Raw genomic sequence first — 41287 nt, 5'->3', positions numbered from 1 at the left:
TTCGAGCAGTTGGTGCATGCGTTGCAGCCGTCGCGTTCGATGGCGCGTCATCCGTTGTTCCAGGTGATGATCGTGTTGCAGAACAATGCGGTGGCGTCGTTGGATCTTCCGGGTCTGGTGGCGCGTCCGGTGGACGGTGGGGGTGGTGCCTCGAAGTTCGATCTGGGGTTCAACTTCGTCGAGCGCACGGATCTCGACGGTGCTCCGGCGGGCATCGAGGTCACCGTCGAGTACAGCTGCGACCTCTTCGACGAGGACACCGTCCAGCACATCGGGGAACGCCTCGTCCGGTTCCTCACCGCAGGCACCGCCGACCCGCTGACCCCGATCGGCCGGATCGACCTCCTCGACCGGGCCGAGCGCGAACAGCTGCTGACCGGGTGGAACGACACGGACCGGGTGCTGGAGCTGCCGGCGGTGCCGGCCGGTGGTCCGGAGGCGGAGACCATCGCGGGGCTGTTCGCCGCGCAGGTGGCGAGGACGCCGGAGCTGCCCGCGCTGGTGGCCGAGGACGGGTGCCTCAGCTACGCGGAGCTCGACGAGCGCTCGGCGAGGCTGGCGGCGCTGCTGGTGGCCCGCGGGGTCCGGCGGGGCGACACCGTCGCCGTGGCCGTCCCGCGCTCGGCCGCACTGACCGTCGCGCTCCTGGCCGCGATCAGGGCGGGCGCCGCGTACCTGCCGATCGAGCTGGACTACCCGGCCGAGCGGATCGCCTACATGCTGGCCGACGCCGATCCGGCCGTCGTGCTCACCACGGGCGAGGCCCGCGGCGGCCTTCCCGAGGGCGCCGAGGACACCATCAGGGAACTGATCGTGCTCGACGACCCGGCCACCGAGGAGGAGTCCGCGACCCTGCCGGCCGCCGGACTGCCGGGCCCGCTGCCCGACTCCCCGGCCTACCTGATCTACACCTCCGGCTCGACCGGCCGCCCCAAGGGCGTCGTCGTCCCGCACCGGGGCATCGTGAACCGGCTGCTGTGGATGCAGGACACCTACCGGATCGGCCCGGACGACCGGGTGCTCCAGAAGACCCCCTCCGGCTTCGACGTGTCGGTCTGGGAGCTCTTCTGGCCGCTGGTGACCGGAGCGGTGCAGGTCTCCGCCAGGCCCGGCGGACACCGGGACCCGGCCTACCTGGCCCGGCTGATCCAGGAGGAGGGGATCACCACCGCGCACTTCGTGCCGTCCATGCTGGAGGTGTTCCTCGCCGAGCCCGGGGCCGCCCGGTGCACCGGACTGCGCCGCGTGGTGTGCAGCGGCGAGGCACTGCCGTCCGGCCTGCGCACCCGCTTCCGGGCGCTGCTGCCGGCCGAACTGCACAACCTCTACGGGCCGACCGAGGCGTCGGTGGACGTCACCGCGTGGGACTGCGCCGCGGACGGCGCCGGCGCGGTGGTCCCGATCGGCCGGCCGGTGTGGAACACCAGGACCTATGTGCTGGACGCCGCGCTCCGCCCGGCCCCGGTCGGAAGCAGCGGCGAACTGTACCTGGGCGGTGTGCAGTTGGCGCACGGCTACCTGGGCCGGGCCGACCTGACCGCGCAGCGGTTCGTGGCCGACCCGTACGGTCCGGCCGGCTCCCGGCTCTACCGCACCGGCGACCTGGCCCGGATCACCCGGGACGGCGTCCTGGAGTTCCTGGGCCGCACCGACGACCAGGTGAAGATCCGGGGCCAGCGCGTCGAGCTGGGGGAGATCGAGCACGCGCTCGCCCAGCACGCCCTGGTGGGCAGCGCGATCGTGACCGTCCACAGGACGCCCGCCGGTGACGCCCAGCTCGCCGCCTACGTCACGGCCGCCGACCCGGAACGGCTCCCGGACCCGGTGGAGCTGCGCGACCACCTGGCCACCGTGCTGCCCGGCCACATGGTGCCCGCCCACTGCACGACGATCGACGCCGTGCCCGTCACCCCCAACGGAAAGGTCGACAAGAAGGCGCTGCCCGAGCCGCAGCTGCTGGAACGCGCGCCGGGCCGCGCCCCGCGCGACGCGACCGAGACGGCGCTCTGCGAGGTCTTCGCCGAACTGCTCGGCCACGACACGGTCGCCATCGACGACAACTTCTTCGAGCTCGGCGGACACTCCCTGCTCGCCACCCGGCTCATCAGCATGGTCCGGGACCGGCTGGGCGCCGAGATGTCGGTGGTGTCGATCTTCGAGGCACCGACGGTCGCGGCCCTGGCGGTCCGCCTCGCCGAGACCGACGGGGCGGGACCGCTGAGCCGGCTGCTGCCGCTGCGTTCCGGCGGCACCGGGGCACCGCTGTTCTGCGTGCACCCGCTCGGCGGGCTCAGCTGGCCCTACGCCGGTCTCGCGGAGCACCTGCCCGCGGAGGTCGGACTGTACGGCCTCCAGGCGGCCGGCCTGGGCGAGGACGAGCCGCTGCCGGAGACCGTCGAGGAGATGGCGGCCGACTACGTGGCCCACATCCGCACCGTCCAGCCCGAAGGCCCCTACCGGCTGCTCGGCTGGTCGCTCGGCGGCCGGGTCGCGCACGCCATGGCCGGACAGCTGGAGGCCGCCGGCCAGGAGGTCGAACTGCTCGCCCTGCTGGACGCCTACCCGCGCACGGAGGCGGAGCCGAGCGCCTCGTTCTCCGAGCAGGACTTCCTGGCAGGCATCCTGGCGGCGATCGGCATGGAGGCCGCCGAGCTCGACGGACCGGTGGAGTTCGACCGGGTGATGGCCGCGATGCGGTCCTCCGGCAAGGAACTCGCCGGGCTGACGGAGCAGCAACTGCGGCGCCTGCAGAAGGTGATGGCCAACAGCTTCCGGGTCGAGTCCGGTTCGGTCACCGGACGCTGCCGGGCGGACGCGGTGATGTTCGCGGCGACGGTCGACCCCGCGGGCGAGCCGGGCGACTGGCTGCACCACCTCGACGGCGGGCTGGAGGTCCACAACGTCGCCGTCGCCCACAACGACCTGATGCGGCCGCAGCCGCTCGCCGAGATGGGGGCGGTGCTGGCGAAGAAGCTGGCCCGGACCGCCCGTGAAGACCGTGCGTGACGCCCCGGTGGCGCTCGCCCCACAGCAGACAGAGGGATTGAACATGGCAAAAACAATGGTTCTCTGCGTTCCGTTCGCCGGCGCGGGTGCCTCGGTCTTCCGGCCCTGGGTGCCCCTGTGCGAGGACCGCTTCGAGCTCGCGGCCATCCAGCTGCCGGGCCGCGAGCAGCGCTTCGCCGAGGACCCCTACCAGGACGTGGCGGTGGCGGTCGAGGGCCTGATGCCCGAGGTGCTGGAGCGGGTGGCCGACGCGGGCCCGGTCGTCCTCTTCGGGCACAGCCTCGGCGCGGTGCTGTCCTACGAGATCGCCCACCGGCTGGCCGCCACCGACGGGGTGGACCTGGCCGCGCTGGTGGTCAGCGGCTCGCCCGGCCCGTGGACCCGCCGGGAGAACGGCGCGAGCGGCCTGGCCGACGACGAGTTCCTGGAGCGGGTCAAGGAGTTCGCGGGCTACCGGCACGAGGCGCTGGAGGACCCGGAGATGCGCGAACTGCTGCTGCCCTCGCTGCGGGCCGACGTCGAGATGCACGAGAGCTACGTGCCCCTGTCGGACACCCCGCTGCCCGCGCCGATCGTCTCGGTGCGCGGCACCACCGACACCCTGGTGACCACCGAACAGGCCATGGAGTGGGGCAAGGCCACCAGCCGGGAATTCGACTTCGTCGAGGTCGAGGGCGGTCACATGTACCTGGTCGACAACGCCGAGGGCCTGATCCGGGTGCTCGCGGACGTCTGCCCCGGATGAGCGGCACGGGCGAGTCCGCCGACCGCACCCAACTGTAAGGAGTCCTGGTGCGCCTGCAAGGAAAGACCGTCATCGTGACGGGAGCCGCGCGCGGGGTCGGCCGTGCCTGTGCGCTCGCGTTCAGCCGGGAGGGCGCCGACCTGGCGCTGCTCGACGTGAGCGACGACATCGACGGCGTCCCCTACCCGCTCGGCACCACGAGCCAGCTCGCGCACACCGCGGAGCTGTGCCGTGAACAGGGAGCCGCCGTCATCACGGCGCAGGCCGACATCCGCGACCTCGCCGCCCTGCGCACGGCCGTGGACCGGACGTGCGAGCGGTTCGGCCGCGTCGACGTGCTCGTCAACAACGCGGGCATCGTGGGGCCCTCGGGGAAGCCGGCCCACGAGATCACCGAGGACGAGTGGCAGGTGATGATCGACATCAACCTGTCCGGCGCCTGGCGGATGACCTCCGTGGTGGGCCCCCTGCTGCTCGCGCAGCGGTCCGGCAGCATCATCAACGTGGCCTCCACCGCCGGTCTGGTCGGCTACCGCAGCTTCGCCGGATACACCGCGTCCAAGCACGGACTGATCGGCCTGACCAAGGCGACCGCGCTCGACTACGCGCCGCTGAAGGTACGGGTCAACGCGCTGTGCCCCGGCTCGATCCGGGACGACAGCCGGGTCGAGGGGCGGATGCTCTCCGAGATCGCGAGGTCGCTCGACCTCCCGGTCGCCGAGCACGAGGAGACCTTCCTCCAGTCCCAGCCGATGAACTCGCTGATCGAGCCGGAGGACGTGGCCGGGGCCGCCCTCTGGCTGGCCTCGGACGAGTCCAGGCAGGTGACCGGGTCCGTGCTCACCGTCGACGGTGGCTTCACCATCCGGTGAGGCACCGCAACCATGCCAAGGGAAGCAGTCGTGTCGATCTCTGAACAGGACGCCGTCGCAGCTCTCACGCCGGCGCGGCGCACCGTCGTCCATGCCCGTGACCGGGTCCGGGAGAGCAGCCGGGAGGCCCCCGGCGCGGTGTGCCACGCGCTGTGCGTACGGTTCACCGACACCGTGCGCGCGGACGCGCGGGACGGGCTGGCCAAGCGGTTCGCCGACCTGGCCGCCGGCCTGGCCGCCACCGTGCCGGTCTTCCGCCGGACCGCCCGGCTGTGGCCGCAGGCGGTGCCGTGCCGCTCCGACGCCCCCGACGCCAAGCGGTGGCGGGAGCGGGAACTCGCCCGGCCGCTGGTCGCGCACCGGGACGCGGCGGTCCGCGCGGTGCTGCTGACCTACGCCGACGAGGTGAGCGAACTCGTCGTGGTCGCGCACCGCGGCGCGCTGGGCGCCACCGCGCTGCACGACTTCACCGCCGAACTGCTGGGGCAGGCCCCCGCCGGCGGTGCCGTGCCGCGTCCCGACGGGCGGCGCCCCGGCACCGCCCCGGCCGCCGGACTCGCCGACGGCCACTTCGACGTCCAGCTGGACTGGGGGCTCGGCCGCCCGCAGGGGCCGGACACGACGGCGACCCGGCTGCTGACGCTGCCCGACGACCACCCGGCGGGCGACACCGGGAGCTGGACGACGGCACTGGGCATCGTCCTCGCCCGCTACGAGGGCCTCACCCGGCCCGTCCTCGCGGCGCTGGCCACCGACCCCTCGGACGGACACGCCGTCGAGGGAGTCGCGCTGGTCCCCGTGGAGGCCGATCCGGCGACCACCCTCGCCGCCGCGGACCGGCAGGTCCGCGCGGCCCTGGCGGACGGCCCGGCCTGGTACACCGACGACCTCCGCCGGGAACTGGCGGACACGGTCGGCGAGAGCGAACCCGTCGTCGGGCTCGTCGTCCACGACCACCGCCCGGCCGGCCTCCCCGGCACGGCCCCGGTCGCCCATCGGCCGTTCCAGCGGGCCCCGTTCCCGGTGACGCTCTCGGTGACCCACGACGCCGGTGAGCGGCTGCTGCGCTGCGACTTCCCGGCCCGCAGGATGCACGACGACATCGCCGACCAGTTGCTGCGGCACGTGCGCCGGGTGCACCGGGCGCTCGTCGAGTCGCCGGACACCCCCGTCGCGGACGTGGAACTGCTCGACGAGGACGAACTGCGCGAGGTGGCGGCACTCGGCCGCCGCACCCCGGCCCCCTCGTTCGAGCCAGAGCGGATCGACCGGACGATCGCCGCCCTCGCGGCATCCCGCCCGGACGCCGTCGCGGTCTCCTGCGACGGCACCCGGATCGGTTACGGCGAACTCGACCACCGGGCCGACCTGCTCGCCCACGCCCTCCGCGGGATCGGTGTGGCCGACGGCGACCGCGTCGGGGTGTGCCTGGAACGGTCCGCCGAACTCATCGTCACCCTGCTGGCCGTGCTCAAGGCGGGCGCCACCTACGTGCCGATGGACCCCGCCTACCCGCAGGAACGGCTGTCCTACACCACCGGGGACGCCGGACTCACCACGGTCGTCACCGACCACGCGGAGTTCCCCGGCGGCGACGGCGTGCGCGTGATCGGCACGGCGGAGCTCGCGGAACTGGCCCCCGGGACGTGCGACGGACCGCCGGCCTCGGCGACCGGCCCGCAGGACCCGGCGTACGTCATCTACACCTCCGGTTCGACCGGCCGCCCCAAGGGCGTCGTCGTCCCGCACGTGAACGTGCTCAGCCTGATGGCCGCCACCACCGAGGACTTCGGCCTCGGCACGGACGACACCTGGACGCTGTTCCACTCCAGCGCCTTCGACTTCTCGGTGTGGGAGATCTGGGGCTGCCTGCTCACCGGCGGCCACCTGGTCGTCGTGCCCTACTGGGTGTCGCGCTCGCCGGAGGAGTTCCACCGGCTGCTGGTCCAGGAGCGGGTCTCGGTGCTCAGCCAGACCCCGTCGGCCTTCGCCCACCTGCTGGACGTCGAGCGGGACGGCGGCGAACCCGTCCCCGTACGCCTGGTGGTCTTCGGCGGCGAGGGGCTCGAACCGCGCATGCTCCTGCCCTGGTTCGACCGGCACCCGGAGACCGCCTGCCGGGTGGTCAACATGTACGGCATCACCGAGACGACCGTGCACGTGACCGCGCAGACGGTCACCCGCGCCGAGGCGCTCGCCGGATCGAAGTCGGTCGGGCACGCCCTGCCCGGCTGGTGGGTGCGGGTCGCCGACCCCGAGGGCAGGCCACTGCCGGTCGGCGTCGCCGGAGAGATCCACGTCGGCGGGGCCGGGGTCGCCGCGCACTACCTGAACAAGCCCGAACTCACCGAGCAGCGCTTCCGCGTCGACCGGCTCACCGGGGAGCGGCTGTACCGCAGCGGCGACAAGGGCCGGCTGCTGCCCGACGGCCGGCTGGAACACCTCGGCCGGCTGGACAACCAGGTCAAGCTGCGCGGCTTCCGCATCGAGCTGGACGAGATCCGCGCGGTCCTGCAGGACGACCCGCTGGTCGCCTCGGCCGCCGTCGTGCTCAACCGGACCGACCCCGAGGACCCGGCGACCGCCCAGCTCGACGCGTTCGTGGTGCTGGAGGAGGGCGACGACACCGCCGCCGTACGGCAGCGCGCCGCCAAGTACCTGCCCGAGTACATGGTGCCGACGACGGTCACCGCGCTCGACCGGATGCCGCTCACCACCAACGGCAAGCTCGACGCCCGCAAGCTCCCCGCGCCCGCCCCCGCGGCACGGCCCGAACCGCGCGTCGCGGCCCCCGCCCCCGTGAAGGCGGAGCCGGAGGGCGCGGCCACTGCCGGGAGCACCGCCGGGGAGGCACCGCAGGACACGTTCGAGGCGGCCCTGCTGGAGATCTGGCAGGAGGTGCTCGGCGTCCCCGTCGGACCGGACGACAACTTCTTCGACCTCGGCGGCAACTCGCTGCTGGCCATGCGCGTCGGCGCGGCCCTGCGCCGACGCGGCGGCGCCACGGTCTCCATGCGCGACCTGTACATGTTCCCGACGATCCGTCAGCTGGCCGCCGTCCGCGCGGGGTGAACCGCACACCCGCGAGCACGAGGCGTCCCGTTCCGAAAGATGGAAGACACGATGGCTGAAACGCTCCTGCCCGATCTCTTTCAGCTGCAGGTGGCGCGCACCCCGCACGCCACCGCCGTCCGCTCCGGCGGGCAGGAGCTGAGCTACACCGAACTGAACACCCGGGCGAACCGGCTGGCGCACCACCTGATCGCCCGCGGCATCGGCCCGGAACACCTGGTCGGGGTGCGGCTGCCCCGGTCGGCCGACCTGGTCGTGGCGCTGCTCGGCGTCCTCAAGTCCGGCGCCGCCTACGTCCCCATGGACAGCGAATTCCCCGCGGAGCGGGTCGCGTTCATCGTCGAGGACACCGGACTGTCCCTGATGCTGGGGGAGAGCGCCGCACCCGCCATGCCCGGCGGCGCCCCGGAGACGGTGACGATCGCGGCGGCACTCGACGCGGCCGAGGCGGTCGGCCTCCCGGACCACGACCCGACGACGGCCGACCGGACCGCGCCGCTCACCGCCGCCAACCTGGCCTACGTCATCTACACCTCCGGATCCACCGGCCGCCCCAAGGGCGTCACCGTGCAGCACGACACCCTCATGCGCTACCTGGACTTCGCCTGCGCGGCGTACCCGGGACTGGCCGACGGGGCGCTGCTGCACTCCCCGGTGGCCTTCGACCTCACCGTCACCACCCTGTACGGGCCGCTGCTCCTGGGCGGCGGCCTGCGGGTCGCGGCGCTGGACCGCGAACCGGACGCGGACACGACCGCCGACCGGCCGGGCTTCGTCAAGGCGACCCCGGCGCACCTGCCGCTGCTGACCGCGCTGCCGGGTTCCCTCTCGCCCGCCCGGGAACTGGTGGTGGGCGGCGAGATGCTGATCGGCGACGTCGTCGAGCAGTGGCGCAGCACCCACCCCGGCGCCGCGGTGATCAACGAGTACGGTCCCACGGAGGCGACCGTCGGCTGCTGCACGTTCCGGATCGGGCCGGACGACGAGATCGCCCCGGGCGCCACCCCCATCGGCGTACCGACCCCGGGCACCACCCTGTACGTGCTGGACGAGCGGCTCGAACCCGTGGGCTCCGGGACGGCCGGCGAGCTGTACATCGCCGGTGACCAGGTCGCGCGCGGCTACCTCAACCGGCCCGGCCTCACCGCGGAACGGTTCGTGGCCGACCCCTTCGGCGGCGGCCGGATGTACCGCACCGGCGACGTGGCCAGGAAGCGCCCCGACGGCGTGCTTGAGTACCTGGGACGCACCGACGACCAGGTGAAGATCAGCGGCTACCGGATCGAGCTCGGCGAGGTCAACTCGGTGGTCGGCGCGCAGCCGGGGGTGCGCCGGGCCGCCGTCGTCGCGCGCGAGGACCGGGCCGGCGACCGGTACCTGGCCGGTTACGTCGTGCCCGAGGACGGGGCGACCGTGATCCCGGCCGAACTGCGCGCCGCCCTCTCGGAGACGCTCCCCGCCTACATGGTGCCCGCGCGGATCATGGTGCTCGACGCACTCCCGCTGACCACGAACGGGAAGCTCGACCAGGCCGCGCTCCCCGAACCGCCGGTGGCGGAGCAGGCGCCGGGCGCCGAGCCGGGGACCGTGGCCGAGAAGGAGATGTGCGCCCTGTTCGCCGAGACCCTCGACGTGCCCGCGGTCTACCTCGACGACGACTTCTTCGGCCGGGGCGGCAACAGCCTGCGGGCCGTCCGCCTCGCGGGCCGGGCCCGCAGGGCGGGCTGGAGCTTCGGCCTGCGCGACGTGCTGGAGCTGCGCACCCCGCGCGCCCTGGCCGCCGAGCCCCGGGACACCGGGGCCACCACCGACGGAGCGGCCTCATGAGCGTGGACCGCGTGGTGATCGTCGGCGCCTCGGTCGCCGGCACCCGGGTCGCGACGGGCCTGCGGGAAGCCGGGTACACCGGGTCGATCACGTTCGTCGACCCGGACCCCGACGCACCCTACGACCGGCCCCCGCTGTCCAAGCAGATCCTCTCCGGCGACTGGACCCCCGACCGCGCGTCGCTGGGGGACTTCGCCCGGTGGGACGCGGACCGGCACGTCGCCGCAGCCGTCGCCCTGGACCCGGAGCGCCGCCTGCTGCGGCTGGACTCCGGCGCCGAACTCCCCTACGACAGGCTGGTGCTGGCCTGCGGCGCCGCCCCGCGCACCCTGCCCGGCATGCCGCGCCCGGGGGTGCACGTGCTGCGCACCCTGGCCGACTCCCACCGGCTGCGGGCCGACCTGGACCGCATCGCGGACGGGCGCCTGGTGATCGTCGGCGGCGGCTTCATCGGCGCGGAGGTGGCCTCCACCGCCCGCGCGCGGGGCATCGACGTGACCCTCGTCGAGACGCAGCCCGCACCGCTGTCCGGGCTGCTCGGCGAGGAGGTGGCCGCCGAACTGGCCCAACTGCACACGGACAACGGCGTGCGGCTGCGGTGCGGTGTCGCGGTGGCCGGGCTGCCCGGCGAGCGGGAGGTGACGGGGGTGGCGCTCACCGACGGCTCCGTGCTGCCCGCGGACGCCGTCGTCGTGGGCATCGGTGTGCGCCCCGCGACGGACTGGCTGGCCGGCTCGGGCATCCCGCTGGACGAGGACGGCGGTGTGTTGTGCGACGAGCACTGCGCCGTGGACGCCGACCGCACGGTGTACGCGATCGGCGACGTGGCCCGGTGCCGTGACCCGCTCCGGGACTGGCACCTGCGCGTCGAGCACTGGACCGACGCGGTGGAACAGGCGGACGTCGCCGTGCACAACATCCTCGAACCGGTGCCGAGGGCCCACCGGCCCGAGTTCTTCGTCTGGTCCGACCAGTACGGCGGCAAGGTCACACTGCTCGGCCGCCCGGACCCCGGCTGCGAGGTCACCGTGGTGCGTGCCGAGGGCCCGCGCCGGCGGTTCGCCGTCGCCTACCACCACGGCTCCCGGCTGTCCGCCGCACTGACGGTGAACTGGCCGAAGGCCCTGATGGCGGCCCGGCGTTCGCTGGGTGCGGCGGACGGTGGCGAAGACGTCGTCGCCGCCTGGAAAATTCTGTAATCGCAGCTTGCTGAAAGGGACCTGTCGGCCCACCACGGTCTCCGGCACGATCGGATCAGCGCCGACGACAGCCGGAGACTGAATCGCACGACCAGTCACCCGCCGATCGCCTCCGGTGCTGGATCCGTGCCTCTTCGCAGGAGGTGCGCCCACATCCTCCCGATGCGGGCGCGTCGCTTCCGAATGCGTGAACCAGCCGCAGGCGAAAGGCCGTTCGGCCGCAAAGCAAGGTTGTCAACGTCTGCGGGCGAACGCCGGGTCCTGAATCCCGCGCCGGCAGCTTCCTCGATTCCCCGTGTGCTTCCCATTCCCTCGGAAGGGCTTTCCGGTGTTCCGAAACAGCGATGTCGAGCCGCTCGTGCTCCGACGGCGAGGCGTACCCGCGCAAGCGGGCCACCGCGCACTGCTGTTGCACGGCCTCGGCAGCAGCGAGAGCTGCTGGGACCCCTTCATCGCGCACCGGCCCCCGGGACTCGACCTGTGGACGGCCGGTCTGCCGTGGCGGGCCGGCGGCCCGTACGCGGTGCCCGAGCGGGAGGAGAAGCACTGGATCGGGGAAGCGATCGCCCGGGTCCCGGGGGACATCGACGTGGTGGTCGCGCACTCCTACGCGACGCTCCTGCTGCTCACGCTGCTCGCCGACACGGCGGCCGGGGGCAAGGACCCGCGCGAGGAGTTCGGCATCCGCGCCGTGCTGCTGGTGTCGCCGTTCTTCCGGCGCAGCCCCGGGGAGTTCACCTGGGCCGAGCTGCCGGGGACGCTCGACGCGATGCGGCGCAGCGCGGAGGAGAACATCCAGCTGATGTCCCGCAGCGGCCTGGACCCCGACGTGCGGGCCGGCATGGCCGACCTGGCGTGCACCAGGCTCGGCCCCCACTGGGCGGTCCGGTACCTCGACGCCTACCTGCGCACCCCCTTCCTGGCCGTCGACCGGGTCGATCTGCCCGTGCACATCGTCGTCGGCGGCCACGACACGATCGCGCCGCCGGCCGAGAGCGAGGCCCTGGCCGGCGAGCTCGGCCACGTCTCGGTCGAACGGATCGAAGACTGCGGGCACTCACCGATGGCCGAGAGGCCGGAGCGGTTCTCGCTCGCTGTCCAGCAATTCCTCGCCACCCTGCCCGCCGGTCACACCCGGCGGCGGTCAACTGAGTACGGGAGCACACGATGACCACCCTGTCCGACGTCGCGCTCAAGAAGCTGCTGAACGAACCGAGCTCGGTGACTCTCCGCCCGCCCTACGAGGGCGGCAACATCAACACCGCCATCGGCTTCAAGTGCGTCAACTACCTTCTCGAGGCCGCCGTCCTCGACCACTTCCGCGCCGTCGACCTGGGCGCCACCGAGCTGTTCCTGGTGCACGGCGTCAACTTCGACGTGGTGCAGCTCGACACCCGTCTGCACACGGTGCTCATGCTCGACGACGACGTGCTGCTGGAAGTCACGCCGAAGACGAAGGACACCGACGCCGCGATGGTCTTCGCGGTGACCGCGACCGTCCAGCGCGACGGTGCGCCGAAGAAGGCCGTCAGCTCCAAGATCCGGGTCCTGCTGCGCCGTGACACCAACGTCGACGGCCCGGCCCCGCTGCCCGCGGAGCTGGAGCGCTTCGTCGTCGACCGGATCGCCACCGCGGAGCCCACCGCGCTGACCGCCACCGCCACCGACGACTTCGCCGGTGCCGTCCACCGCGGTGAGAACACCGACACCGACCCGGTCCTGGCCGAGATCATCGGCGACGAGAACGCGGTCGGCTGGAAGTGGAAGGTTCCGTACTACTACTGCCACTTCACCGAGCGCATGCAGATGTCGGGCTACCTGCGCCAGATGGAGGAGGCGAAGCACCTCTTCGTCGCCTCGCGCGGCATCAGCATCAAGCGGATGCTCGACGAGCGCGGCTGGATCCCCGTCGTGACGCAGTGCAAGCTGCAGTTCACCGACGAGACGGTCATGGAGGAGAACCTCTACACCGTCTACACCGTGGAGTCCGTCTTCAAGGACATGCTCTACACCTCCCGCGTCGACTTCTACGTCGTGCGGGACGGCGCGCTCGTCCAGACCGCCACCGGCTCGATCACCCACGGCTACTGCCACAAGGAGTCGCCGGAGGCCGAGTGGCAGATGACCGTCTTCGACGACGAGGTCCTGCGCGCCCTGCGCGGCGAGTGACCCACGACGACCACAGTCCCGGAGGACCGATGGCCAAGCCCAAGCGCCGGCCGCGCTGGTACTTCTCCCTGCGCAGCCCGTATTCCTGGTTCGCCTACCGCGACCTGATGAACTCCCACCCCGAGGTGCTCGACAGCATCGACTGGCTGCCGTTCTGGGAGCCGGACGAGGAGACCTCGAAGCTGCTGGCGGAGGAGGGGGTCACCCTTCCGATCGTCGCCATGAGCAGGGCGAAGAACTTCTACATCCTGCAGGACACGCGCAGGCTCGCCACGGACCGCGGCCTGGCGGAGATCACCTGGCCCATCGACCGTGAGCCGTGCTGGGAGGTGGCCCACCTCGCGTGGATCGCCGCCGAGGACGAGGGCCGCGGCAAGGACTTCGTGGCCGCCGCGTACCGCGCCCGCTGGCAGGAGGGCAAGAACATCTCCGAGCCCGAGGTGATCGCGCAGATCGCGACCGAGCTCGGCCTGGACGCCCAGCGCCTGTCCACCGCCACCCAGGACGCGGAACTGCGCAAGCGGGGTGCGGCCCTGCTCGCCGAGTCGGCCCACGACGGCCTGTTCGGTGTGCCGTTCTTCATCAACGGCAGGGACAAGTACTGGGGACTGGACCGGGTGGCCCCCTTCGTCCGCGCCGTGCTCGGTACCGAGCAGGTCGCCGCTCCGGCCGTCGAGGCGCCGGACCCCGCCACCCACGCGGACCTGCTGCCGCTCGGCGGCGACCAGGGTCACGCCGGCGGCTGCGGCTGAGACCGGCCGGTGGCCGCGGCACGGAACGCGGCCACCGGCCCCGCCCAACAACCGAACGAACACTGCGGCAAGCGACGAGGAGACCACTGTGGACAGCAACCCCGACGGCACCGGGCACGGCGCCGTGCGACGCCCGGCCGGCGGCAGCCACTGGGACGCCGTAGTGGTCGGCGCCGGGCTGGGCGGACTGACCACCGCCGCCTACCTGGCCACCGCGGGCCACCGGGTCCTGGTACTGGAACAGTTCTCGGTGGTGGGCGGCAACAGCCACGTCTTCCGCAGGCGCCGCAGCTACGAGTTCGACGTCGGCGTCCACTACCTCGGCGACTGCGCGCCTGGCGGTGTCATCCCGTCCGTCCTGGGCGGGGTCGGGCTCGGCGACCGGATCGACTTCCTGGAGATGGACCAGAACGGGTTCGACCTGATCCGGGTCCCCGGGGTGTCGGTGGACATGCCGGCCGGCTGGTCGGAGTACCAGCGCCGGCTGATCGCCGCCATGCCGGGCGAGGCCGAGGGCCTGCGTACCTTCACCGACATCTGCGCGGCCGTCGGCGACGAGCAGCGCACCGCCCTGTTCGAGGCCCACCGGTGGTCCCCGCAGGACATCGCGGACAGCACCGTCTCCGTACGGGAGTGGGGCAGGCGGACCCTGGACGACCTGTTCAACCACTGCGGGTTGTCGCCGCAGGCCCGTACCGTGCTCGCGGCACAGGCCCCGAACTACGGGCTGACCCCGCGTCAGGCCACCGTCGCACGGCACACCAGCGTCACCGACCACTACCTGCGCGGGGCCTACTACCCGGCCGGTGGCGGTCAGACGCTCGCGGCCGGCCTGGTCGAGGTCATCGAGGCGCACGGCGGCCAGATCCGGACCCGCAGCCGGGTGCGGCGCATCCTGGTGGAGGACCGCAAGGTCACCGGCGTCGGCCTGGACGGCGGGGAGACGATCACCACCGACCTGGTGGTGTCCAACGCGGACTACCGCCGCACGGTGCTCGACCTGGTCGGCGCCGAGCACTTCTCGAAGCCGCTCGCGAACCGCACCAGGAACGCACGGATGGGCATGCCGTGGCTGGTGCTCTACCTCGGTCTCGACATCGATCTCAGGGACCGGCCGAACGCCAACCTGTGGTGGTACGACACCGACGACATCGACGGCTACTTCGACCGGGCGCGCGCCGGTGACGTCGATGAAGTGCCCTTCCTCTTCTGCTCGTTCGCCTCGCTCAAGGACCCGGGCAACAGCACCCTGTGCCCGCCCGGCCACGCCAACCTCCAGGTCATGACGCTGTGCCCGCCCGACTACGAGTGGTGGGGCGTCGGCGACGGACCGGAGGGCGGCGGCTCCTACCGGCGCAACGCGCAGTACCTGCGCCGCAAGCAGGAGCTGACCGAGGCCACCCTGCGTGCCGCGGAGAAGGCCATCGGCCCGCTGCGCGAGCACATCACCCACTTGGAGGCGGCGACCCCGCTGACCCATGAGCGGTACACCCTGTCGTCCGGCGGTACCCCGTTCGGCATGGCGGAGTGGGGCGGAACCGCCCGTCCCGGCACGGCGACCCACATCGCCGGGCTGCATGTGGTCGGCGCCAGTACGCAGGCGGGCAACGGTGTCGCGGGCGTCATGCTCGGCGGCATCTCGTGCGCCTCCCAGATTCTCGACCAGCCGCTGCTGGCCCGTGCCCGTGAGGGAGCGGTGTTCGGAGACCCGGACCTGCTTCCCGACCGGCCGGACGACTGGGACCCGAGGGAGATCTGCCGGGGGCTTTCCCGGCGGACGCGCTCGGGCGCCCCGGCAGCGGCCCGGGACCTGGCCGGCACGTCCGGCTGACAACGGGCGGTCCGCCGGTCGTACCGACGGTCCGCCGAGCACCAACCGATGAACGCACGACCCATACGACGAACAGAGAGTGATTCACATGACCGCCACCATCACCGCTGAGAACCAGGCCCGCATCAAGGAGATCGTCTGCGACATCCTCGAGCTCGAGGAGGACGAGGTGACCGACGCCGGTCTCTTCAAGGAGGAGTACGGCGCCGACTCGCTCCGGGCCATCGAGATCCTCGCGGGCCTCGAGAAGGAGTTCAAGGTCACGATCGACCAGTCCGAGCTGGAGCGGATGGTCAACCTCGACGGTGTCTACGCCGTCGTCCAGGAGTCCATCAACGCCAAGTAGGCGGGCCCCCGGCCGGAATCGGGCAGACGGAGAGCCAGCGGTACGCCGCCGGCTCTCCGTCCCGGCCCGGTCCGCCGGCGCCGGTCCCCGACCCCTTTCCGTGGTGAACCACGCCGTACTGAGGGAGATTGATGTCCGAGAGCCTTTCCGACGCGATGCACGACGACGCGGCGTCCCGGGTCGTACTGACCGGGTTCGGCGTGTTCTCCAGCATCGGCGTGGGCGCCGATGAATTCGCCGAGGGCCTGCGCGCCGGTCGCAGCGGTGCGAAGCCGATCACGGTGTTCGACACCGAGGGTTTCGCGCACGCCAACGGGTGCGAGATCACCGGATCCGAGCCGGAGCGCTGGATCCACAACCTGCCCGTCGAGACACTGGGCCGGGCGACGCAGTTCTCGGTCGCCGCGGCCCGGATGGCCGTCGAGGCCGCCGGTGTCGACCTCGACGCGCTGCGCACCAAGCGCGGCATGATTTCCATCGGCACCACCGACGGGGAGTCCTACGACCTCGACCAGCTGGTCGAGACCGAGGTCAACTCCGGCCCCGAGGCCATGGAGCCGCTCGCCGCCCGACGGGTGTCGCCGAACCGGCTGTCCATCGCGGCCGCCCAGGAACTCGGGCTGTCCAACGTCGACGCGGTGACCATCGCCACCGCCTGCTCGGCCGGCAACTACGCGATCGGCCAGGGCTTCGACGCCATCCGTTCCGGCGCGGTCGACTACGCGCTCTGCGGCGGCGCCGACGCGATGTGCCGCAAGACCTTCACCGGCTTCTACCGGCTCGGCACCATCGCCCCCGACGTGTGCCGCCCGTTCGACTCCGAGCGCAAGGGCATCCTGACCGGTGAGGGCGCCGGTGTGCTGATGCTGGAGAGCCTGGCCTCCGCGCGGGCCCGCGGGGCGCGCATCTACGCCGAGGTGCTCGGCTACGGGATGAACTGCGACGCGTACCACCAGGTCGCCCCCAACCAGGCGAGCGTCGCCCGGTGCATGGAGATCGCCCTGGAGAACGCCGGTGTGAAGGCGCAGGAGGTCGACCTGATCTCCGCCCACGGCACCGGCACCAAGGCCAACGACGTCACCGAGTCGCGGGCGATCCACGACGTGTACGGCGACACCCCGCCGCGCACCGTCTCGCTGAAGTCGATGCTCGGCCACACGATGGGCGCGGCCAGTGCGCTCGCCGCCATCGCCTGCGCCCTGTCGGCCTACCACGGCTTCATCCCCCCGACCATCAACCACCGCGAGACCGATCCCGAGTGCGAGATCGACTGCGTGCCCAACAAGTCCGTCGAGGCGGACCTGCGCATCGTGCAGAACAACGGGCTCGCCTTCGGCGGCAACAACGCGATCGTGATCCTCGGCAAGTACCAGGACGGTGAGCGGTGAGGCTGCCCATCACCGGAGTCGGCGCGGTCGCGAGCATCGGCCGGGACGCGGACGAGATCTTCGAGAGCCTGTGCGCCGGACGCGGCGGGCTCGGCCCGATGCGCGGCTTCGACCACGACCTGTACAACGGGACGCGGCTGTTCGAGATCGACGACCGTCCGGAGCCGGGCCGGGACCGCACCATGCGGGCGACCGGCTTCCTCCTGGAGGCCGTCGGCCAGGCCGCCGAGGCGGCCGGGCTCGGCGAGGACCTGTCCGACTACCCGGTGCTCGTGGGCACCGGACTGCGCGAGCTGCGGTCGGCCGAACTGTGGTGGCGCGACGGCGTGCCCTTCGGCGCCGAGCAGCTGCACTTCGGCACCGCGCTGCGGGAACGGTTCGGCACGGCCGACACGCACACCTTCTCCAACGCCTGCTCCGCCTCGCTGTACACCCTGGCACTGGGTGCGGACATGCTGGCGCTCGGCGAGGCGGACGCCGTGATCGTCGCGGGCGTCGACTCGATCACCGAGAGCATGTTCGGCCTGGCCGACCGGGTCCAGCCGGAGCCGCCCCCGGCCCTGCGGACGCTGGACGTCAACCGCAAGGGCACGATCCTGGGCGACGGCGCCGCCGCCGTCGTGCTGCGCCGCGAGGACATCCCGTGGTCCGGCGGCCGGCTGTGGGGCAGGCTGCGCGGGGTCGGGATGACCTGCGACGCCAAGCACCCCACCGCTCCCGACCAGGAGCAGGTCGCCGAGGCGATCCGGCAGGCGCACCGGCACGCGGGCACCCGGCCGTCCGACATCGACCTGCTGATGCTGCACGGCACCGGCACCCCGCTCAACGACCTGGTCGAGGCATCCGCCTACGTCGAGGTCTTCGGCGAGGACGCGGGCGTCCCGGTGGTGACCGGCATCAAGCCGATGACCGGACACACCAGCGGCTCGGCCGGTCTGCTGAGTCTCGTGGTCGCCCTGCAGACGATGGCGACGGGCAAGGTCCCGCCGCTGGTCGGGCTGGAGGAGCCGATCGAGCAGGCCGCCGGTCTCCGGCTGGTCCGCGACGAGGAGGCCAAGCACGAGGTCTCGCTCGCACAGGTACACGGATTCGGGTTCGGCGGGATCAACGCCGTGGCGATTGTCGAGGCACCATGAGGATCTTCATCACCGGCGTAGGCGTCGCCCTTCCGGGTGCCGACTCCACGGCGGCACTGGCGGCGGCCCGGCAGCCGGGGGAACCGGTCGAACCGGCCGCGGTCCTGGGGAAGAAGGGGCTGCGCTACAAGGACCGCGCCACCCAGCTCGGGCTGGTGGCCGGACAGCGGGTACTGACCGACGCGGGACTGCTGAGCGACGGCGAACTGACCACCGACAGCACCCGGGTGGCGGTTCTGGTGAGCTCCAACCTGGGCAACGTGGACACGGTCTGCCGGGTGGCGAGGACCATTGCGGACGAGGGCACCCGCGGGCTGAGCCCGATGGACACCCCGAACGCGTCCAGCAACATCATCGCCTCCGAGATCGCGATCAGGTTCAAGCTGCACGGCCCCAACCTGATGGTGTGCAACGGGCCGACCTCCGGCCTCGACGCGGTGCGCTGGGGCGCGGCCCTGCTGCGCTCGGGCCGTGCCGACCAGGCGGTCGTGGTCGGTGTGGAGCCGGACAACGAGATCGTGCGCGAGCTCGTGGGCGGCCCGGTCGCCGACGGCGGCGCGGCACTGGTGCTGGAGCGCGCCGACGTGGCCGAGGCGCGCGGCGCCACGGTCCACGCGGAGCTCGGCGGCCACACCCGCGGCGCGCGGGTGGCCGACAACTTCGCGCAGCTCGCCGCCGGTGAACCCGACGCCCTCGTCGGCTGGTTCGCCCCGGGCACCGCGGCCGGCTCCCTGCCGTCCGAGCTGTCCGGCCACGATCTCGCCGCGACCTGGGGCGAGTTGTCCGGAGCGCTCGGTGTCGTGCAGTGCGCGGCGGCGATCGGCGGCTTCGGCTCCCGCACCGGGGGACCGGTGTTCCTGGCCGCGGGCGGCGACGACGACGACGGCAGCGCGGCACTGGTGCTGCGCCCCGCCCCGACGGCCTCCGAGCCGGTCGCGGTCTGAGGGCCGGTCGGGCGGCCTTCGATCGGATGGCGGACGCGGCCCGGTGCGTGCGATTCCAAGCCGCCGAGATGTCCTTGTAGCGGAGCTACCAGGGCGTTTCGGCAACGCCGGAAGTGTGCGTGCCAGGGCGTGGCCGCCCGATCAGAGGCCGTCCGACGGGCCCTGAAAGAAACCATCGGCTTCTAGTGCCCCTCCCGGGCGGACCATGCCGGTCACGGCACTAGCACACTGAGCAGGACGGAATGTGACCATGACCCTTTCGGCGAGCGCCTCTGCGACCCTGAACAGGCCGGTGATCACCGCGTGGTCCGCGGTGTCGCCCCACGGCATCGGCAAGGACGAGTTCGTGACCGGCATCCTGGCCGGCAAGGACGCCTCGTCCCGGCTGGACGCCGAGGAGTGGGCCGCCCCGGACAGCCGCGCCTGTCTGGTACCCGGCTTCTCCCTGCGCGAGGTGCTCGGCAAGAAGGGCACCCGGTCGATGGACCGGGTGACCGGACTGGCCGTCACCGCCGTCCGCGACCTGCTGCGGGACTGCGAGGGCCGGCGCAGGGGCGGCGACGAGGAGACCGCCCTGGTGCTGGGCACGACCACGGGCAGCGCGCAGAGCATGATGGACTTCACCCGGGCCTCGCTGGTCGGCGAGCAGCCGTTCTACGTGGACCCGTCGCTGATGCCGAACGCGGTGATGAACTGCGCCGCCGGGCAGTGCGCGATCTGGCACCAGCTGAAGGGGCCGAACACCACCATCGCCGGTGGCCGGATCGCCGGGCTCTCCGCGCTGAGCTACGCGGGCGGGCTGCTCGGTTCCGGCCGCGCCGAGACGGTGCTGTGCGGCGCCGTCGAGGAGTTCTCGAACGCGCGGGCGTGGCTGGACCACCACCGGCGGCGCGAGGACGCGACGGGCACGATGCTCGGCGAGGGCTGCGCCATGTTCATGGTGGAGTCCGCGTCCGTGGCCGGACACGACGGCACGGCCCTGGCCGAGGTGCTGGCCGTGGAGTCCCGGGTGTTCTTCGGCACCGAACTGAGCCCGGTGCTCGACGCCTGCCTCGACGGCGTCCTGAAGCGGAGCGAGGTGGACGCCCAGGACGTGTGGGCGGTCTCGGACTCCGAACTGGCGGGCCGGGTCGGCGAGCAGGAGCGCGAGGTGCTCACCGCCCGCTTCGGCGCGCGGACCCTGGACCGGGCCCCCTCCCTGGCCGGCATCGGGGACACCTCGGGAGCCTCCGCGGCGTTCCAGGTCGGATCCCTGCTGAGCCTCGCCGGACAGGGTGAGGCACCCGCGGGCAGCATCGCCCTCGTCTCCTCGGTGGACGACGACGGCATCGTCGCCTGCGCCGTACTGCGCCTGCTCCCCAACTGACCGAGCAATCCACGGAAGACAGGAAAGAAGAGCATGTCAATCGACGCGGTGGCCCGGCTCGACCGGGAAGAGCTGCGGGCGTTGCTCGCCGAGACCATCGACACCGATGTGACCGAGGTGGGCGACGACACGGACTTCGTGGACGAGCTCGGCGTCGACTCGCTGATGGCCCTGGAGGTCGTCGTGGTGCTCGAGCGGAAGTACGGCATCAAGTTCGCCGAGGACGAGATGCGTTCGGTGCGGACGCTGGGCAGCGCCTACGACGAGGTGCTCCGCAAGCTGCGGGAGCGTTCGTGACCAGTCCGGTCCTGGCCGACCGGCGGGTGGTGCGGGAACCGGGCCCCGACGCGAGCACCGGCAAGTGGTCGGCCCGGTTCTCGGTGGAGATCACCGAGGACGAACCGGTCTTCGCCGGCCACTACCCGAACTCCCCGATCTTCCCCGGCGTGTGCGTGCTGGAGTGCGTGCAGGGCGCCGCGGAGTCCGCACCGCCGCCCGGGGCCGGCCGACTGGAACCGGCCGCGGTGGAGTCCGCCCGGTTCCTGTCCGCGGTCCGCCCCGGCGACGTGCTGGAGATCGACCTGACCTGGGTGCCCCGCGGCACCGACTGGCGCTGCAACGCGAAGGTGGAGACCGCCCGCGGCCAGGCCGCGTCGGTCCGCCTCCGGTACCGGAACGGGGCGACGACATGATCACTTCCGCCGGAATCCGCGCCATGCTGCCGCACCGCTACCCGATGCTGCTGGTCGACCGGGTCCTGTCCACGAGCGACGACGACATCCGCTCGGTCAAGGCCGTCACGCTCAACGAACCGTGGTACGCCCGGCTCGGCGCGCAGCCCTCGGAGGCGGACTTCGCCTACCCGCGGTTCCTGCTGGTCGAGTCCTGGACGCAGACCGCGGGCCTGCTGGCCACCCGGCTGGCCGGCGGACCGGACCCCGACCAGACCATGCTGTTCGGCTCCATGCGGGACGTCGAGTTCCACCGGCAGGTGTTTCCCGGCGAGGTGGTCGAGCACCACGTCCGGCTGCAGCGCGCGGTGAACGACACGGTGATCTTCGAAGGGAGCAGCCGGGTCGGCGACGAACCGGTGCTGACCATCGGCGCGATCACGGTGGCCTTCCGCCGCGAGGAACAGCTCGACCCCGAAAGCGCCGGAGCGGCGTCCGCCTGACCGGCAGTCAACCAGGAGAAATGCCATGACAGAGAAGCGAGTGCCGGTAGCCCTGGTGAGCGGGGGATCGCGAGGCATCGGCCGGGCCGTCGTACTGCGGCTCGCGGCCGACGGATACGACGTCAGTTTCTGCTACCAGTCCAACGAGCAGGCCGCGCTGGAGCTGGAGAAGGAGGCGGGCGAACTCGGCGGACGCGCACTGGCCGTACGGGCCGATGTGACCGACGCCGCCTCGGTCAAGGACTGGGTCGCCCGGACGGAGTCCGACCTCGGCCCCATCGACGTGGCGGTCTGCTCCGCGGGCATCACCCGCGACAACCCGCTGCTGCTCATGTCCGACGAGGACTGGCACAACGTCCTGGACACCAACCTCGACGGTGTCTACCACGTCTGCCGCTCGGTGATCTTCGAGATGATGAAGCGCAAGTCCGGCACCATCATCAACGTGTCCTCCGTCGCCGGGGTTCACGGCAACGCGACGCAGTCCAACTACTCCGCGTCCAAGGCGGGGATCATCGGGTTCTCCAAGGCGCTCGCCAAGGAGGTCGGCCGGTACAACATCCGGGCCAACGTGGTGGCACCGGGGTTCATCGAGACCGACATGACGGCCGAGCTCTCCGACAAGGTCAAGAAGGACGCGGCGAAGCAGATCGCGCTGCGCCGTTTCGGCCGGGCGGAGGAGGTCGCCGACCTCGTCGCCTACCTGGCGAGCGACCGGGCCGGCTACATCACCGGCTCGGTGTTCCAGATCGACGGCGGCATCACCATCTGAGTGGCGGCGCCCCGCGCGGAAACGGATCCGCGCGGGGCGCCGAGCCTCTCCGCCGTGGCGCCCGACGGCTCCGCCGCCCCGTTCCACTGCCGCTTTGACCTGCCCGGACGGCGGTTTCCGCAGAAGTCCCCACCGACGTGTCGGACGAGGGTTTTCCGCAACCTGCAGCGCGCCGGTACCGACGGTCGCGCACTTTTACTATGGCCACCCGGCGCCGGTGGCCAGTTCGAGCCCGCAACCGAACCGGGGCCTGCCACCGGGCCACGGGAGACAGCAACGGAGGCCAATCACGTGGCCAAGCCCATGATTGAGGCAATCGACGTAAAAAGGTCGTTCGGTGACGTCGCGGCACTGGGCGGGGTGAGCCTCTCGGTCCCCGAGGGTTCGATCCACGGCCTGCTCGGCCACAACGGGGCCGGCAAGACCACCCTGGTGCACATCCTGTCCACACTGCTGCCGCCGTCCAGCGGTGTCGCGCGGATCTGCGGGTTCGACGTGGTCGCCGACCCGAAGGAAGTCCGCCGCTGCATCGGACTGACCGGCCAGTTCGCCTCCGTCGACGAGCAGCTCAACGGACGGGAGAACCTGGCGCTGGTCGCACGGCTGCTCGGCGCGAACCGGCGTCAGGCGCTGTCCCACGCCGATGAACTCCTGGAGATGTTCGAGCTGACGGACGCGGCGAAGCGTCCCGTGCTCCAGTACTCGGGCGGCATGCGCAGGCGGCTGGACATCGCGGCCAGCCTCGTCGGCGGCCCCCGGGTGATCTTCCTCGACGAGCCGACCACCGGACTGGACCCGAACTCCCGGATCGGCGTGTGGGAGACCATCGAGCGCCTGGCCAAGGACGGCACGACCGTGCTGCTCACCACCCAGTACCTCGAAGAGGCCGACCGGCTCTGCGAGCAGATCACCGTGCTGTCCAAGGGAAGCGTGATCGCGGAGGGCAGCCCCACCGGACTCAAGGCCGAGGTCGGCCAGCGGATGGTGACCGTGACCCTGACGTCGCAGTCCGACGTCCGCACCGCGGTGAAGACCCTGGAGGCCACCGGCATCCGGGCGACGCCGCAGGAGTCGGGGACGGCGGTGACCGCCCCCGTGGCCGCCTCCGCCGATCTCGCGGTCGTCGTGCGCACCCTGAGCGACGCCGACGTCGAGATCGCCGAACTCGCTTTCTCCGAGCCGACCCTGGACGACGTCTACCTGACGCTGACCCACGAGGCCACCAGGAAGCCGGTGCCCGCGTGACCGTCCCGATCACCCTCACCGAAGAAGGAGCGTCCCGATGACGGTCATCGACGCCGAGACAACCCCCCGACCGAAGGCGCCCACCCGGGGGAACGTGGCCGAACAGTGGGGCGGCAGCAGTCTGCTCACCCAGACCATCGCGCTCACCGGCCGTTCCATACGGCCGTACCTGCAGCCCGGTGTGCTCATCGTGACGTTCATCGAGCCGCTGGTCATGCTGCTGATGTTCGGCGGTGTGCTGAAGGTGCTCGGCGAGTCGGAGGCGCCCCAGAACGGCCTCTCCTACATCGCCGGCCTGGCCCCCGCGATCATGATGATCACCTCGGTCGCCGCGGGTGCCCAGGCGGGCAACGGTCTCATCAACGACCTGCGCAACGACGTGATCACCCGGTTCCACACGATGCCGATCTCCCGGTTCAGCGTGCTGCTGGCCAGGAGCCTCGCGGACGCCGCGCGGGCTCTCTACCAGCTGATCGCCGTCGCCGTGCTGGCCGCGCTGATCTTCGACTTCGACCCGCCCGGCGGCATCCTCGGCACGGCCGGATCGATCTTCCTGAGCCTGTTCGTCGGCTGGTCCATGAGCTGGATCTTCATCGCGCTGGCCGCCGTGCTGCGCAACGGCGACGTGCTCCGCATGATCACCACGCTGTGCACCTTCCCGCTGCTGTTCGCCTCCAACGCGTTCGTCGACCCGAAGTCGATGCCGGTCTGGCTGCGGGTGGTCGCCGAGGCCAACCCGATCTCCTACGCCAATGACGCGATGCGCGGCATGGTGGCCGGGCAGACCTCGCTCACGGAACTGCTCACCACCGTGGGTGTCTCCTGCGTCCTGGTGGCGGTCTGCGCCCCGATCGCGAACCGCTCCTTCCGGGTGCTGTGACGTCCGGCCGCGGAGACTTACGACCGGTTCTCCCCGGCCCCGGCCGGGAGGCGACTCACCTCGCCTCCCGGCCGATTCGCGTGTTCACCCCCGGCCCCGGGTGATCGAGAAGACCACCCGGAGCACCAGGATGCAGCTGATCACCAGCATGTTGTAGCCGATCAGCTGGCTGAGGGAGACGGAGCCGATGATCGTCGGTTTGCTGTCGATGCTCAGCAGCACGGCACCGACCAGCGCGATGATGCCGCCGATGAACGACAGCAGCACGTCGTGGACGAGGCCGCGCAGGAAGCGCCGGTCGCGTTCGTCCGCGAGCAGCCGTATCTGCACGCCCAGCCGGCCGCCCTCCAGGGCGCTGCTGATCCGGTCCACCCGCCGGGGCAGCCGGCGCATCACGGACGTGAGCGAGATCGCCTCCTCCATCAGGGAGGCCTTGATCCGTCCGTAGCTCATCTGGTCCTGGACCCGGGCGGCGGCGAACGCACGCGCCTGCGCGACGATGTCGAAGTCCGGCACCAGCCGCTCGACGGTCCCCTCCACGGTGGCCAGCGCCCGGAAGGTCGCCGCGATCTCCGGCGGGACGGTCAGGTCGTGCCGGGCGACGAGCAGGAACAGCTCGGAGAAGATCTCCCGGTTCGGCTTTCCGCCGGCGCCCAGGTGCCGTGCCATGAACCTCCCCAACGACCGCTCCAGCAGGCGCTCGTCGATCTGCTCCGGGCGGTCGACGACCTCCAGCAGCGCGTCGCTGAGCGCCGTCGGGTCGTTGCGGTGGATGGCCAGCAGCAGGTCGCGCAGCGCGGAGCGCATCGTCCGGTCCAGCCGGCCGACCGAGCCGAAGTCGAGCAGGCCCAGCTCGCCGTTGCTCAGCAGCAGTACGTTGCCCGGGTGCGGGTCGGCGTGGAACACGCCGCCGAGCATGATCTGTTCGAGGACGCACTCCATCAACTGCTTCGCGAGCGCCGCGCCGTCCAGGTCGCGTTCGGCCAGCGCGTCGCCGATGGAGGTGAGCGGGACCCCGTCCAGCCACTCCAGGGTCAGTACCCGGCCGGTGCTGTACTCCTCGTACACCTGCGGCATCCGCAGGGCGCTGGTGGCGCCCGATTCCGCGGCACCCGTGGCGATGGCGGTCATGTTGCGGGCCTCGGTCCGGAAGTCCAGCTCCTCGTGGAGCGAGACGGCGAACCCGTTGATCAGGTCGCACAGGCCGAGGCTCTGCGCCCAGCTCGTGTGCTCCTCCAGCTTGCGGCCGATCCGGAGCAGTATGTCCAGGTCGCGTTCGACGACGAGTTCGGCGCCGGGGCGCTGGACCTTCACCGCGATCTCCAGGCCCCCCGCCAGCCGGGCCCGGTGCACCTGGGCCATCGACCCCGCGGCCAGCGGCTCCCGGTCGAAGTCGGCGAAGACCTTCTCCGGGTCGATGTCCAGCTCCTGGACCAGCACTTCCCGTACCCGCTCCCACGGTTCGGCCGTCGCCTGGTGGTGGAGCCTGGAGAACTCCTCGATGTACTCGGTGGGGAGGAGGTCGTAACGGGTGGACAGCATCTGACCCAGCTTCACGAACGTCGCGCCGGCCTCCTCCAGCGCCATCCGCAACTGCCGTGCGGAGTGCCGTCGGCCCTCGACGCTTCCCTTCGCCCCGGCCCGGGCGAGGCCGCGCAGGGACGGTGAGAGGCCGTTGCGCATGGCTATGGCGCTGAGTTCCGCGTAACGCCGGGTACGCGCCACCCGGCGGCGCATCATGCCGGGCAGCCGGACGATGTCGGACAGCACGCTGCTGGGCAGCAGGACCTCGGAGACGGCGAGGAACAGCATGGTGACCAGGACGCCGCAGCCCACCTGCACGGAGGTCATCGCCGGCCGATGGCTGCTCGGCCCCATGACCGCGATGATCTGCATCGTCGCCAGAACGCCGACGGTTCCCCCGATCGCGGCCCGGATCTTGCCGATTCTTATGCCGAGCAAGCGCTTTGCGCCCATGGAGAGGCCGACCAGCGTGAACACGAAGAGGATCGGTATGAGGAACAGGAACGCTGTGTGCTGCATGGGCTGTGCCTTCCCGGACCGGAGTCCGCGTGCGGGTACGGGGTCCTTGCGCCGACAGCGGGCCGGGGCCGCCGGGTTCCGCCGGTGCGCAGTGCTCCTGGCTGTCGGTCATTGTCCGCGGCGCCGGCCCCCGTTCGCCGACCGGCCCGGGGGAAGGCCGCGGTCGCGGACGGAGCGGCGTCCTCCGCAAGAACGTGCAAGCCGCGTTGTGCGGGAGTCCGGCCGGTGCCACATTCTGTTGTGTCGTCTCCCTGGGGCGGGCCGCGCCCGAAGCGGCGCCGGTTTCGTGGCGGCCCCGGCCGTCCGCGGGCCGCAACGGGCGGGAGGAAGAACTATGTCACTTCCGGTCGCCGCGGTCTGCGTTCGGCGACCGGCCCGCGGGAGGGGACGGCACGGGCGGGACACGGTCCGGCGCCGGGGCGGGGAGGGCCGGACGGGCGGTGGGGGCGGCCCGGCGTCCGAAGAAGGACGCGAGAAGGCAAGAACCGGCCAGGAGGCGGCGGGAAGAGGGGGATTGCGGCACCTTGTCCGCAATGACGTCCGCCCTTCCGGGAAGGCAGGAAACGTCCCCCGGGCAGATGGCCTGTTGTTCCGCCTACCCGGCCATGAGGTCGGAGAAACTTCTGCGGGCATGGCACCAAGCTGTCGAAACCGGCCCGTGGGCACGGTGACCCCCCTGGGCGCGGCCTAAGTTGACCACGACAGAGCGGACGGAGGTTCGTCCGCCAGCGGAAAACTGCCGAGAGGTCGATGTGGCGGACACGGGGATCGGTTTGGACGCGCGCGCGGAGCTTCTCTACCGGAGACTGCTCCAGCGGGGGACATGGCGGACGCAGGAACTGGCGCAGGCCCTGGAGTGGCCGGCGGACCAGGTGATGCAGACGCTGGACGCACTGAGGACCGAGGGGCTCGCCAGCGTCACGGGGGAGGAGGGGGACACCTTCCGCGCCGTCGAGCCGTGCATAGCCCTGCCGGCCCTGCTGGCCTCCCGGATGCGCGAGGGCCGTACGCCGCAGCCCTGCCCGGTCCGGATCGGCAGGTTCATCGCCCTGCACGAGCAGTCGGAGCGGCTCGGGGACGCCACCGGCCCGGGTGAGAACCGGAACGACGTGTCCGTCACGATCGAGCGCCTGGTCGCCAAGGTCGAGCGCGAGGTCATGTTCCTCGTGCCCGCCTACAGCGAGGGCGGGTTCGAGTTCTCCCGCCCCGTCGTGGACATGGTGCTGCGGCGCGGGGCGCGGTTCCGGTCCGTGTGGGCGTCCTCGGTGCTCCAGACCCCGGCCGCCATGGCGCACGCCCAGTGGCTGACGCAGGAGGGCGCGGCGCTGCGCTCGGTGGGCACGGTGCCGCCGCGCGCGATGATCCTGGACAACGCTGTCGCCGTGGTCGTCGACGAGACCGAAGGGGTCCGCGTCGTGCGGTCCCCCGCGGAGCTGGAGCGGCTGTGCGCCGTCGCCGAGCGGTTCTGGGACCGCGGGGCGACCGTCCGGCAGACGGGCCGGCAGCCCGTGGCCGCGACGCGCAGGCCCCGGTCGGAGGTCGTGCTGCGGCTGTTGGCCGAGGGCTTCACCGACGACGCGATCGCCCGCCGTCTGGGGTGCAGCGTCCGCACCGTGCGCAATGACGTCGCGTCCGCCATGACGGCACTTGACGCGCGTAGCAGGTTCCAGGCCGGGGCCCGCGCCATGCAGGTCGGCCTCATCTGAACGACCGGTGTCCCGCCCCGGGAACGCGCCCCCGGCCGGAGGCCGCCGACGGAATCCTCGGACGTTCCGTCGCCCGTCCCCGGCCGGTCCCCCCGGGCGGGACGCCGGTGGGTTCCGCGGGTGCGCGACGGTGCGGGAACGCGCCGCCGCGCACCCGCGGTCACTCCTTTCCCCGCACGGACGGGCGGTCGCCCCCGTGCCCTTTTCCATGCCCGCCCGCGTGCTCCCGCACCTGCGGCCGCGTCCTTCCGGCTCCGTCGAGAGGCCGCCCTCCGCCCCGGTTCGGTGTCTCTTTGTGTAATTACGTATCCGTTGAGTGAAGGTCAGGCGTAGGCTCGGGCATATGCGTACTGCGGATTCCTGGGGATCTTTGGAGACGTGCATGCCGTTCGAGGGAGGGGCACGATGCTGGGGAGGGGCGCGATGAGCGACAGCGGTGCGACGCTCCCGTGGTCGGTGATACGGCAGGACGACAACGGCAACCGCTACCGCGTCGGCAGGTATGCCACACAGGGCGAGGCCCAGGAGATGGCCGACAAGCTCGATGCGCACGGACACAAGCAGCTCTACTGGGTGGAGCGGGTGGGCTGAGGGCTGCGCCGCGGAGCGCCGGTGGGGTGCGGGACGGGCGCCGCGCGCCGGGGCCCTCCGTCGGCCCCGTCTCCCGCGCCCCGGCCGTGCGGTGTGCCCCGTTAAGGTCCTGTCCGCCAGGTAATGCATGAGCGAAGGCGGAGAGATGTCGGGCCTGATCGACACGGTGGCATGGGTGCGGGTGGAGAACGGCAGGATCCTCTGCGCGCGTTCGCGGGGGAAGGACGTCTTCTACATCCCCGGCGGGAAGCGGGAGGGGCGGGAGACCGACCTGGAGACCCTGCTCCGCGAGGTCGAGGAGGAGCTGGCCGTGGCCATCCTGCCGGCCACGGTGTCGCACCTGGGGACGTACGAGGCGCAGGCGCACGGCCATCCGGACGGTGTGGTGGTGCGCATGAGCTGTTACCTCGGCGACTACCGCGGAACGCTGGCCGTCAGCAACGAGATCGAGGAGATGGCCTGGTTCTCCTACGCCGACCGGCCGCTCGTCCCGCCGGTCGACCAACTGCTCTTCGACGACCTGAAGGCGTCGGGCACGCTGGTCTGAGCCGTCCCGGCCCGTCGTCGCCGGCGTGGACCGGACCGCTCCGGTCCACGCCCTCCCGGCGGTTCCCCGTGAATCCGGGTACCGGCCGCATATTGATTGCGTAAGCCGTATCGATCTCCGGCGGCCCCGGAAGGCGCGGCCGGATGAATTCTTTGAATGCAGATTCATTATTCTCGGTGCGGTGCGGAGAAGCACTGGACCAATCCTCCCCGGCAACGATGACGGCAGTCGTCGCCGGGGTGTTCTTTTGCCGTACTCCCGTGGAACACGGTATTGCGTAGACCGTTATGCGGGTGCCGGTCCCCGGTGGGCCGTGCCATTGGTCAAGACCTGGAAAAGCGACCGGACTTGAGCATAAGTTGAGCTTTGTTCATTGGTTGTGATCCGAGGAAATTGAAAACGAAACTGCTGACGGACGGTGAAGGCGCACGGTCATGGGGACGCGTGAAGGTACCGCCACGGTTGCCACCCACTCCCCGGGCGTGGCGAGGTCGCTCAGGGTCCAGGTCCCCGGGGTGCCCGCGACGCCCGCCGTCACCGTCGCGGGGCCGGGGACGTCGGGGCGGGTCTCGACGGTGGTCAGATCGCCCGTGATGCCGGTTCCGACGGCCTTCAGCACCGCCTCCTTCCGGGTCCAGCAGCGCAGGAAGGCCCGGTGGCGCGCCCGGCCCGGCGGGAAGGCGCGGACGTGGCGCCGTTCGGCGGGGGTGAGGGCGATCCGCCCCAGCTCCTCGGTGTCCATCTCCCGTACGCCCTCCACGTCGACCCCCACCGGCACCCGGGCGATCGCGAACAGGCAATAGCCCTCGGAGTGCGAGAGGCTGATCCGGAAGGGGGTTTTCGGGTGGTCGATGACCGGTGGGCCGTGATGGTGGCTGCCGCATTCCGGGCAAGTCGCGCGCCCAAACCTGATGTCGTGCGGACTGACCTGAAGTAGTCGGGACAATATGCCCCGGGCGCCCGCGCGGCCGGCGGCGAACTGGGCGGCCTGGAGGGGGTGGGTGATATGGCTCAGACGCTCGCGTTCGGCGGCGTCGAGCAGGGCGAGGGCGTCGGGATCGGGCCACTTGTCCGCAACACGCCACCCGTGCACGAGGACTTCGGACATGGTGGGGGCGGGGGGCTCGTTCACGGAGCGAGCCTAGGTCGTGCATCGGTCCTGTGAGGGAACGGTGGCCTCTATGGGACAGTTGTGAATCCGGTGTGTAGTCGCCCGGAAGCGTACCGCAGCGTAAGCGGAATGCAGGTCACTCGGTTTCCGGTTCCGGATGCAGCTTGATGACATTTTCGGGGGGCGGGGCCGTGGGGCGGCCGGGGAAGGGCGATGGTGCGGACCCTTTCGGTCCGCTTGGACCGGACCGCCGTTGACTGGTTCGCGCTCGGCGATCTAATGTCGAGTCAAGTTGATCGTGGCGTATATGTGTTGCTCGGGTTTGCGTTAATTGGCTTCTGATTCAACCTTATTCGGGTTGAAGACTCTTCCTCGGAGCGGATTAAAATCTGGCGAGGTCAACTGTCATCCCGGGACAGCGCAGTAGGGGACGGGTGGCCGAAAAATGAGTACGGTGGCGGATGCTCCGGAGGGACTGGAACGCGCGGATAATGTCGAGCGGGCACTCCTGCAGGCCCGCGCCCTGATCGAGTCCTCGGTATCCCTGCACCGTCAGAGGCCCGGTGGCGCCTCGCTGGTGGTGCGGGCCGACGACCGGTCGATCGGCGAGGCGATCAGGCAGCTGATGGCGGGGGCGCGCTACTCGGCCCACGTGGCGGTGACGGGGGGCCGGGCCCATTCAATCGCCGTCTGCTCCGCGCTCGCGGCCTCCGTCGCGGACCTGCCGCCGACGGGCCGGGGCGGCCGGAGCCGGCTCGCCGTACGGCTGCTGGCGGCGGGCGGCACGCTGCACATGTCGCCGAACTTCTGCGACGCGTTCGGAGAGACGAATCTCGAGATCCGCATCACGAAGGGCGAGTTGCGCGAGGCGCTGATCATCGACGGGCGCACCGCCCTCGTGCAGTCGGGTACCGAGACGGGGGCCAGGCACGCCGCGATCATCACCGATCCGGCGGCCGTCGGCGCGCTCGACCTGCTCTTCGCCGGGACGTGGACGAGCGCCCGCCCGCTCGCCGACGAACTCCGCCTGGACCGCAGCCTGCGCACCACTCTCGCGCGCCGGATCCTGGAGAAGCTCCGCGAGGGACACACCGACGATGTGGCCGCACGCGAGATAGATGTGTCGTTGCGCACGTACCGTCGACACGTCGCGGAGATCATGCGCGAACTCGGGGCGAACTCCCGCTTCCAGGCGGGAGTGCGTGCCGTGGAACTGGGGCTGCTGGAACGGTGCTGAAGCACCGCGTGATGCAGTGACTCCTGAATGCTGAATTCATCGGGGGCAACGGGGATGAGCAGGACATCAGAGGCATGGCCGATACGGGCTGCAGACGGGACGAGGGAGGATGAACGGGGCGAAGCGGTAAGAGGGCATTCCGTACCGGGGCAAGGGGGCCCCGAGGCGCGACCGGGCAGGGTCCCGGGGAGCGAGCCGCACGCCGACGCCATAGAACGGGCCCTGCTGGAGGTCCGGGCGATGATCGAGATGACGGTGGAGCAGCACCGGGACCGCGTTTCGTGGGACCAGCTGATCACCGCCGTGGACGACAACAAGGAAGCGGTGGTCGCGGAGGCGCGCAAACTGGTGCGCCAGTCGCGCACGAACATCGACGTGGTACTGGCCGCGGGGCCGAGCTGCGGCGCGGAGTCCAAACGCGCGCTGCACGAACTGCTCCACGCGGTACCGGACACGATCCGGATCCGGCTGCTGTGCACCTCGACGATGATCGACGAGGACTTCGTCCGGGCCCAACGCGCCCGGGAACAGCCCGCCGAGGTCCGGGTGGCGCGGGTACCGCCCCTCCAGGGGCTCATCGTCGACGGGACGGTCGGGCTGGTCGCGGCCGAGTCGCCCACCGGCCGCAGAGCTTCGCTCATCCGTGTCCCCGACGTCATCCGTACGCTCAACACCCTCTATGAGGGAATCTGGCGCAACGCCGTTCCCGCCGACGGGCACATAGCCTTCGGGGACCATTCGCGCGCCGAACTCGCGCGGCAGATCCTGGGAGCGCTGCGGGCCGGCGTGACCGACGAGGTGGCCGCGCGCGAACTCACGGTCTCCGTGCGCACCTACCGCCGGTACGTCGCCGAGATCATGACGCTGCTCGGTGCCAGCTCCCGCTTCCAGGCCGGGGTGCGGGCGGCGGAGCTGGGGTTACTGGGCTCCATCGACACGCCCTAGTCGCTCCTCCCGGGCGAGCGTCGCCGATCACGGCACCGGTGCCCCTCCCGGGGCGGACGACACCGGTCACGGCCCGGAACCCGACCGCATGCGCGGCGCGTGCCCTTCGGCGCGTGTCGCGCATGCGGTCGGTCGTCCCGGCTCCGCACACCCGCGGGTGCCGGACGCGTCCGCGCGCAAGCGACGCGCGGTGAAACGTATGTGCTGGCAGCTTCCTGTAGTTCCCGTTGTCGGGGCGGAACCCCGGCATTAGAACAGGCTTGTTGATTCGGATCCGCCCCATGCCGCGGACCGTTTGATGTACCGCCGACGCGAGGTGCGAAGAAGGATGAAGTTCGGCATCGACAGTGGATGGTTCCGCAGATACGAAGCGGTGACCCCACGCAGGCGGGTGCTGATCCTGCCGCACGCGGGAGGTTCCGCCGCGTACTTCCGCCTCTGGGGACAGAAGTTCGGCCAGGACACCGAGGTGCTCGTGGCCAACTATCCCGGGCGCCACGTCCGGGCCTCCGAACCCTTCATGCTCCGGATGGAGGAACTGGCGGACGCGGTCACCGAGGCCCTGCTGCCGTTCCTGGGCCTGCCGCTGTCGATCTTCGGCCACAGCATGGGCGCCTCGCTGGCCTACGAGGTGGCGCTCCGGCTGGAGGCACGGCACTCGGTGCGCCTGGAGGGACTCCACGTGTCGAGCCGGAAGGCACCGCACCGCCTCGTTCCCGGAACGCTGTACCGGGAGGGCGACGACGCGCTGGTCGCCGAGATCCAGCGGCTCGGCGGCCTGGAGGGGGTGTCGCTGGACGATCCGGCGCTGCGCGCCCTGGTGCTGCCCGCGATCCGCGCCGACTTCACGATCGTGGGCACCTACGGGCCGCGGAGCGCCGTCCCGGTGAGCTGCCCGGTCCGCGGCTACGTCGGCGACCGGGACCCCGCGGTCACCGAAACCGACATGTCGGCCTGGGCCGACGTCGCGCCCCGAGGCTATGCCCAACAGGTCTTCCCCGGCGGGCACTTCTACCTCGCCGAGCAGCGTGACGCGCTGATCCGGGCCGTCAGCGGATCTCCGGCCGGTGCACGGTGACCATGTACCTCTCCCCGTCGTCCCCGCCTCCCGCCCCGATGTCGCCACTGGACCACGACAGCGGTGTCGCCGTCCTGGACAAGGCGTCGCTGCTGCTGAGCGTGTTGGAGGACGGCCCCGCCTCGGTGCCGCGGATCGTGCGGCTCACCGGGCTGACCCGGCCCACCGCGTACCGGCTGGCACTGGCGCTGCAACGGCTGCGGCTGGTGACACGTGATGGCCGGGGCCGCTTCCTGCTGGGGCCCCGGCTGAGGGAGATGGCGGTCGTGGAGCACGGTGACCGCATGCTGTCGCTGGCCGGTTCCGTGCTGATGGGGCTGCGCGACCGTACCGGGGCCAGCGCCCGGCTCTACCGCCGGTGCGACGACCGCCTGCTGTGCGTGGCGGCCGTGGACTCCCTGACGATGCCGGTGGACACGGTGCCGGTGGGCACGGCCTTCCCGATGCGCTCCGGATCGGTCGCCCAGGTGCTGCTCGCCTGGGAGGACCCGGACGTGCTGTACCGGGGGCTGGTGGGCGCCCGCTTCACCGCCACGGTGCTCGCCGGGGTGCGCCGGCGGGGCTGGGCACAGAGCTTCGGGGAACGGGGCCGGGGCTCCGCCGAGCTGACGGCCCCGGTGCGCGGACCGGGCGGCCGGGTCGTCGCCGCGCTCTGCCTGTCCGGCCCGGTCGGGCTGATCACCGACGAGCCGGCCCGGGAGTACGGCAGCGCGGTCATGGACGCGGCACTGCGCCTCGGCGAGGCGTCGGACACGTGAGATCCCTGCCTCCTGAGGGCGGGCGGTCTGCTGAATGACACGCGGACAAGGCACCGGATCCGAGCTGGAGTTCAGGATCCTGGGCCCGACCGAGATGTGGGCGTCGGGGGTGCGCATCCCGCTGACCGCCGCCAAGCAGCGCACGGTCCTCGCCGCTCTCCTCATCTCGCCCGGCCGGTACGCCTCCGACCTGTGGCTCAGCGAACTGCTGTGGGACGCCGCCCCGCCCGCCACCCGGTCGGCCCAGCTCTACACGTACATCTCGCGGCTGCGCCGGATCTGCGGGCCCGAACTGCGGCTGGCACGCAAGCACCGGGGCTACCACCTGGCGCTCGGCGACGCCTGGTTCGACTGGGACGTGTTCCGGCAACTCGCCGAGCAGGGCCGCGACGACCTGCAGAACAACCGCTACGCGGAGGCGTCCGCCTGCCTGGGAACGGCACTGGAGCTGTGGAACGGGCCCGCCCTGTCGGACGTGACCGAGTTCCTGGCCCGCGCCGAGCTCCCCGCCCTGGAGGAGTCCCGGCTGGCCGTGGTCGAGAACCGCATCGAGGCCGAGCTCGAACTGGGGCGGCACAGCCGGGCGCTGCCCGAACTGACCCGGCTGGTGGTGGAGCACCCCACCCGGGAGTCGCTGCGCGGGCACCTGATGACCGCCCTGTACCGCTGCGGCCGGCAGATGGACGCGCTGCGGGTGTACGAGCAGGGCCGTCAGGTCCTCCAGCAGGAGCTGGGGGTGGACCCGGGGCCCGCGCTGCGCGAACTGCACCGGGCGGTGCTGCTGGAGGAGCTGGCCGCGCCCGCCGCCGCCGAGGCGCTCACGGTCGCCAGCAACACGGCACCGAGCCCCTGGACCGGACTGGTGCCGGCCATGCTGCCGATGGACACCACCGACTTCGTCGGGCACGGCGCCGAACTGGCCGAGGTGCTGGAGGGGTTGCGCGGCTCCGGCGGCTCCCACCGCGGTGTCGTGCTGGTCGGCGCGGCCGGGGCCGGGAAGTCCGCCCTGGCCGTGCGCGCCGGGCACGTCTGCCGGGACGACTTCCGGCAGGGGCAGCTCTACATCGACCTGCGCCGGGAGGACGGCAGCGCCAAGAACCCGCTGGACGTGCTCGGTTCGTTCCTGCGGGCGCTGATCCCGGTACGCGGCGACCTGCCCGACACCCTGGACGAGCGGGCCCAGCTGTACCGCAGCGTGCTGGCGCGGCGCCGGGTCCTGGTCGTGCTCGACAACGCGGTGGACGACCGCCAGGTGCGCCCGCTGCTGGCCAGCGGCGAGAGCTGCCGGATGCTGATCACCAGCCGCAGCGCGATGGCCTCGCTGGAGGGGGTGCGGGCGGTGCCGGTCGGCCGGCTCGACGACGCGGCGGCCCGGCAGCTGATCGTGTCGGTCGTCGGCGCGGCCCGGCTCGACGCCGAACCCGAGGCGACCGGGCGCCTGGTGGAGCTGTGCGACGGCCTGCCCCTGGCCCTGCGGATCTGCGCGGCCCGGCTCGCGGCCCGGCCGCAGTGGCCCGTGGCCCGGCTGGTGGCCCGGCTGGACCCGGGGCAGGGGGGCCACGACGAGTGGTCCGAGGGCAGTCTCGACCTGCGGGCCGCGCTGCGGACGAGTGTCCTCCAGCTCGAACCGAGCCTGCGCCCGGTGCTGCGCGCCCTGGCCGGCGCCGAACCCGGTTTCTTCACCGCGGAGCAGGCGGCGAAACGGCTGCGGTGGTCCGAGGAGCGGACGCGGACGGCCCTGGACGCGCTGGCGGAGGCGTGGCTGCTGGAGATCGACGCCGGGCAGGGACCGGCCGATTCCTGCGAGTACCGTTGCTCCCCACTGGTCAGACTGCTCGCCCGCTGAGCGGCGGCCGGGAGCACCGGGACACCGCCGCCCCCGCGGCGCCCCGCGCCCGAAACGGCGTGCCGAATCCGTCAGGAATCACGAGCAGCCCCTTGAGCGCCGGGCGGGCCGGGGATGTGGACCCGTCCGGCGCTCGAAGGGCACGGCTTCGGCCAGGGGCTTTCGTCCGGATCATGCCGGGGCACGTGCGCCCGCCGGGGGATTACGGGACAGCCCCCTGGCCCTCGCCCTTGGGCGGCAGGGCGCTGTGCATGCCGTCGATGAACGCGGCGAGCAGGCTGGCCCAGCGCATGCCCTGGTCGTCGGCGAGGGAACGGTCGCCCAGAACCGTGGCGCGCTCGGCGAGCCACGGCTCCAGACAGGAGGTGTTCACCGCCCTTGCGTACATCTGCGCGTCGGCCCAGTCCGGGTCCTCCCGCCGAGGCCGGGCCAGGCTTTCCCCCTCGGCCACCATCGTCGGATCCGGTGCCGTGTCATGACTCATGGTCCCCTCCTTCTCGGGCCGGTTCCCCCGCAAGGTCGGGGACAAGGATTGGCGAGATATCTATCCCTCCTCTATATTCCTGGCCCCTGAATCGCACGGAGTGATCACCCAGTGGTCGCCTCGCAGCTTCCTGTAGGAGGCGTTGCCGTGTTCGGCCGGTCCGGGTTCGATGCCTGTCGGGTGAAGCGCCTTCCCCACGCGCCGGAACCTCACCCACCGGTGGCCGCCCCTTCCGAGAGCCACCGGGGCACGGGGGTCCGGAGCCGTTTCGGCCGGTCCGGGCCCTCCGGCCGAACCGTCCCGCGGTGCCCCGCCCGGCGCCGGTCCGGAGCACTCACCGGCCGGGACGCACCAGCCGGTGCTCGTACGCGAAGATCACCACGTGCACCCGGTCGCGCAGGCCGAGCTTCGAGAGCAGTCGGCCGACATGGGTCTTCACCGTCCCCTCGGAGAGGAACAGTTCCTTCGCGATGGCCGCGTTGGAGGCGCCGCGGGTGATCAGCAGCAGCACCTCGCGCTCCCGCTCGGTGAGCGCGGCCAGCGGATCGGGGCCGGACACCGGAACCGGCAGGTCCGGCGCCACCTCGGCCAGCAGCCGCCGGGTGGTGGTCGGCGAGATCACCGCGTCGCCGCGGTGCACGGTACGGATCGCGGACAGCAGGTCCTCGGCGGGCGCGTCCTTGACCAGGAAACCGCTGGCCCCGGCCCGCAGCGCGGCGAAGGCGTGCTCGTCGACGTCGAACGTGGTCAGCACGAGGACCTTCGGCGGATCGGGCCTGCGCAGCAGCCGCCGGGTCGCCTCCACCCCGTCCATCCGGGGCATCCGCACGTCCATCAGCACGACGTCGGCGGCGGTGACCTCCAGCAGTTCCAGGGCCTGCGCACCGTCCCCCGCCTCGCCGACGACCGTCATGTCGTCCTGCGCCTCGACCACCATGACGAACCCGGCCCGCACCATCGCCTGGTCGTCGACGAAGAACACCCGGATCGTCATGCCCTCTCCCGTTCCTCACCGGTGGTCACGGCCCGGCGCGGCAGCAGGGCGCTGACCAGGAAGCCGCCTCCGGGCGCCGCGCCCGTGGTGACGGAACCGCCGGCGACGGCCATCCGCTCCCGCATCCCGACCAGCCCGTGCCCCGCCCCGTCACCGGGCCGGGGGCCGCTTCCGTCGTCACGCACCTCGATCTCCACCCGGTCGTCCGACCAGTGGAACCGTATACGGCAACGGGCCCCGGCCCCGGCGTGCTTGAGGGTGTTCGTCAGGGCCTCCTGCACCAGCCGGTACGCGGCCAGCTCGGCGGCCGGGGTGAGCCGGCCGGGCGTGCCGGTCCCGGCGAAGTCGACGGACAGCCCCGACTCCCGTACGCGGTCCAGCAGTTCGGGCAGCCGGGAGAGGTCGGGCTGCGGGCCGAGACCGTCGCCGCCGCCGTCGCCCCCGCGCAGCACGCCCAGCAGCCCGCGCATGTCCGTGAGCGCCTGACGTCCCGCCTCCTCGACGGTGCGCAGCACCTCCGCGGCGCGTTCCGGCCGGGCGCGTGCCGCGTACCGGCCGCCCTGCGCCTGGCTGACGATGACGGAGAGGGAGTGCGCGACGAGGTCGTGCATCTCCCGGGCGATCCTGGCGCGTTCGTCCAGTGCGGCCCGGCGGGCCCGCTCCTCGCGCTCGGCCTCCGCGCGGGCCGCGCGGTGCTCCAGCTCGCCGACGTACGCCAGTTGGACACGGCGGAACAGACCGAGGCTGAAGGCCACCAGCACGATCGCCAGCAGGAAACCGGCCAGGAACGCCGGCGGCAGCTGCACCCGTGCGGACAGGGCGGCCCGCAGCGCGACCGTGCCCGACCCCGCCACGCCCACCACCAGCGCCGTGCCGGGGGCCCGCCGGCCGCCGTGCGCGCAGTACGCGAACAGCGACAGCGGGAAGGCGAGCAGCGAGGGCAGCAGCGGGAGATCCCCGGGCAGCACGGCGACCTGCACCGCGCAGGCCAGGCTCGTCACCACGAAGGACCCGGTGGGCGCGGAGCGCCGCCACGCCCCCGCCGCGTGGCCGACGACCACCGCGGGGGCGAGCAGCGGCGCCCACGCGCCCGGCAGCGCCAGCCACAGCAGCAGCAGCGTCCAGCCGCCGACCGGAACGGCGACGGCCAGGGCGAGCAGTACGTCCGGACGGGCCGGGGGCGTCATTCGCCGCACAGCCGGCACACGGCCCGGGTACGGCGCCCGTACGCGAGGGTGGCGCCGAGCAGCGCGAGCCCGAACAGGGCCCAGCCGCCGTACACCGCCAGGATCACCCAGGAGTTCGCGCTGCCGGAGTCGAAGGGCAGGTCCGGGCCGCCGAGCAGGTGGTTGACCGAGGCGAACACCGGGATCAGGCCCTGGAGCAGCAGGGCCGCCGACAGGCCCCAGCCGCAGAAGAGCAGCAGCCTGCGGGGCACCCTGCGACCGGCCAGGAACGGCACCCAGGACGGGTGGACGAGCCCCCACGAACTCACCAGGGCCAGGGACAGCACCCCGCCCCCGACCAGCAGCATGGTCTCCATGACCGGGAATCCCTCGGTGTATCGGCCGGGACGGCCGATGCCGCCCCCCGCCCACCAGTAATACTTCACGCCCGGGTAGACGAAGGCCAGTCCGAACGCGGTGTACCCGAGCCGGCCCGCCGGCCGGTCCCGCTCGCCGGGGCGCAGCCCGCACAGATCGCAGCCCTCCCCGGTGCGGCGCCGGAGGGCGAGGGTGGAGCGGGCCAGCAGCAGCGTCGCGGTGAAGGCCGCGGCACGGGTGAGGAAGCCCGGCCAGTCCACGGTCGCGAAGTCACCGGCGGGAATCCCGGTGACCCGGAAGAACGCGCGGAACACGTCGAAGACGATGCCGACGGCCGACCACAGCAGCAGGACACAGGCGGCCCGGCCGAGGGACAGCAGCACCGGACGGGCGGCCCGGCCGGGCAGCTCCGCCGTGGCGGCGAGTGCCACGACGAGGCCGGTCGCCGCACCCGCCCAGGCGGCCCACGGCGGCACGATCCCCAGCGAGCCGATGTAGTCCGCCGCGCCCGGCAGATGCGGCTCCGCGGTCTTCGCCGCGAGCACTCCCGCAGTCGCAGCGGCAGCCGCCGTCGGCACCGGCCACCGCCGGGTGCGCCGGAGGGCGGCACCGGCGGGAGCCGCCCCCTCGGCGGGTGGAACGACGCCCTCGGGCATCTCGGACTCCTCTCCGTTCCCCGCGTGCGCCGTGGCCGGACCCCGCGGCGCACGCGGTCGTGAACCACCCTGGCGGCCGCGCCCCCGCCACCGCGTCCGTCCCGGGTCCTGCGCGGATGAGACCTTCGGCCGACGGGCGGCCGACGGACGGTCGGCCGGGGTCGGAAGTGGCAGCAAGCTGCCGTGGATCGATGGTGCGGGTGTGCATGCCGTCCGACGGCGGAGGTATTTGGCAGGAAGATGCCATCAGGAGGGTCGAGGGCCCATCGGTGTTGCCGGGTTCCGAAGCGAAACCGGATGCTCGAACGATGAACTCGCACATTTATGCGCCCCGAACCGCCGACGCCCGCCAGGTGGATGCGGTGAGGGCATGACCGCCACGGTGCCGCCCGGATCCGAGCTGCTCGGCCACATGGCCCTCGGAGAACCGGAGTTCGAGACCAGGATCACCGAGTCACTGATCGCCACCGAGAAGCGGCTGCTGGACTGCGTGTCCAGCGCCCCCGATCCGCGGGTCGCCGCGCTCACGGCCCATCTCGCCGCGGCGGGCGGCAAGCGGCTGCGGCCGTTGCTGGTGCTGCTCGGCGCCGAGTTCGGCGAGTCGTTCCGCGACGGGGTCACCGAGGCCGCCGTCATCGCCGAAATCGTCCACATCTCCTCGCTCTACCACGACGACGTGATGGACGGGGCGACGATGCGGCACGGCGTCCAGAGCGTCAACGCGCGCTGGGGCGAACGGCTCGCGGTGGCCGGCGGGAACTGGCTGCTCGCCCGTGCGGCCCGGCTCGCCTCCGGCCTGGGGCCGGAGGTCGTGCGCTTCAACGCGGAGGTCGCGAGCCTGCTGGTCGCGGGCCAGCTGGGGGAGTTGATGGGACCGGGGCCGGACGAGGACCCCGTCGCGCACTTCTTCCAGGTGACCGAGGGCAAGACCGCCGCACTGTTCTCCATGGCCACGGCGATCGGCGCACTCCAGGCCGGGGCCCCGGACCGGTACTGCCGGGCCCTCACGGAATACGGCAAGCA

Annotated in this window: 36 protein-coding genes (1 of these 36 running past the window's edge); 30 read left to right on the top strand and 6 right to left on the bottom strand. The window is 72.0% G+C overall.

Going from position 1 to position 41287, the window contains the following annotated elements; translation table 11 throughout:
• Positions 1–12 precede the first annotated feature (12 nt).
• From ABZZ04_RS28960 to ABZZ04_RS28860, 21 genes are all read left to right on the top strand, one after another.
• A complete protein-coding gene (locus ABZZ04_RS28960) occupies positions 13–3006 on the top strand; it encodes an amino acid adenylation domain-containing protein (protein ID WP_356935171.1) in 2994 nt (997 codons plus the stop codon).
• 43 nt (positions 3007–3049) lie between these two features.
• Positions 3050–3751, top strand: coding sequence for an alpha/beta fold hydrolase (locus ABZZ04_RS28955; RefSeq protein ID WP_356935161.1), 702 nt, complete (start codon positions 3050–3052; stop codon positions 3749–3751).
• Positions 3752–3798: 47 nt separating this feature from the next.
• Positions 3799–4623: a mycofactocin-coupled SDR family oxidoreductase gene (locus tag ABZZ04_RS28950; protein ID WP_356935160.1), complete on the top strand. Its 825-nt coding sequence runs from the start codon at positions 3799–3801 to the stop codon at positions 4621–4623.
• Positions 4624–4653: 30 nt separating this feature from the next.
• A complete protein-coding gene (locus tag ABZZ04_RS28945) occupies positions 4654–7695 on the top strand; it encodes an amino acid adenylation domain-containing protein (RefSeq protein ID WP_356935159.1) in 3042 nt (1013 codons plus the stop codon).
• A gap of 51 nt (positions 7696–7746) precedes the next feature.
• Entirely contained in the window at positions 7747–9522 is a 1776-nt protein-coding gene (locus tag ABZZ04_RS28940) for a non-ribosomal peptide synthetase (RefSeq protein ID WP_356935158.1), read from the top strand.
• Positions 9519–10721: an FAD-dependent oxidoreductase gene (locus ABZZ04_RS28935; RefSeq protein WP_356935157.1), complete on the top strand. Its 1203-nt coding sequence runs from the start codon at positions 9519–9521 to the stop codon at positions 10719–10721. The genes ABZZ04_RS28940 and ABZZ04_RS28935 overlap by 4 nt, the downstream gene beginning before the upstream one ends.
• Positions 10722–11049: 328 nt before the next feature.
• Positions 11050–11892, top strand: coding sequence for an alpha/beta hydrolase (locus ABZZ04_RS28930; RefSeq protein ID WP_356935156.1), 843 nt, complete (start codon positions 11050–11052; stop codon positions 11890–11892).
• A complete protein-coding gene (locus ABZZ04_RS28925) occupies positions 11889–12890 on the top strand; it encodes a hypothetical protein (RefSeq protein ID WP_356935155.1) in 1002 nt (333 codons plus the stop codon). The genes ABZZ04_RS28930 and ABZZ04_RS28925 overlap by 4 nt, the downstream gene beginning before the upstream one ends.
• Before the next feature lie 29 nt (positions 12891–12919).
• Positions 12920–13642: a DsbA family protein gene (locus ABZZ04_RS28920; RefSeq protein ID WP_356935154.1), complete on the top strand. Its 723-nt coding sequence runs from the start codon at positions 12920–12922 to the stop codon at positions 13640–13642.
• 88 nt (positions 13643–13730) lie between these two features.
• Positions 13731–15473: an NAD(P)/FAD-dependent oxidoreductase gene (locus ABZZ04_RS28915; protein ID WP_356935153.1), complete on the top strand. Its 1743-nt coding sequence runs from the start codon at positions 13731–13733 to the stop codon at positions 15471–15473.
• Between the two features lie 88 nt (positions 15474–15561).
• Positions 15562–15819, top strand: coding sequence for an acyl carrier protein (locus tag ABZZ04_RS28910; RefSeq protein ID WP_356935152.1), 258 nt, complete (start codon positions 15562–15564; stop codon positions 15817–15819).
• A gap of 131 nt (positions 15820–15950) precedes the next feature.
• A complete protein-coding gene (locus tag ABZZ04_RS28905) occupies positions 15951–17207 on the top strand; it encodes a beta-ketoacyl-[acyl-carrier-protein] synthase family protein (protein ID WP_356935151.1) in 1257 nt (418 codons plus the stop codon).
• Entirely contained in the window at positions 17204–18343 is a 1140-nt protein-coding gene (locus ABZZ04_RS28900; RefSeq protein WP_356935150.1) for a beta-ketoacyl synthase N-terminal-like domain-containing protein, read from the top strand. The genes ABZZ04_RS28905 and ABZZ04_RS28900 overlap by 4 nt, the downstream gene beginning before the upstream one ends.
• Positions 18340–19287: a beta-ketoacyl synthase N-terminal-like domain-containing protein gene (locus tag ABZZ04_RS28895; RefSeq protein WP_356935149.1), complete on the top strand. Its 948-nt coding sequence runs from the start codon at positions 18340–18342 to the stop codon at positions 19285–19287. The genes ABZZ04_RS28900 and ABZZ04_RS28895 overlap by 4 nt, the downstream gene beginning before the upstream one ends.
• A 250-nt stretch (positions 19288–19537) precedes the next feature.
• Positions 19538–20653: a beta-ketoacyl synthase N-terminal-like domain-containing protein gene (locus ABZZ04_RS28890; RefSeq protein ID WP_356935170.1), complete on the top strand. Its 1116-nt coding sequence runs from the start codon at positions 19538–19540 to the stop codon at positions 20651–20653.
• A gap of 33 nt (positions 20654–20686) precedes the next feature.
• Positions 20687–20950: an acyl carrier protein gene (locus tag ABZZ04_RS28885; protein ID WP_356935148.1), complete on the top strand. Its 264-nt coding sequence runs from the start codon at positions 20687–20689 to the stop codon at positions 20948–20950.
• Positions 20947–21345 carry a hypothetical protein gene (locus ABZZ04_RS28880; RefSeq protein WP_356935147.1) on the top strand — a complete coding sequence of 133 codons (399 nt, stop codon included), beginning with the start codon at positions 20947–20949 and terminating at the stop codon, positions 21343–21345. Before ABZZ04_RS28885 ends, ABZZ04_RS28880 begins: the two co-directional genes overlap by 4 nt.
• The gene (locus ABZZ04_RS28875; protein WP_356935146.1) at positions 21342–21827 is read left to right on the top strand and encodes a beta-hydroxyacyl-ACP dehydratase; all 486 of its coding nucleotides are present in this window, start codon (positions 21342–21344) and stop codon (positions 21825–21827) included. Before ABZZ04_RS28880 ends, ABZZ04_RS28875 begins: the two co-directional genes overlap by 4 nt.
• A 25-nt stretch (positions 21828–21852) precedes the next feature.
• Positions 21853–22599, top strand: coding sequence for a 3-oxoacyl-[acyl-carrier-protein] reductase (gene fabG, locus ABZZ04_RS28870; RefSeq protein ID WP_356935145.1), 747 nt, complete (start codon positions 21853–21855; stop codon positions 22597–22599).
• A 303-nt stretch (positions 22600–22902) separates the two neighbouring features.
• A complete protein-coding gene (locus ABZZ04_RS28865; protein WP_356935144.1) occupies positions 22903–23844 on the top strand; it encodes an ATP-binding cassette domain-containing protein in 942 nt (313 codons plus the stop codon).
• 37 nt (positions 23845–23881) lie between these two features.
• Entirely contained in the window at positions 23882–24724 is an 843-nt protein-coding gene (locus ABZZ04_RS28860) for an ABC transporter permease (protein ID WP_356935143.1), read from the top strand.
• Positions 24725–24808: 84 nt separating this feature from the next.
• Here ABZZ04_RS28860 and ABZZ04_RS28855 read toward each other — a convergent pair whose 3' ends face one another.
• Entirely contained in the window at positions 24809–26767 is a 1959-nt protein-coding gene (locus ABZZ04_RS28855; RefSeq protein WP_356935142.1) for an AarF/UbiB family protein, read from the bottom strand.
• A 773-nt stretch (positions 26768–27540) separates the two neighbouring features.
• On the opposite strand from ABZZ04_RS28855, the gene ABZZ04_RS28850 reads away from it, so the two are divergent.
• The 3 genes from ABZZ04_RS28850 to ABZZ04_RS28840 all read left to right on the top strand — a co-directional run bounded on the left by ABZZ04_RS28850 (position 27541) and on the right by ABZZ04_RS28840 (position 29611).
• A complete protein-coding gene (locus ABZZ04_RS28850) occupies positions 27541–28473 on the top strand; it encodes a helix-turn-helix domain-containing protein (protein WP_356935141.1) in 933 nt (310 codons plus the stop codon).
• A gap of 405 nt (positions 28474–28878) precedes the next feature.
• Entirely contained in the window at positions 28879–29064 is a 186-nt protein-coding gene (locus ABZZ04_RS28845) for an SPOR domain-containing protein (RefSeq protein WP_356935140.1), read from the top strand.
• A 145-nt stretch (positions 29065–29209) separates the two neighbouring features.
• Positions 29210–29611, top strand: a complete 402-nt coding sequence (locus ABZZ04_RS28840; protein ID WP_356935169.1) for an NUDIX domain-containing protein — start codon at positions 29210–29212, stop codon at positions 29609–29611.
• A gap of 370 nt (positions 29612–29981) precedes the next feature.
• On the opposite strand, the gene ABZZ04_RS28835 is transcribed toward ABZZ04_RS28840, so the two are convergent.
• Entirely contained in the window at positions 29982–30743 is a 762-nt protein-coding gene (locus ABZZ04_RS28835; protein WP_356935139.1) for a 4'-phosphopantetheinyl transferase superfamily protein, read from the bottom strand.
• A gap of 433 nt (positions 30744–31176) precedes the next feature.
• Between ABZZ04_RS28835 and ABZZ04_RS28830 the strand changes: the two genes are divergently transcribed.
• The 5 genes from ABZZ04_RS28830 (at position 31177) to ABZZ04_RS28810 (ending at position 36586) form a co-directional block, all read left to right on the top strand.
• On the top strand, positions 31177–31959 hold the full coding sequence (locus ABZZ04_RS28830; protein WP_356935138.1) for a hypothetical protein: 783 nt from the start codon (positions 31177–31179) through the stop codon (positions 31957–31959).
• A gap of 240 nt (positions 31960–32199) precedes the next feature.
• Positions 32200–32904 (top strand): LuxR family transcriptional regulator, encoded by a 705-nt coding sequence (locus ABZZ04_RS28825; RefSeq protein WP_356935137.1) that lies wholly within the window; start codon positions 32200–32202, stop codon positions 32902–32904.
• Positions 32905–33232: 328 nt separating this feature from the next.
• Entirely contained in the window at positions 33233–33982 is a 750-nt protein-coding gene (locus tag ABZZ04_RS28820; protein WP_356935136.1) for an alpha/beta fold hydrolase, read from the top strand.
• 47 nt (positions 33983–34029) lie between these two features.
• A complete protein-coding gene (locus tag ABZZ04_RS28815) occupies positions 34030–34740 on the top strand; it encodes an IclR family transcriptional regulator C-terminal domain-containing protein (RefSeq protein ID WP_356935168.1) in 711 nt (236 codons plus the stop codon).
• A 34-nt stretch (positions 34741–34774) separates the two neighbouring features.
• Complete coding sequence (locus ABZZ04_RS28810) at positions 34775–36586, top strand: BTAD domain-containing putative transcriptional regulator (RefSeq protein ID WP_356935135.1); 1812 nt, start codon at positions 34775–34777, stop codon at positions 36584–36586.
• 202 nt (positions 36587–36788) lie between these two features.
• On the opposite strand, the gene ABZZ04_RS28805 is transcribed toward ABZZ04_RS28810, so the two are convergent.
• The 4 genes from ABZZ04_RS28805 to ABZZ04_RS28790 form a co-directional block, all read right to left on the bottom strand.
• A complete protein-coding gene (locus ABZZ04_RS28805; protein WP_356935134.1) occupies positions 36789–37070 on the bottom strand; it encodes a hypothetical protein in 282 nt (93 codons plus the stop codon).
• A gap of 334 nt (positions 37071–37404) precedes the next feature.
• Entirely contained in the window at positions 37405–38064 is a 660-nt protein-coding gene (locus tag ABZZ04_RS28800) for a response regulator transcription factor (protein WP_356935133.1), read from the bottom strand.
• Complete coding sequence (locus tag ABZZ04_RS28795) at positions 38061–39251, bottom strand: histidine kinase (RefSeq protein WP_356935132.1); 1191 nt, start codon at positions 39249–39251, stop codon at positions 38061–38063. Before ABZZ04_RS28795 ends, ABZZ04_RS28800 begins: the two co-directional genes overlap by 4 nt.
• On the bottom strand, positions 39248–40264 hold the full coding sequence (locus tag ABZZ04_RS28790; RefSeq protein ID WP_356935131.1) for a hypothetical protein: 1017 nt from the start codon (positions 40262–40264) through the stop codon (positions 39248–39250). The genes ABZZ04_RS28795 and ABZZ04_RS28790 overlap by 4 nt, the downstream gene beginning before the upstream one ends.
• 370 nt (positions 40265–40634) lie before the next feature.
• Between ABZZ04_RS28790 and ABZZ04_RS28785 the strand changes: the two genes are divergently transcribed.
• Positions 40635–41287 carry the 5' portion of a polyprenyl synthetase family protein gene (locus ABZZ04_RS28785; RefSeq protein WP_356935130.1) on the top strand. 370 nt of this gene lie beyond the right edge of the window, so 653 of the gene's 1023 nt are visible here — the first part of the coding sequence; it begins with the start codon at positions 40635–40637; the stop codon falls past the right edge of the window.

It is taken from the genome of Streptomyces sp. NPDC006435, assembly GCF_040612315.1.
In the GTDB taxonomy this organism is placed as follows: Bacteria; Actinomycetota; Actinomycetes; order Streptomycetales; family Streptomycetaceae; genus Streptomyces.
This window is presented reverse-complemented; position numbering and strand designations above follow the sequence as displayed.

What these genes read in the sequence shown, in the direction of transcription:
- ABZZ04_RS28925 (WP_356935155.1), top strand. Translation starts at nt 11,889, where the DNA reads ATGACCACCCTGTCCGACGTCGCGCTCAAGAAGCTGCTGAACGAACCG.
- ABZZ04_RS28825 (WP_356935137.1), top strand. Translation starts at nt 32,200, where the DNA reads ATGATCGAGATGACGGTGGAGCAGCACCGGGACCGCGTTTCGTGGGAC.
- ABZZ04_RS28935 (WP_356935157.1), top strand. Translation starts at nt 9,519, where the DNA reads ATGAGCGTGGACCGCGTGGTGATCGTCGGCGCCTCGGTCGCCGGCACC.
- ABZZ04_RS28920 (WP_356935154.1), top strand. Translation starts at nt 12,920, where the DNA reads ATGGCCAAGCCCAAGCGCCGGCCGCGCTGGTACTTCTCCCTGCGCAGC.
- ABZZ04_RS28890 (WP_356935170.1), top strand. Translation starts at nt 19,538, where the DNA reads ATGACCCTTTCGGCGAGCGCCTCTGCGACCCTGAACAGGCCGGTGATC.
- ABZZ04_RS28855 (WP_356935142.1), bottom strand. Translation starts at nt 26,767, where the DNA reads ATGCAGCACACAGCGTTCCTGTTCCTCATACCGATCCTCTTCGTGTTC.
- ABZZ04_RS28795 (WP_356935132.1), bottom strand. Translation starts at nt 39,251, where the DNA reads ATGACGCCCCCGGCCCGTCCGGACGTACTGCTCGCCCTGGCCGTCGCC.
- ABZZ04_RS28910 (WP_356935152.1), top strand. Translation starts at nt 15,562, where the DNA reads ATGACCGCCACCATCACCGCTGAGAACCAGGCCCGCATCAAGGAGATC.
- ABZZ04_RS28810 (WP_356935135.1), top strand. Translation starts at nt 34,775, where the DNA reads ATGACACGCGGACAAGGCACCGGATCCGAGCTGGAGTTCAGGATCCTG.
- ABZZ04_RS28805 (WP_356935134.1), bottom strand. Translation starts at nt 37,070, where the DNA reads ATGAGTCATGACACGGCACCGGATCCGACGATGGTGGCCGAGGGGGAA.
- ABZZ04_RS28860 (WP_356935143.1), top strand. Translation starts at nt 23,882, where the DNA reads ATGACGGTCATCGACGCCGAGACAACCCCCCGACCGAAGGCGCCCACC.
- ABZZ04_RS28790 (WP_356935131.1), bottom strand. Translation starts at nt 40,264, where the DNA reads ATGCCCGAGGGCGTCGTTCCACCCGCCGAGGGGGCGGCTCCCGCCGGT.
- ABZZ04_RS28940 (WP_356935158.1), top strand. Translation starts at nt 7,747, where the DNA reads ATGGCTGAAACGCTCCTGCCCGATCTCTTTCAGCTGCAGGTGGCGCGC.
- fabG (WP_356935145.1), top strand. Translation starts at nt 21,853, where the DNA reads ATGACAGAGAAGCGAGTGCCGGTAGCCCTGGTGAGCGGGGGATCGCGA.
- ABZZ04_RS28865 (WP_356935144.1), top strand. Translation starts at nt 22,903, where the DNA reads ATGATTGAGGCAATCGACGTAAAAAGGTCGTTCGGTGACGTCGCGGCA.
- ABZZ04_RS28820 (WP_356935136.1), top strand. Translation starts at nt 33,233, where the DNA reads ATGAAGTTCGGCATCGACAGTGGATGGTTCCGCAGATACGAAGCGGTG.
- ABZZ04_RS28895 (WP_356935149.1), top strand. Translation starts at nt 18,340, where the DNA reads ATGAGGATCTTCATCACCGGCGTAGGCGTCGCCCTTCCGGGTGCCGAC.
- ABZZ04_RS28955 (WP_356935161.1), top strand. Translation starts at nt 3,050, where the DNA reads ATGGCAAAAACAATGGTTCTCTGCGTTCCGTTCGCCGGCGCGGGTGCC.
- ABZZ04_RS28905 (WP_356935151.1), top strand. Translation starts at nt 15,951, where the DNA reads ATGTCCGAGAGCCTTTCCGACGCGATGCACGACGACGCGGCGTCCCGG.
- ABZZ04_RS28845 (WP_356935140.1), top strand. Translation starts at nt 28,879, where the DNA reads ATGCTGGGGAGGGGCGCGATGAGCGACAGCGGTGCGACGCTCCCGTGG.
- ABZZ04_RS28800 (WP_356935133.1), bottom strand. Translation starts at nt 38,064, where the DNA reads ATGACGATCCGGGTGTTCTTCGTCGACGACCAGGCGATGGTGCGGGCC.
- ABZZ04_RS28875 (WP_356935146.1), top strand. Translation starts at nt 21,342, where the DNA reads ATGATCACTTCCGCCGGAATCCGCGCCATGCTGCCGCACCGCTACCCG.
- ABZZ04_RS28885 (WP_356935148.1), top strand. Translation starts at nt 20,687, where the DNA reads ATGTCAATCGACGCGGTGGCCCGGCTCGACCGGGAAGAGCTGCGGGCG.
- ABZZ04_RS28840 (WP_356935169.1), top strand. Translation starts at nt 29,210, where the DNA reads ATGTCGGGCCTGATCGACACGGTGGCATGGGTGCGGGTGGAGAACGGC.